The sequence below is a fragment of the Actinospica durhamensis genome (genome assembly GCF_018139695.1).
Taxonomy (GTDB): domain Bacteria; phylum Actinomycetota; class Actinomycetes; order Streptomycetales; family Catenulisporaceae; genus Actinospica; species Actinospica durhamensis.
In genome coordinates this window covers 1-43,140 of the sequence record NZ_JAGSOG010000041.1, presented here as the reverse complement: position 1 = coordinate 43,140, position 43,140 = coordinate 1, and the positions used below count along the sequence as shown (strand labels likewise).

Sequence of the window (43,140 nt, the reverse complement as noted above, 5' to 3'; positions counted from 1 at the left end):
GTGTGGGAGCACGGGCGGGGCGCGCGGCGGCGTGGCCCGGGCCGTTGGCGGCGGCGGTGGCCCCGCCGGCCCTCGCGGCGGTGCTCGACCACCTGCGCGACGGGCTCAACCTGACCAGCACGGCGCTGCTGTTCCTGGCGGCGGTGGTGGCCGTGGCCCGGCTCGGCGGGATGCTCTCGGCGCTCGCGGCGGCGCTGTGGGCGAGCGCGCTGCTGAACTACTACTTCGTCTTCCCGCTGCGCTCGGCCCACATCGCGAACGCGAACGACGCGGTGGCGCTGGCGGTGTTCGTCGTGGTGGCGCTGACGGTCGCGTCCGTGGTGGATCTGGCGGCGCGTCAGTCCCGCCGCGCGGCCCGGGCCAACGCCGAGGCCGAGACGCTCAACGCGCTCGCGCTCTCGGTGCTGCGCGGGGACGGCGCGCTGGGCGCCCTGCTGGACCAGCTGCGCACGGCCTTCGCGGCGAGCGCGGTGAGCCTGCTGCAGGAGCCGGTCGCAGCCGACGGGCCGTCAGAGGCGGCCGGGTGGCTCACGATCGCGGCCAGCGGGGCCGAGCCGCCGCGCCGGCCCGAGCGGGCGGACACGCTGGTGCCGGTGGAGCCGGGGACGGTGCTGGCCCTGCGCGGCCGGGTGCTCGGCCCGGCCAACCGGCATGTGCTCTCGGCCTTCACCGCGCAGGCCACCGCGGCGCTGGAACGGCGCCGGCTGGCCGAGTCCGCGGCGCGGGCGGCGAACCTGCAGGCGGCGGACAAGATGCGCACCGCGTTGCTGGCCGCCGTCTCGCACGACTTGCGCACGCCGCTCTCGGCCGCGCTCGCCGCCGTCAACACCCTGGCCGACGCCGAACTCCCGCTCGACCCGCGGGACCGGGCCGAGCTGCTGGAGATCGCCGAGGACTCGCTGCTGCGGCTGACCCGGCTGGTCGAGGACCTGCTCGACATGTCCCGGCTCCAGGCCGGGGCGATGACTCCGCGGCTGGCCCCGCTGGACGTGCACGACGTGCTCGGTCCCGCGCTCGAGAGCCTGGGCGGCGGGGCGGACCGGGTCCGGATCGAGCCGGAACGGCCCGAGACCCCGCAGATCCTGGCCGACGGGCCGCTGCTGGAACGCGCCGTCGCCAACCTCCTGTCGAACGCGATCAAACACACCGACACCCGGATCGACGTCTCGGTGCAGGCGTGGGACGGGCAGGTGCGCATCCGCGTCACCGACCACGGCCCCGGCATCCCGGCCGACGCCCGCGACCTCGTCTTCCGGCCCTTCCAACGGCTCGGCGACCGCGACAACCGCACCGGCGTCGGCCTCGGCCTGGCCCTGGCCCGCGGCCTGACCGAGTGCATGGGCGGCACCCTCGAACCCGACGACACCCCCGGCGGCGGCCTCACCATGCTGCTGACGATGCCCGCCGCGCCGCCGCCGACCATCGAGCCGGCGGAGACGGCGGAACCGACCGTGCCGACTCGGGGGGACGCGGCGGGCTGAGGCGCGGCGGGTCTCGGGTCAGGACGGCTCGGTGTCGATCGCGAGCGCGGCCTCGGCCACGGCGGGTTCTGCGTGCCGACGCAGGGCCCTGAGAGCGAGCCGGAACGGCCCGGGCCAGCCGAGTACGGCGCCGCCGGCCTCGAGCACCCGCACCGCGATGATCCCGGCGGCCGGATCCGCCTCCCGCCCGGCCAGCGCGTCGGCGGCGGCCAGTACGGACTCCGGCTCCCACGGGTCCTTGGTGGCGATGATCCTCGAGAGCTGATTCCCGATCCGCTCGGCCGCGTCGTGGCGGCCCTCGGCCCGTGCGGCGAGGTCGAGCAGCTGCGCGGTGACCGCCGCCGGATCGCCGGACAGGTCGGCCGACATGGCCGCGGCCTGGACGGCTTCGGCGACGTAGCCGACGCGGCCGGTCAGCACCTCGGCGGTGGCCCGCAGCACGGCGCGGCGCCAGGCCGCGTCGGCGTTGTCCAGCTTCGCGGTGCGTACGACCTCGATCAGGCGGCGGCGGGCCGGGCGGTCGCGCTCGGGCGGCGGGACGGCCGCGTCCACGGCGTCCGAGGTGTCGGCCGCGTCGGCGGCGAGCAACTGGTCCAGCGCCGCGGCGTAGCGCCCGATCGGCATTCCCTGGCGCAGCAGGGTGAGCAGCGCCGTGGGCGAGGCGGCGTACTCGCCGCGCCGGTCGAGGTCGCATACGGCGGCGCAGACCGCGTCCGCGACCGTCTCGTTCCACTGATACCAGCGCGACGCCACGGACACCGCGGAGGCGGCCGTCTTCGGGTCCTCGGCCGCGCAGGCCGCGACGATCAGCGCGCCGTACTCGGCGCGATGCCGCTCGGCGAGCACGAACGGCTGCATCCGCAGCAGCATGCTGGTCACGGCCGGGTCGTCCGCGACGGCCTCGTGCAGCAGCGGCGGCACCCGCGGGTCGTCCATCAGCTCGACCAGCCGGGAGACCGCGGCGGCCTTCACGTCGCGGTGCTGCCCGGGCAGCTGCCAGACCTCGGTGAGCAGATCGACGAGCCCTGGGATCTCGAGCGTCGCCGCGATCCGCAGCACCTCCTTGCGGCTGGTCACCTTGGCGCTCGGGGAGAGCGCGACCTCGCGCAGCGCGAGCGCGGCGGCGGACGGGCGCACGAACCGGGCCGCGCGGGTGGCCGCGTAGACCGCGACCCGGGCGCGCTCGCCGTCGGCGTGGCCGAGCAGCGTGGGCAGGGCCGCGGCCGGGTCCTCGCTCCAGGCCAGTTCGCCGAGGGCGGCCTCGGCCAGCGGGACGTGGGCCGAGTCCAGGTAACGCAGCACCCTGCGCTGGTCCGGGCCGGGCAGCCGGCCGAGGCCGTGGATCGCGTGCAGCCGCGCGGGCAGCTTCGCCCCCTCGTCCGCGGCGATCCGCCCGAGCAGCGCGCCGTACGCCGCCAGCTGGCGCGGCAGCCAGCGCAGGGACGGCGTGAAGTGCGGCAGCCACACGGCGCCGCCGGCGATGAACCTGCCGCCGTGGATCTCACCCGCGAGGTAACGCTCCAGCAGATCCGTGCGGCGCAGGCTCAGCACCTGCGCGACCTCGGGGATCGCCCCGACCGTCGGCTCCCAGGCGACGAGGCGGCCCACGCGTTCGTCGCGCCGGGTCGGATCCCCCAGCCACAGCCCGATCGCCTGCCGGGCGGTGGCGGCGGTGCCGAGCCAGATCGCCTGTTCCAGCTTCTCCTGCAGGGCCGGGATCGCCCAGGCGCGCCGTTCGAGGGCGCGGGCGAGGGCGATCGGGAGGCGATGGTCGGCGCGGGCCAGGCCGCGTTCGATCCACGGCTCAAGCGCCCGGTAGAGCGTGTGTTCCTGGCCGCGCCGCAGCACCCCGTTGAGCCGGCTCGCCGGGAACAGGCCGGTGACCCCGGCCACCTGTTCGAAGGCCAGCAGGGCCCAGTCCAGCAGCGGGGCCGGGCCGTCCGCCCGGCCCGCCCCGTCGGAGATCTGACGGCCCAGGATGCGCGCGGCCAGCCAACCGAGCTTGGCGTGTGTGCCGGGCGAGCCGTCGCGCGCCTCGGTCGCGTCCACGACGAGTCGCAGCAGCGCCTCGGCCACCGCCTCCTCGTTCGCGAACAGTTCGGGGGCGACGTCGGCGAGCGCGGTCAGCGCCGCGAAACGCACCGGATCCTGCTCGTTGCGCAGCCGGTCGAGGTCCGTGGTGAGCAGCTGCGTCAGCACGTCCGGATCGCCGCTCGCCGCGGCGCACTGGATCAGCAGCGCGTATCCGGCGGCGCGGTCCTCCGGCTCGGGCCGCCGCGCCGCCGCGAGCAGGCCGGCCCTGGCCTCGGCCCAGGGCAGCAGGGCACTGAGCACGAGGCGCCGCTCCGGCCGCTGGGCCAGCGTGTCGAGCGCGAGCATCCGGCGCACCTCGGCGTACCGGCGCGGCCGCGGCAGCGCCTCGAGCACCTCGAAGGACAGCACGGCCGTGGCGGCGTCCCGATCCGTGGTGACCGCGTCGAAGAAGGCCGCGCGCGCGGACGGTCGCAGAGCACTCAGCAGGCGGGCGAACTCGGCCGGGCGGTCGGCCAGGGCGCGGCCGACGAGTTCGAGTTCGGGCTGCTCGCGCTGAATCAGCCGTTTGCGGCTGCTCTTCGACAGGGCGTGCCACCACGGGGTGACGCGCGGATTGGACGCCACCAGCAGCCGCAGGGTGCGGTCGGCGTCGGCGCGAATCAGGGTGGGAACGTTCCGGATCAGCCCGTAGGGCAGGCCGTTGCGGGGCTTGAACTCCTCGAGCAGCTCGAACAGGCCGGTGGGCCGCCGTTCGGCCAGGGCGATCAGGGCGGCGCCGTGCCACTGGTACCAGCCGTCGTACATCCCCTCGCGCAGGGCCGAGAGCCCGGCGCGGGCGTGGTCCAGGACGAGTTCGGGATGCCGCAGGCCGAGCTTGCCCCAGTTGGGCACGGCCCGGTCGAGCTCGGGCAGCAGCGCGGCGGCGACCTCGGCCGAGCAGGCGGGCAGCAGCCGCGCCGTCTCCCGGTCGCCGAGCCGGCCGCGCTCGGTGGAGGCGAGCAGGTCGGCGAGATCACCGCGTCCGGCCGCGATCACCGCGCCGGCCAGGCCGCGCCGCCAGTCCAGCGGCGCGTCCTCCAGGGTGGCGAGCACCGCGGCGTCCGTACGCGGCCCGGGTATCCGCACACAGGCTTTCAGGGCATGCACCCGCAGCCGGTAGAGCGGGTCGGCGAGGGCCGCGATCAGCCGGTCCTCGCGCTGCGCGATCTTCGCCATGGTCAGCGCGAGCCGGCGCTCGTACTCGTCGGCCGCGGCGAACGCGTCGAGCACCTCGTCGAGCAGACCGTCCGCGGCGAGCCGGCGGGTCTGCGCGGCGAGCAGCCGCATCCGGTCCGGGTAGGGCAGGGGGTCGAGGGCGGCGAGCAGCCGTACCGCGGCGGGATTCTGCATCGGCCCATCATGGCGGACCGCGCAGCGCCAAGCCACTGACTTTCAGGCGCGAGCAGCGCCTTCGTACCAGCGCAGCACGCGCAGCGCCCGCAGCGTGTTCCAGCGGCTGGGCGCGCCTTCGCCGTCGTCGAGGGGGAAGTGGGAGCGGGCCGGGTGCGGGTTCTCGGCCGGCCAGCGGCCAGCCGCACCGCGCTTGGACGCGACCAGCGCAACCGCGTCGGCGGCGCGTTCGTCGGGGGCGGCGCCGGCGGCACGGAGGTGGTCGAGGCCGCGCAGGACGTCGTAGTGCCAGAAGGTCGGGAAGGAGAACTCGGACCAGCGGGACCTGGCCTCGGTCTTGCGGTCGTGCTCGATCGGCTCGCCGGTGCTCAGACTGCGCGTCAGCCGCCGCTCGAGCAGGTACTCCTGGCCGCGCAGCCGCGCCGCCCCGGCCTGGGCGAGGATCGCCGTGTCCTGACCCGCGGCCTCGGCGGCCCGTTCGAACTCCAGCAGCCCTTCGAGGACGTCGACGGTGGTGTGGAAGGAGCCGCGGGTCGAGCCGTTCTCCTGCTCGCAGTTCCAACCGCCGTCCTGCATCTGCTCGGTCAGCAGCCGGGCCACGATCGGCTCGACGTCCTGGCCGAAGTACGCGCCCAACGCAACCGTACGGCCGTTGATGCAGGGCTCGACCTCACCCTCGAAGTACGGCTGGGCGTCGTGCTCCCACAGGCAGTGCTCGCGCACCCGGTCCACGGCGCGGCGCACGGACGCGTCGGCGGGGTCGGCGCCGAAGGCCTTGAGCAGCGCCAGAGTCCAGGTCGTGGAGGTCCCGGTGGGCATGAGGGTGCCGCGCTGGCCGGGCTGGAGCGTGCCCCACCACTTCACCGCGGCGTCGCTCTCGAACGCGGGGGGCTCCACGTCCCAGTGCCCGTCCTCGCGCTGCGACTCCAGCAGCCGCGCGCCCCAGCCCTCGTGCGCGACGCGGCCACGCTCGGCCGCGACCTGGTCCGCGGGCGCGTCGGCCAGGTCGCGCAGCGCCTGCCAGCGGACCGCCGCGTCCCCTTCGATCAACCATTCGATGACGTCCATGCGATTCAGCCTAGACGCGGCCTCCGACAGTGAGCTGACCCCAACGAGGATCGCCTCGATCGCCGTGTGGATGCCGGTCGGCATCTTTCACGGGGGCGGTTGCGTGTTGTGGAGCGGAAGCGCAGTTCGAAGGATCTCGTCGACCTCGGTGTCGAATGGACTGCCCAGGTCAATGCCGTGGTATCGGGCTGTCTGCAACCGCTGGAGCGGGCTGGTAGCAGGGAGTGCGAGCAGCGCTCGCTGCGCATTGCCGATGGGGACGGCGTATTGAGGCAGTGCCCTGCCCAACTCCGACAATGGCTCGACGAGCTCCCAGGGGCGCGGGCCGGGCGATTCGGCCACAGCCGCCAACGTCTCGCTGACATCGGCGTGGTGCTCCCGGTTCAGCGCGGCCAGAGCCTTGACCGCAAGGATTCCCGGGTACGGATCCAGTCGCGTGGCGGCCAATACCTCGCGCAATGCCCTCACGGCCCGGTCGAGGTAGTCGGGGCCGAACTCGGCTAGAGCGCGGGCGGCATGTTCACGCAACTGCGGCGTGGCCGCGAGATCGGTGATCATCGGCAGGAGCGCTCCCGCGGCCTTTACGGCGAAGGGCGCTCCCAGCCCGGCCAGGGCCTGGGCCGCGCAGATCCGGGCGTATCCGGACTCGTCGGCATCGGCCACCGACTGTAAGACGGCGGCAGCCTCGTCGACGTGGGCCGGGCTCAGCGCACCGAGGATCCGGGCCACATCGATTCTGTCGCCCTGGTCCTGCCAGACATGATGATGCAGCAGCTCGCCCAACAACTGGACGGCCTCGCCAAGGTTTCCAGCGTCGAGCGCGGCGATGCGCTCCCGCTGTGCGGTCGTGAACATCGGGGGCTCGCCCCGGACACAGCCCAGCTCAGTCCACGCATAGTCGTCGTGGTCGACCGCCCCGCTCAACCGCGCCACCCACGCCGGCTCATCAGGATCCGATGTCTCAGGCTCAACTGCGTCGAGAGGCGACATACCTGAACGCTAGCGTGCGCTGCGGCTCAGAGGGCGGGCCCATCAGAAAATCCTTGTCGTGCGGCCTCGTCGTGTCCCACCGAGTGGCACAGCCGATCGTGCGGGGCTGATCCCCAGCGCCCGACCCGCCCGAAATATTTCGCTGGGATCACCTCGGTGACAGTTGTCGAATGGTGTCGAAAGGATCGTCGAAGCGCTTGTTTTCATTTCATGCCACTCAAATCGCCCCTGACACAGCGGATGACCAGGCCATGAGCTGCTGACTTACCGTCAGATACCCGTAGTCGCACCTATAGACGAGTCTTTACTCTAGACAGCTTGGCATGTCTCCGGTACTTCTAATCGAAGCGCTTCGATGCCCTGCATCGGGAAAGGACCCACCATGTCAGAACTCAACGGCCGCACCGCACGACGAGGTGCCGCGACCGTTTCCGCGCGCAAGCGGCTCGCCGCTGCCACCGCGGCCGTGCTCACCACCACCGGGGTCGCCACGCTGACCCTGACCCAGACCGCCAACGCCGCCACCGGCTGCCAGGTCGCCTACTCGGTGACCAGCCAGTGGTCCGGCGGCTTCGGCGCGAGCATCGTCATCACCAACCTGGGCTCGGCGGTGACGAGCTGGAGCCTCGGCTTCACCCTGCCGGGCACCGAGGCGGTCAGTTCCGGCTGGAACGGCACCTACAGCCAGTCCGGCCAGGCCGTGACCGTGACCAACGCCTCGTACAACGGGAGCCTGGCCGCGAACGGCAGCACCACGATCGGCTTCAACGGCAGCTGGACCGGCAGCACCTTCCCGGGCAGTCCGACCTCGTTCACCCTCAACGGCGTCAGCTGCACCGGCGCGGTCTCATCGAGCTCGCCCAGCACTTCGGCCTCCGCGTCCGCCTCGGCCTCGGCGTCCGCGTCGGCCTCGGCCTCGGCCACGCCGTCCTCGACTTCGAGCTACCTGTACGAGAACTCGGGTCAGTGGGCCGAGTACGCCATCGGCGCCTACACGATCTACAACGACGAGTGGGGCAGCGGGTACGGCTCGCAGACGCTGTGGGTGAACTCGGCCACGAACTGGGGCGTGTTCTCCACCCAGCCGAACACCTCCGGCGTGAAGGCGTACGCGAACATCAGCAAGACCATCGGGACCGCGCTCAACTCGCTCTCGACCGCCACGAGCACGTTCAACGAGACCAACCCCAGCAGCGGCAACTGGGAGTCGGCCTACGACATCTGGCTCAACGGCAGCGGCATCGAGGTCATGGTGTGGACGGACGTGAGCGGCGACGTCGGTCCGCTCGGCTCGTCCGTCGGCAGCGTCACGCTCGACGGGAACACCTGGACGCTGTACGCGGGCAACAACGGTTCCAACCCCACCTACTCGTTCGTCCGCAGCAGCAACGAGACCTCGGGTACGGTGAACCTGCTCGACCTGCTCAAGTATCTGGAGAACACCGGCGGGTACTTCTCCAACCCGACGCTCTCGACCATCCAGTACGGCTGGGAGATCAGCGGCACGGGGAACACGCAGGAGAACTTCACGATCAACAACTACTCGGCGACGACCTCCTGAGCAGCATGCTCGTCTGAGCGAGGCGGCACCGCGGTAGTGAGCTGATCTCCTAGGGGAATTCGAGGGGCGGGCGCATCGGGCGCCCGCCCCTTTCTCGGAACGAGCCGCACCGGCAGGTGACGCGGCAGCAGAACCAGCCGGCAGTCGGGCTTCTCGGCGAAGCGGGTGTCGCGCAGTTCGGGCGCCCAGCGGGCCAGGATCGAGGCGAGTGCGAGCACGGCCTCGGCCGAGGCGAACTGCTCGCCGAGGCACTTGGTCGGGCCGCCGCCGAAGGGCAGGTATGCCCGGCGCACGGTCGCGTTCGGCGCGCCTGCCCCGCCGCGCGCGAGCCAGCGGTCCGGGTCGAAACGGTTCGGCTCGGGGAAGACGTCGGGGTCCCGATGCAGCAGGTACTGGCTCACCAGCAGCGTCGTCCCGACCGGGATGACGAGGCCGCCGAGCCGGGCCTCCCGGGTCGCGGTGCGCGCCAGCAGCCAGCTCGGCGGGTACATCCGCAGCGCCTCCTGGACCACCCGGCCGGTCAGCTCCAGCTGCGGCAGCTGCCCCCACTCCGCCACGCCGTCGCCGAGCACCCGCGCGGCCTCCTCCCCCGCCGCGCGCAGCACCTCGGGGTGCGTGCACAGCAGGTACATCGCCCAGGTCAACGTGGCGGAGGTGGTCTCCCCTCCGGCGATCAGCAGCACGGCGACCTGGTCGGAGAGCTCGGCGTCGGTCATGCCCTCGCCCTCCTCGCCCAGCGCGGCCAGCAGACGGGCCATCAGGTCCTGCTCGTCCCCGGCCGCACGGTAGCGGGTGATCAGATCGCGCACCTGCTTGCGCCACTGGCGCAGCGCGGCCCGGTAGCGCAGGTTGCCGGGCAGCGGGAGCCGGCCGTACGCCGGAAGCGCGATCTGGGTGTAGGAGCCGCGCAGGAAGACCTCGAAGGCCTCGCGCAGCTTCTCCGACTCCGCCGGCGCCAGTCCCGCGGAGAAGAGCGCGCGCAGCGCGATGGACGTGGTGAGCCGGAACATCTCGTTCGCGAAGTCGACGGTCTCACCCGGGCGCCAGCCGCCCAGCAGCGCGGCGGTCTGACCGCGCATCACCTCGGCGTAGCCCGGCAGGTGGCGGGCGTGGAACGCGGGCTGCATCATCAGCCGCTGCCTGCGGTGCTCCGGGTACGCGGAGGTGGCCACCCCGGCGCCCATGGCCCGGCGGACCCGGTCGTACACCGGCCCGGTCCGATCATAGGTGCGCAGGTCGGTGAGGACCTCGTGGGCGAGCCGGGGATCGCAGACCACGACGAACCGCAGCGGGCCGACGTGCAGCCCGACCAGGTCGCCGTGGCCGCGCAGGGTGTCCATGAACCGCAGCGGGTCGCGGCGCAGCGGCAGGAAGTGGCCGAGCAGCGGCCACCGGCCGGGGGCGGGGGCGACGACGGCGGGCGCGGACTCGGACATGCCGTGGGCCTCCAGGGCGCGGAAGGGGGTGGCAACCTCCGGGCCCCTTCCCCGGTGCGCGGCGGCTGGAACGCGTCCGCAAAGGTCAGATGATCGCGTTGGAGCGTGGGCGGCGCTCGGAGGACGGGCGACACCCCGCACCGCCGCGTCGCGCCGGATTCGGCCGCGGGCGTGGGTAGACTCGGCGGCGGCTGCACCTCACTCCGCGTCACCTCAAGGCACTCATCTCGTTCCCCCACACGTTGCGAAGATGCCGATCCCCTCTCCCCTGCGTCGCGGCTCGGGCCCGCACCACGCCCGCCGGACCTCACGCGCCCAGCGCCTCGCGGCCGTCACCGCGTTCGCCGCGCTGGCCACGCTCGGGACGGGCACGAGCGCGAGTGGCGCGGCGAGCGCCGCGCACACGGCCATGCCGCGGGGCACGGTGTTCTCCGGCGACCCGCAGGTCGGCGCCGTCTTCCGCAACCCGAGCGGGTCGCTGCCCTCGCACCAGTGCACCGGCAGCGTCGTCGACTCGCCCAAGGGCGACCTCGTGATCACCGCCGCGCACTGCGTCTACGACGCCTCGGGGCCCGAGACCGGGCTGGTCTTCGTCCCCCAGTACGACGACGGCGACGCGCCCTACGGGTCCTGGAACGTCTCGGCGGTCTACGCGGCGAAACAGTGGTCCTCGGGCCGCAGCCCGAACTACGACGTGGCGTTCCTCGAAGTCCATCAGAGCGGCTCGAGCACGCCGATCCAGGACTTGGTGGGCGCGGACACACTCGCCGTGGACCAGCCCGCCAGCCGGCTCACCACCGTGGTCGGCTACCCGTCGAGCAGCAACGCCCCGATCACGTGCACGAACCGCACGACGCGGTTCTCGCGCACCCAGCTGCGGTTCGACTGCCGCGGCTACTCCAGCGGCACCAGCGGCTCGCCGTTCCTCACGCACGTCGACGCGCAGACCGGGCTCGGCACCGTCGACGGCGTGATCGGCGGCTACCAGGCCGGTGGGAACACCGCGGACATCTCCTACTCGATGCGCTTCAACGAGGCCGTCGAGTCGCTCTACCAGCAGGCCGTGCGGGCGAAGTGAGGAGCCCGGCCGGGGACCTCCGGCCGGGCTCGTCACGCGACCGACGCTCCGTCAGGCGGCCGCGAGCGCTGCGGCCTGCGGGATGTCGGCGACGGTGGTGTAGTGCGAGGCGTCGCCCTCGATGGAGTGGCTGCGGCCGCCGTCGACGCCGACCGGGATGTCTCCGGCGACGGTGACGCGGTGCAGGCGGCGGGGCAGGTCGTCGTAGTTGTCGATGGCGTAGTGCTGGGTGATCCGGTTGTCGAAGAGCACGAGCTCGTTCTCCGACCAGCGCCAGCGCAGGACGTTCTCCGGGCGGGTGACGTAGCTCTGCAGGATGTCCAGGATCTTGCGGGACTCGCCCGCGGACAGGCCCACGATGCGCTGGGCGAAGCCGCCGACGAACAGGCCGCGCTCGCCGGTCAGCGGGTGCACCCGCACGACCGGGTGTGCGGTCTCGTACTTGATCGAGGTGAAGATCCGGCGGTGCTCGGCGTGCGTGTCGCTCAGGGCGCGGCCCTGGGTGGCGTAGTCGTAGACGTTGGTGTGCACGGCCCAGAGCGTGTCGGCGAAGGCGCGCAGCGGCTCGGGCAGGTCGGTGTAGGCGGTGGCCGAGTTGGCGATCAGGGTCTCGCCGCCGTAGGGCGGGATGACCAGGCTGCGCAGGGTGGAGGCCTGCGGCGGGCTGAGCACGAAGGTGACGTCGGTGTGCCAGTGGTTGGCCCGGCCGCCGCCCTCGCTGTCGACCGGCAGCACGTTCGGGGAGCCGTCGAGCGCGGGGACGGTGGGGTGGGCGGTGGTCAGCTCGCCGAAGTGGCGGGCGAAGCGCTGCTGGCCCTCGTCGTCGAGGCCGGCGGCGTCGAACACCAGCGCCTTGTGCGCGTTCAGGGCCGCGCGGATCGCGGCCACGGTGGCCTGGTCGAGCTCTTCGGTGAGGTCGAGGCCGGACACCCGCGCCCCGATGCGTCCGGTGACCTTCCGGATGTCGAGGGCGACGCCGGTCTGCGAGGCGGTGGCCTCGTCCGCGGTGATGGTCATGACAGGCTCCCTAGGGTGATCGGTGCTTCGTGGTCGCGGGTCCGGGCGGCGTGGTGGGCGCCGCGGGCCGCGCGGTCGGCGGGGCGCGGCAGGCCGTAGCGCTCGCGCAGCGTCTCGCCGGGGACGTATTCGGTGCGGAACAACCCGCGTCGGCGCAGGATCGGCACGACCTCGTCGACGAAGAGTTCGAGGCCTGAGGGCAGCACCGGCGGCATGATGTTGAAGCCGTCCGCCGCGCCGCCGGTGAACCACAGTTCGATCTCGTCGGCCACCTGCTCGGGCGTGCCGGCGAAGGTGCGGTGGCCGCGTCCGCCGCCGAGCCGGCCGATCAGCTCGCGGACGGTCAGGTGCTCGCGCCGGGCGAGTTCGACCACGAGTTCGTACCTGCTCTGCGCGCCGTTGATCCGGTCCGAGGGCGGCAGGTCCTCGGGCAGGTGCGCGTCGAGGCCGAGTTCCTCGACCGGGACCTGCAGCAGCTCGGCCAGCCTGAGCTGTCCGTGCTCGTAGGTGATCAGCTCCTCGAGCTCGGCGTCCCGGCGGCGCGCCTCGGCCTCGGTGGAGCCGATGACCGGCACCAGGCCCGGCAGGATCTTGATGCCCTCCGGGTCCCGGCCGGTGGCCAGGGTGCGGCCCTTGAGGTCGCCGTAGAAGGCCCGTGCCTCCTCGAGCGTCTGCTGCGCGGTGAACACGGCCTCGGCGTAGCGGGCGGCGAAGTCCTTGCCGTCCTCGGAGGATCCGGCCTGGACCAGCAGCGGGTAGCCCTGCGGCGAGCGCGGGATGTTCAGGGCGCCCTCGACCGAGAAGTACCGGCCCTGGTGCCGCGGCGGATGGATCTTGCGCTGGTCGCCCCAGATGCCGAGGTCCTTGTCGCCGACGTAGACGTCGTCCTCCCAGCTGTCCCACAGCTTCAGGGTGAGGTCGACGAACTCGGCGGCGCGCTCGTAGCGGCTGGCGTGCTCGGGGGCGTCGTCGAGGCCGAAGTTGCGCGCGGCGGCCTGGCCGGCGGTGGTGACGATGTTCCACCCGGCCCGGCCCCGGCTGACGTGGTCGAGCGAGGCGAAGCGCCGGGCCAGGTTGTAGGGCGCGTTGTAGGTGGTCGAGGCGGTGGCGATCAGTCCGATGTGCTCGGTCGTGGCGGCCAGCACGGTCAGCAGGGTGAGCGGCTCGATCACCCCGGCCGGACGCTGCGCCACGTCGCCCCACAGCACCGGGCCGTCGGCCAGGAACAGCGAGTCGAAGGTGCCGCGCTCTGCGGTGCGGGCCAGGGCCTTGAAGTGCTCGACGTCGGTGGCCGCGCGAGGATCGCTCTCCGGCAGCCGCCAGGAGGCCTCGTGGTGGCCGGTGCTCATCAGGAAGGCGTTCAGATGCAGGGTCCTGCTCATGCCGCCACCTCGGCCAACTGCGCGGCGGCGGCTGTGGTCTCGGGCTCGGACTGGGACTCGGCCTCGGACTCGACCTCGACCGGCGTGTCCGGCGTCTGCGGTGTGTCGGGAGCGTCCGCCTCGTCCTCGCGGACGCCGAGCGCGGCCAGCAGCCGTTCCCGGTACTCGGCGAAGCGCGGGTCCTTCACCGACCGGGGCCGCGGCAGGTCGATCGGCAGGTCGAGGCAGAACCGGCCCTCCTCCAGCACCAGTGCGCGGTCGGCGAGCAGCACGGCCTCGTCCACGTCGTGGGTGACGAGCAGCACGGTCGGGCCGTGCCGGTGCCACAGTTCGCGCAGCAGGGTGTGCATCTTGATCCGGGTCAGCGCGTCGAGTGCGCCGAAGGGCTCGTCGGCGAGGATCAGTTCGGGCTCGCGGGCCAGCGACCTGGCCAGCGCGGCCCGCTGGGCCTCGCCGCCGGACAGCTCGCTCGGCCAGGCGTCCTCGCGTCCGGCCAGGCCGACCTCGGCGAGCGCGGCCCGGCCGCGCTGCTCGGCCGCGGCGCGCTGCGGGCCGCGGCGGGCCAAGCCCAGCAGCACGTTGTCGAGCACGCGCCGCCAGGGCAGCAGCCGGGAGTCCTGGAAGACCACGGACACCCGCTGCGGGGCCAGGATGCCGCCGTCGCCCTCGACCTCGTGGTCGATGCCCGCGATGGCCCGCAGCAGCGTGCTCTTGCCCGAGCCGCTGCGCCCGACCAGGGCCACGAACTGGCCGTCGGGGATGCGCAGGTCGACGCCGTCGAGCACGGTGCGCGTGCCGAAGCGGCGGGTGAGCCGATCGAGCACGACCGCGGGGGCGGGGCCGCTCAGCCCGCCAGGGTGCGCCGCCATGACAGGACCCTCCTTTCGATGAGTCGGACGATCAGGTCGGAGGCGAAGCCCCAGATCCCGTAGATGGCCAGGCCCACCACGACGCTGTCGATCAGTCCGTAGGTGGCCTGTTGGTACATCAGATAGCCGAGGCCGCTGGTGGCGTTGACCTCCTCGACCACGACGAGCGCGAGCCAGGAGCCGGTGACGCCCAGGCGCAGGCCGGTGAAGAAGCCGGGCAGCGCGCCGGGGACGACCACGTGGCGCAGGAACTCGCCGCGGCTCAGGCCCAGCGTCTCGGCGAGTTCGACGTAGCGCTGGTCGATCGCGCTGAGCGCGGCGGAGAGGTTGATGTAGATCGGGATGTAGACCGCCATCGCGATGATGGTGATCTTGAAGGTCTCCCCGATGCCGAGCCAGAGGATGAACAGCGGGATCATGCCGAGGATCGGCAGTGCCCGGTTGATCTGCACGTTCCCGTCGATCAGGGCCGCGCCGATCCGGCTCAGGCCCGCCACCAGGGCGAGCGCGACGCCGGCCACGAGGCCGATGGCGAAGCCCTCGCCGGCCCGTTGCAGCGAGATGGCCAGGTCGGGGCCGAGGGTGCCGGAGTTCCACAGCTGGATCCCGGTGTTCACCACGGACCAGGGGGCCGGCAGGATCCGCGGGTCGAGCCGTCCGGTGGCGCTGGCCAGCGACCAGGCCGCGATCAGCAGCACCGGGCCGAGGGCGCGGGCGAAGGGGATGCGCCGGCCGGGGCCGAGCCGCCGGACCCGGCGCCGGGCCGAGGGGGCCGCGCCGGCCGGCTGCGCGGAGCCGGCTTCGGCGGCCGGGCCCGAGCCCGCGGGCAGGGGTCGGATGAGCGTGTCCGCCATGGTGATCAGCTCCGGTAGGTCGCGGCGACCGCGGCCGAGGCGAGGTGCTCGAACCGGCGGTCGAACAGGACCGAGGCGTCGAAGGACTTGATGAAGCCGCCCTGGGCGAGCAGATCCACGGTCTGCTTCTCCCACGCGATGGCCGCGTCCCAGCTGGTCGGGAACCAGGGCTTGGGGGTCAGCTGCACCACCCGCGCGGCCTGGGCCGCGGAGATGTTCTGGGTCTTGACGTAGTAGTCCTGCTCCCAGTCCTGCGGGTGCTCGTAGACCCAGACCGTGGCCTTGGCCCACAGCGGCACGAACGCGGCCACGGCGGCGGCCTTGTCGGCGTCCTCGAGCACTGCGGCCGGGGCCCACAGCAGGGTCAGGAAGTCGACCACGGTGGTGTCGATGGAGTGGGCGCCGTCCTTGCCGTAGCTGTTGAGGTAGTTCGGCAGCTGGCTCACCGCCAGCGGCGCGATGTCCACCTGCCCGGCCTCGAGCGCCACCAGGAACTGGTCGCTGGTGAGGTTGACCAGGTTCACGTCCTTGTACGAGATCCCGGCCTGGTCCAGGGCCCGCAGCAGCACCACGCCCTGCGCCTGGCCCTGGGAGAAGGCCAGCGACTTGCCGCGGAAGTCGGAAACCGACTCGATGGTGCTGTGCGGCTTGGTGGCGAAGACGTAGGTGGGCGAGCGGGTCTGGTTGATCGCCACGATCCGGGTGTCGTAACCCTGGTTGTGCGCCTCGATCGGCGGGATTCCGGCGTTCACGGCCAGCTCCACCGACCCGGCCCGGAAGGCGGCGAGCACGTCGGGCCCGGCGCTCAGGTTCGGCCAGGACGAGACGTGGAACGGGATCGCGTCGAGCAGGCCGGACAGCTGCAGTTCCAGCTGCGTGGTGCCGAGGCCGGAGGCGATGGACAGGCTGGTGCCGGTGGGCACGGTGTTCGGCAGCGCGGCGTCGGCCGCGAGGGCGGGGCCGGCGGCCTTGGCCGCGGCGCAGGAGCTCAGGCCCAGGGCGGCGCCGGTGGCCAGGACGGAGCGCAGCAGGAGTCTTCGGTCGATGCCGGGGCGCGCGTCGGGGGTGTGCACGGGGTTCTCCTCGGTGATTCGTCGCCGGAGCGCGGACCATCGGCGCGCGGTGGACGGCACGGCGCGCACGAGGTCATACGTCTGATACGGGAATACGGGTACCGGCCCCGGATCGGGGCGCGCGGCACCGCACGGAAATTCGTGGAATAAGTGCCCGAATTACCGGCGACAGGAGGAACGGCCCACTCGCATCAGGTCGATGACCCGGCGCTTGACCAGGTTGACGTGGTGTCGGTCCATGTGATCCATCGTCACAGCCACACCCCCGGCCCGTCAACATTGCAATCTTCTGAATTAACTCGAGATCGTGCGCAGTGGATCCCGATAGAGGGCGTCGAGAATCACCGCGGCGCCCGCGGTCTCCAATACGATGCCGCGAAATCCGGTGGGCACCAGCATCTCGTCCACGTCCTCGCGAACCGTGCGCAGATGGTCCCGCGCGGAGCCGCGCAGCGCCGCGAGCACGTCCGGCAGGTACGCCGCGGCGGGGTCGGTCACCACGGCGAGTTCGGGGCCGAAGACGTCGATCAGCAGCGCCACGGCGCGCCCGACCAGCCGGGCGCGTTCGACCAGCAGCGCCACGGCGCCGGGGTCGGCCGCGATGGCGGCGGCGAGCAGCAGCCGGTAGTCCGGCGCGCGGATCAGGCCCTGGGCGACGGCGCGGCGGGTGAGGGTCGACTCCGAGACGGTCGCCTCGAGGCAGCCGGTGCGGCCGCAGGAACAGGGCGCGTCGCTGCCCTCGACCGGCAGGTGCGCGATCGCGCCGGCCTGGGATCCGGCGCCGTGGTGCGCCTCGCCGCGGGTCGCGAACGCGGCGTCCACGACGTTGCCGACGAACACGTGCAGCACGCTCGCGGCGGCGTGGGCCCGGCCGAGCAGGATCTCTCCGTGCAGCAGGGCCCGGGAGTGGTTGTCCACGTGGACCGGGAGTCCGGTGAGCGCGCTGAGCATGGCGCGCAGCGGGACCAGGGACCAGCCGAGCCGGGGATGGTCCATGACCGTCCCCGACTCGGCCTCGACCCAGCCGCCGATCGCGACCCCGATGCCGGCCGGACGGGCGCCGCCGTGCGCGGCGCAGAGTTCCGCCAGGGCCTGGGCGGCCCGGCGCACCACCGCGTCCGGATCAGTGCACTGATGGGGCACGCTGTCACTGGCCAGCACCCGGCCGCGCAGGTCGAGCAGCGCGACCGTGGTCTGCGGCACCGCGATGTGCACGGCGGCCACCAGGTGGCGGGTGACGTCGATGGCGACCGGGATGTGCGGGCGGCCGGCGCCGTTCGAGCGGACCTCGTCCGGCAGTTCCCGCAGCAGCCCGGCGGCCGCGAGGTCGGCGCAGTGGCCGGTCACGGCCGCGGGCGAGAGCCCGGTGATGCGGGCGATGGTGCTGCGGGCGATCGGTCCGTGGTGCAGCACGGTGCGCAGGACCGCGCCGGCGTTGGCCCCGCGCCGGCCGGTCTGCGCGACCGGCGCGGCGTCGAGGTCCGGGACGGCGGCGCGGGTGACCACCGCGCCGGCCGCCCGCGGACTCACAGGCTCGCCGGCGGATTGACCTCGGAGGTCGTCACGCCGCTGCCGGTGATGCCCCACTTGGCCAGGATGTTCGCGTAGCTGCCGTCGGATATCAGCTCATTGACCGCCTGCTGGATGAGCCCGGCCAGCGGGGAGCCCTTGGCCGTGACGAAGCCGACCTTGGTGGAGCTGACCTGGCTCAGGAACTTGACGTTCGCCACGTGCGTCGCGTCGTACTTGAGGCTGAGCGTGGGGCCGAAGTAGACGTCGATGCGGCCGTTGGCCAGGCCCAGCCAGATCGCCGCGTTGTCGGAGAAGTACTGCACGGTGTACGGCTTCTTGCCCGCCGCGGCGCACACGCCGGCGTTCTTGGTCAGGATGGTCTGGAAGGTGGAGCCCGGGCTGGTGCCCACGGTCAGGCCGCACAGCTGGGCGATGCTGGTCACCGTGTTCAGGCTGCTGTCGGAGGGGGCGAGCAGCGACTGGCCGTCGGTGAGGTAGGTGGCGAAGTCCACGATCTTCTCCCGCGCCGCGGTGACGCCGAAGTTGTCCTGGCCCACCGCGTACTTGCCGTTCTGCACGCCCGGGATGATCGTCTCGAAGGTGCCGTTCTGCACGGTCCAGCTGATGCCGAGCACCTTGGCCACGGCGTTGCGCAGGTCCACGTCGGCGCCGACGGCCTGGCCGGCCGCGTTCTCGCCGTCGTGCGGCAGCCCGGTCAGTCCGGGGCTGTAGGTGGTGCCCAGGCTCACTCCGCTCGCGGCGGACGGGTCGGCGGCGAGCAGCGCGGCGTGCAGCTTCGCGTCCACGGCGACGGCGGAGACGACGTCCTGGGTCGGGTAGCCGGCCGCGGAGGCCGAGGGGGCGGGTCCGGCCGCGTTCTGGCCGGTCGCGGCGGTGGAACCGCAGCCGGCGAGCAGGGCGAGCGACGAGACGGTCAGCAGGATGCAGGCAGGGCGAAGTGACATCGAAGGCTCCATAGCGGAAGAAGGGAGTACTGATGAGAGAGTGGGAGAAGTCAGGCTATTCGTGACATGCCGCGGGGCCGCGGCGTGTCGGACGTCCGGCAGAGCGCTGTCGCAGGGCACTGCCGGCCGGGGTGTCGCGGGGCGGAGCCGTCAGAGCACTGCCTCGAGGAAGGCCCGGGTGCGTTCGTGGGTGGCGCCGCCGAGCACGTCCTCGGGCCGGCCGGACTCGAGCACGCGGCCGCCGTCGAGGAAGACGACCGTGTCCGCGACCTCGCGGGCGAAGCCGATCTCGTGCGTGACCACGATCATGGACATGCCGCCGCCGGCCAGGTCCCTGATCACCCGCAGCACCTCGCCGACCAGCTCGGGGTCGAGCGCGCTGGTGGGCTCGTCGAACAGCAGCAGCTCGGGCTTGAGCGCCAGCGCCCGGGCGATGGCGACGCGCTGCTGCTGGCCGCCGGAGAGCTGCTTGGGGTAGGCGGACTCGCGTCCGGCCAGGCCCACCCGCTCCAGCAGCTCCCGCGCGGTGGCGGCGGCCTGGCTCTTCGAGGCCTGACGCAGCGCCACCGGCGCCTCGATCAGGTTCTCCAGGACGGTCAGATGGGGGAAGAGGTTGAACTGCTGGAAGACCATGCCGATCCGGGCGCGCTGCCGGGTGATCTCCCGCTCGCGCAGCTCCCGCAGGACCCTGACGCGCCCGCCGGCGGCCGGCCCCGGCCGGTAGCCGATGATCTCCTCGCCCAGCGCCACGTACCCGGCGTCGGGCTTCTCGAGCCGGTTGATGCAGCGCAGCAGCGTGCTCTTGCCCGAGCCGGACGGCCCGAGCAGCACCGTCACCCCGCCGCGCGGGACGTCGAGGTCGATGCCGTGCAGCACCGTGTGCGCACCGAAGCTCTTGCGCAGCCCGCGTATCCGCAGCAGCGGCTCCTCCACGGCGTTCATCGCCCGCCCCCTTCGCCCCGCGCGTAGTACCGCTCGATCGCGCGCTGGCCGATGGACAGCAGCGTGGTCAGGATGACGTACCAGATCGTCGCCACCAGCAGCAGCGGCACGATCTCGAAGTTGGCGTTGTAGATCAGCTGCACCGAGTAGAGCAGGTCCACCACCGCGATCACGCTGACCAGGGAGGTGGACTTGAGCGTGCCGATCAGCAGGTTGCCGGTGGCGGGCACGATCGCGGGCATCGCCTGCGGCAGCACGATCCGCCAGAAGATGCGCAGCCGGCCCAGCCCGAGCGCCGCGGCCGCCTCGGACTGGCCCCGGTCCACCGCCAGGATGCCGCCGCGCACGATCTCCGAGGAGAACGCGGCCACGTCCAGGGTGAGCGTGATGAACGCGGCCACCTCACCCGAGAACAGGTGCGCGGTGTCGGCGGTGCCGAAGGACGGCCCGAACGGGACGCCCACCGACAGCTTCGGGTAGAGCGAGGCGAGCTCGTACCAGAACAGCAGCTGGACCAGCAGCGGGACCGAGCGGATCAGCCACACGTAGCCGAAGGCGAAGCCGCGTGGGATCGGGCTGCCCCACAGCCGCAGGTAGGCGAGCACGACGCCGAGCACGAAGCCGGTGGACATCGTCGCGGCGGTGAGCCAGAGCGTGAGCTCGAGCCCGCCCACGATGGAGGACTCGGTCAGGTAGTGGCCCACCTCGCCCCACTGGAACCGGGAGTTGGTCAGCAGGGTGTGCGCGAGCATCGCGGCGAGCAGAAGGGTGACGGCGCCGGAGATCCAGCGGCCGGGCCGTCGCGGCGGGACCAGCCTGGCTTCCAGCAGGTCCACGTCGGTGAGGGTCATGAGCAGTCCCCTGTGTGTATTTCGATGTCTGAGATGGAGCGATTCCGGACGCAGCCGACCCGCCCGTGCGAACGGGCGCCGACTCGACGGCGAATACTCGGTTACTCAGCTACACAGGGCGCTGTTGACGCGCAGCAGATCCACGTGGCGGCGGGCCACCAGAAGGCCGGAGAAGCGGGCGCGGAAGGCGAGCGGTCGCGGTGACATCGGTGCGGGCCCTCCTCGTCTCGTCCGGCGTACGCAGCCCGGGAGACGGGCTGACCTCGATTGACGATAGGGACGGGTTCGACGGGGTGTCAAGCGCGTTCCAGGGTTCGGCGGATGGACGTTGATTGACAGCCCCGGCGTGCTGTGTCTAGTTTCGAATACGGACGGCATTTCCGAGGGGACTTCGAGAGCGGAGGTGAGCGGGAGATGCGTCGATTCCTTTCTCGCAGCACACCGATCACGCCGCGCCTTGTGGTCCGTCGCCACGTCGATTTCGCGCGTGTCTGCAGCGCGCTGTGTCGCTGAGCTGATCCCGCCCGGGGGCCTGGCAGGCCCCTGTCGGCACCCTGACATCCGGCCCGTGCGCGCTCGGCCCGCGGGCCGAGCGCGGCGGATCGCCGCCATCCCGTCGCCGCACCCCGTTCGATCGCTCACCGCTCGATCGCACGAGGGCCCGCGCCGCCGTCGACGATCCGGATCGCACCGCGCGCCCCCCGTTTTCCTCCGCCCGTCCGCCTCCCGTGCCGGTCTTCCGGCGAAGCGAGGACTTCCATGAGCGAGAACCCCGTGACCCAGCAGCACTTCCCCGCCCTCGATCCCGCCTCCGTCCTGGCCGGCGCCCGCGCCGGCATCGTGGTGGGCAACCCGAAGCCCGCCTCCCGCACCTTCCAGGCCGCCGCCCGCGTCGTGGCCGAACTCACCGGCCGCTCCCCCGAGCCCGCCGTCGACCTCGCCGGATTCGGCGCCGGACTGCTGGACTGGTCCGACGCCGAGGTGAATCAGGCCGTGGAGACGATCCGCGGCCTCGACCTGGTCGTGTTCGCCAGCCCGACCTACAAGGCCAGCTACACCGGCCTGCTCAAGCTGTTCCTCGACCGCTTCCCCTCACGCGGCCTCGACGGCGTGGTGGCCGTGCCGCTGATGCTCGGCGCGGGTCCCGGCCACGCGCTCGCGCCGGAGGTGTTCCTGCGCCCGGTGCTCGCCGAGCTCGGCGCCTCGATCCCCACCGGCGCGCTCTACGTCCTGGACGGCGCGTACGAGGAGGCGGCCGCGTACGAGCCCTGGCTCGCCTCGGCCCGGCCCCGGATCGCCGCCGCGCTGACCGCCCCGGCCGCGGCCGCCGGCGGTGCCGCGTGAGCGTCACGGTGGACGTCGACGTGGATCCGGCGACGCTGCGGCACGTGCTCGGCGCGTTCCCGACCGGCGTGACCGCGCTCGCCGCCCTGGTGGACGGGGTGCCGGTGGGCATGGCGGCCAACTCCTTCACCTCGGTCTCGCTCAATCCGCCGCTGGTCTCGGTGTGCGTGGCCACCACCTCGGAGACCTGGCGGGTGCTGCGGCACGCCGAGCGGCTCGGGGTCAGCGTGCTGAGCCACGAGCAGGAGGAGGACAGCCGCCGGCTGGCCTCGCGCGGCATCGACCGCTTCGCCGGGCTCTCCTGGCACCCGACCGAGGACGGCGCGGTGCTGCTCGACCACGCCAGCGCCTGGTTCGACTGCTCGATCGAGCGCGAGATCCGCGCCGGGGACCACGAGATCGTGCTGCTGAACGTGCACGGGCTCGGCACCGACCCGCAGGCCCCGCCGCTGGTCTTCCACGGCAGCCGCTACCGGCGCCTGGCCACCGGCTGAGCCCGGCCGCGCCCGCGCCACCGCCGCACACCGATCTCGACGACCATCAGAACTAGCTAGACAGGGTACGTATCTCATGACCCAGCAGCAGATCCATCTCGCCGTCGCGCTCGACGGCGCCGGCTGGCATCAGGCCGCCTGGCGCGAACCGGACGCCGTGGCGGCCGCCGAGCTGTTCGGCGCCGCGTACTGGCTCGACCAGGTGCGCCGGGCCGAGGAGGCGGCGCTCGACTTCGTCACCTTCGAGGACGGCCTCCCGCTGCAGCCCGACGGCCAGGTCCGCGGCCGGCTCGACGCCTCGCTCATCGCGGCCCGGGTGGCCCCGCTGACCTCGCACGTCGGCCTGGTCCCGACCATCACCACCACGCACACCGAGCCCTTCCACGTCTCGAAGGTGTTGGCCACGCTGGACTACGCCAGCACCGGCCGGGCCGGCTGGCGCCCGCGGCTCGGCGCGCTGGGCGAGGTCGGGCTGCCCGGCGCGCCGCGGGACGAGGCCCCGCTGTTCGGCCGCCGCACGCCGGTGCCGTATGTGGAGCTGTTCGCGGAGGCCGCCGACCACGTCGAGGTGGTGCGCCGGCTGTGGGACAGCTGGGAGGACGACGCCGAGATCCGCGACGCGGCCACCGGCCGGTTCGTGGACCGGGAGAAGCTGCACTACATCGACTTCACCGGGCCGCACTTCAGCGTGCGCGGGCCCTCGATCACGCCGCGGCCGCCGCAGGGCCAGCCCCCGGTGATCGCGCTCGCGCACCAGTCCGACGCCTACACCTTCGCCGCCCGCTCGGCCGACGTCGTGCTGGTCACGCCGCAGTCCACCGGCGGCATCGCCCCGATCGTGCAGGAGATCCGCACGGCGCAGGCGGCCGCGGGCCGGGCCGAACAGCCGCTGCTGGTCTTCGGCGAGTTCGTGGTCTTCCTGGACGAGGACCCGAAGGCGGCGATCGCGCGCAAGGAGCGCCTCGACGAGACGGCCGGCGAGGCCTTCCGCTCCGACGCGCCGGTGTTCGTCGGCTCCCCGGACGAGCTCGCCGAGCAGCTCGAGCTCTGGGCGCAGTACGGCCTCGACGGTTTCCGGCTGCGTCCGGCGGCGGTCCCGCACGACCTCGACGCCATCACCACCCGGCTCGTCCCGCGACTGCGCGAGCTCGGCCTGTTCCGGCAGGCCTACACCGCGGACACGCTGCGCGGCCACCTCGGCCTCGAGCGACCCGCGAACCGATACGCCGCCGTAGCAGCAGCCTGAGCCAGGAGATCCGTCGTGAGCACCGAACCCGACCGCACGTCCAAGCCCCGCAAGCAGATCCACCTCGCCGCGCACTTCCCCGGCGTGAACAACACCACCGTCTGGAGCGATCCACGCTCCGGCAGCCACATCCGATTCGACTCCTTCCGCCGGTTCGCGCAGATCGCCGAGCGGGCGAAGTTCGACTTCCTGTTCCTGGCCGAGGGCCTGCGGCTGCGCGAGCAGAACGGCGAGATCTACGACCTCGACGTCGTCGGGCGCCCGGACACCTTCACCGTGCTGGCCGCGCTGGCGGCCGTCACCGACCGGCTCGGCCTGGCCGGCACCATCAACTCCACCTTCAACGAGCCCTACGAGGTGGCCCGGCAGTTCGCCAGCCTCGACCACCTCTCGGCCGGCCGGGCCGCGTGGAACGTGGTGACCTCCTGGGACGCGTTCACCGGCGAGAACTTCCGCCGCGGCGGCTACCTCGAGCAGGACCAGCGCTACGAGCGGGCCCGCAGCTTCCTGCACGCCACCCAGACCCTGTTCGACTCCTGGCACGGCGACGAGATCGCCGACGACAAGGCCACCGGCGCGTTCCTGGCCGAGCCGGAGCCCGGCCGCTTTTCCGTGCACGACGCCTTCTTCGACATCGAGGGCCAGTTCAACGTGCCGCGCTCGCCGCAGGGCCGGCCGGTGATCTTCCAGGCCGGGGACTCCGAGCAGGGCCGCGAGTTCGCCGCCGCCGAGGCCGACGCCATCTTCAGCCGGCACGGCACGAAGGACGCCGGGCAGGCGTTCTACGCGGACGTCAAGGACCGGATGGCGAAGTACGGCCGGGACCGGGACCAGCTCAAGGTGCTGCCGGCGGCCACGTTCGTGCTCGGCGAGACCGACGCCGAGGCGCAGGAGCTGGCCAAGGAGATCCGGCACCAGCAGGTGAGCGGACAGACCGCGATCCGGTTCCTGGAGCAGCTGTGGAACCGGGACCTGAGCTCCTACGACCCGGACGGCCCGCTGCCCGAGATCGACCCCGACCTCGGCGAGCACACCGTGGCCCGCGGCCGGGCCAGCGTCCGGATGCACCGCGACCCGCTGGAGACGGCGCGCGAGTGGCGGGAGCTGGCCGAGCGCAAGAACTACTCGATCAGGGAACTGATCATCGAGGTCACCGGGCGGCAGAACTTCATCGGCTCCGCGCGCACCATCGCCGACACCCTCGACGACTACGTCCAGTCCGACGCCTCGGACGGCTTCATCCTGGTCCCGCACATCACCCCGGACGGCCTCGGCGAGTTCGCCGACAAGGTCGTGCCGCTGCTGCAGGAGAAGGGCGTGTTCCGCACCGAGTACGAGGGCACCACCCTGCGCGAGCACCTGGGCCTGCGGCCGCTGCCCCGCCGCGACGCGCGCTCCACCGCGGCCGAGCCGACCGTCAGCCAGACCCCGGAAGGCGTCGCCGCATGAGCACCGTTCCCCTGACCATCCTCGACCTCGTCCCGGTCAGCGCGGGCTCCAGCGCGGCCGAGGCACTGCGCAACAGCATCGACCTGGCCCGCCGCGCCGAGGAGTTCGGCTACCAGCGCTACTGGTTCGCCGAGCACCACCTCAACCCGGGCGTGGCCGGCACCTCCCCGGCGGTGGTGATCGCGCTCGTCGCCGGACACACCTCGACGATCCGGCTCGGCGCGGGCGCGGTGCAGCTCGGCCATCGCACGGCCCTGTCGACGGTGGAGGAGTTCGGCCTGCTCGACGCCCTCTACCCGGGCCGGATCGACCTGGGCCTCGGCCGCTCCGGCGGCGGCGGCAAGCGCACACCCGCGCCCGGCGACGAGGGGCCGAACCGCCGCGGGCCGTTCACCACGGACAACGGCCTGCTCATCCCGACCGGCTTCGACTTCACCACGCTGCTCGGCTCGCCCCGCTTCGCCCTGATCAAGGAGCTGCTGCAGCAGCCGCACGCCGAGTCGGAGGACTACGGCGAGCAGATCGACACGATCCTGGCCCTGCTGCGCGGCACCTACCGCAACGCCGACGGGGTCGAGGGCCATGTCATCCCGGGCGAGGGCGCCGCGCTGCAGCTGTGGATCCTGGGCAGCTCCGGCGGGGAGAGCGCCTCGGTGGCCGGTCGCAACGGCCTGCGTTTCGCGGCGAACTACCACGTCAGCCCGTCCACCGTGCTCGAGGCGGTGGAGGGCTACCGGGCCGCGTTCAAGGCCGCCGAGCACGCCGAGGGCGTGGCCGAGCCGCACGTGAGCGTCTCGGCCGACGTGGTCGTCGCGCCCACCGAGGAGAAGGCGCGCGAGCTCGCCCACGGCTACGGGCCGTGGGTGCGCAGCATCCGTACCGCGGAGGGCGCGATCGCCTACCCGACGCCGGAGCAGGCGCGCGCGTATCCGTGGTCGGAGGCGGACCAGGCGCTGGTGGGCGATCGGCTCGAGACCCGGTTCGTGGGCACCGCCAAGGCCGTGGCCGACCAGCTCGAGATCCTGCGCGAGGCGACCGGAGCCGACGAGCTGATCGTCACGACCATCACGCACGAGCACGCCGACCGGGTCCGCTCCTTCGAACTGCTGGCCGAGGAGTGGGCCGGGCGCTGAGCCCGTGCACTGTTGTCAGCCTTCGTCCTCGCCGAACGCGAGCACGGTCGTCGAGGTGAACACCTCGCCCGGGCGCAGCACGGTGGACGGGTAGGCCGGACGGTTGGGCGCGTCCGGGAAGTGCTGGGTCTCCAGGGCGATGCCCGCGTAGGGACCGTAGGGCTTCCCGGACGTGCCGATGAGCGAGCCGTCGAAGTCGTTGCAGGAGTACACCTGCACCCCGGGCTCGGTGGTGGCCAGGCGCAGCACCCGGCCGCTGTCCGGGTCGCGCAGCGTCGCGAACGGGCGCGGCTCGGCCGTGCGCCCGCCCGGCAGCACGTAGCAGTGGTCGTATCCGTCGGCCAGGCGCAGCTGCGGGTGCGGGTCCTCGATCCGGGCGCCGACCGCGACCGGGGTGCGGAAGTCGAAGGGCGTGCCGGCCACCGGGGCCGCGGCCTCCAGCGGGATCAGCACGCTGTCGACCGGCAGGTACTCCTGCGCCACAATGCTCAACTCGTGGTCCAGGACGGAGCCGGCGCCGTCCCCGGCCAGGTTGAAGTGCGCGTGGTTGGTCAGGTTGAGCACGGTCGGGGCGCTGGTCTCGGCCCGGTACTCCAGGGTCAGCCGCCCGTGCGCGAGCGTGTAGCGCACGCTCACCTCGAGCGTGCCGGGAAAGCCCTCCTCGCCGTCCGGGCTGACCCGCGAGAGCGTGACCGCGGCGCCGCCGTCCACGTCCTCGGCCACGCCCTCCCACATCCGCGCGCCGAAGCCGGGCGTGCCGCCGTGCAGCGAGTTCGGCCGCGGCCCGTCGTTGTGCGCAAGCCGGTACTCGGTGCCGTCGAGTTCGAACACGCCGCCGGCGATCCGGTTGGCGAAACGCCCCACCACGCAGCCGAAGAAGGGACTGCGCTCCAGGTAGTCGGGCAGATTGTCGAAACCGAGCACGACGTTCGCGGTGCGCCCTGACCGGTCGGGCAGGTGCAGCGCCTGCAGCACCGCCCCGTACCCGAGCACCGCGGCGCGCGCCCCGGTCGTCTCGTCGGTCAGGGTCCAGCGCTCCACCGGGGTCGCGTCCGGCAGTGCGCCGAAGCGCTCGCGGGTGTGGGCAGGCACGTTAGTCTCCTCGGGACGAGATCGATCATTCGCTCTACTTCATGGGCAAGTGTAGGAGGCCGCGGTCGTGCCGATTCCCGAGTTCATCCTGACCCTGCGTGAGAAGATCGGCCAGGATCTGCTGTGGCTGCCCGGAGTCACCGGCCTGGTGCTCGACGAGGCCGGCCGGATCCTGCTGGTGCGCCGCGCCGACAACCTGCAGTGGGCGCTGGTGACCGGCTGTCTGGAACCCGGCGAGCAGCCGGGAGCCGGGATCGTGCGCGAGATCCTCGAGGAGACCGGCGTGGTCGCGCAGATCGAGCGGGTCATCGCGGTGGAGAGCACCCCGCGGATGCGGCATGCCAACGGGGATCAGGCCGTGTACATGGACGTGGCCTTCCTGTGCCGGGCCGTGTCCGGCGAAGCGCGCGTGAACGACGACGAGTCGGTGGACGTGGGCTGGTTCGCGCCCGAGGACCTGCCGGCGCTCCCGGCCCGGCAGGAGGGCTGTGTCCGGCGCCACCTCGAGGGTGCGCAGGAGACCTGGTACGCGCAGCCCTGAGTCACGTCAGGCGAGGCGCGCGGCCAGGGCCGTCAGCGTCGGGCCGAGCGGCGCCTCGAGGCGGACCGCGGCGTGCGCGTCGCCGCGGGTGGGGCCCTGGTTGATGATCGCGACGGGCTTGGCCGCCTTGGCCGCGTACCGGACGAAGCGCAGGCCGGACATCACGGTCAGGGACGAGCCGAGCACCAGCACCGCGTGCGCGTCGTCGACGAGCGCGTAGCACCGGGCCACCTTCGGCTTGGGCACGTTCTCGCCGAAGAACACCACGTCCGGCTTGAGCATCCCGCCGCACACGTCGCAGGGGACGAAATCGAAGCCCGCCACCGCGTCGTCATCGAGTTCGACGTCGCCGTCCGGGTTGATCCGGCTCGCGGCCAGGTCCTGGAAGTCCGGGTTGGCCCGGCGCAGCCGCAGGTCGAGCGCCTCGCGGGTGCTGAGGCTGTGGCAGTCCAGGCAGATCACCCGGGCGAGCGAGCCGTGCAGCTCGATCGGGTCGCGGGTGCCCGCGGCGGTGTGCAGCCCGTCCACGTTCTGCGTGATCACGCCCGCCACGTGGCCGCTCGCGCCGAGAGCCGCCACCGCGGCGTGGCCGGAGTTCGGGCGGGCGCCGGTGATGGTACGCCAGCCGAGGTGGCTGCGGGCCCAGTAACGGCGCCGGCCGAGCTCGCTGGAGACGAACTCCTGGTAGGTCATCGGCGTGTGCCGGCGCAGGGTGCCGGTGACGCCGCGGTAGTCCGGGATGCCGGAGTCGGTGGACAGGCCGGCGCCGCTGAGCACGGCCACCGGGCCCTGCTCGAGCAGCCGGGCCACCTCGTCGAGGGCAGCCGCGGCCGGGCCGGCGTCCGCTCCTTGACCCGACGCCGCGCTGTCGGGCCAGTCGAGAAGGGGTCGCACGCGCATACCGGCAGGATACGTCGCCGCGCGGTGAAACCCGAAACTCGACCGGCCCGCATCAGCGCAGGTCAGCCGGTGAACCCGGCGAATATCGAGGTGAACTGGAAGCTCGACTGGGAGATCCCGCTACAGGTCGGGGAGACCCCGCCGCTCGGGCAGCCGCCGTTGTCCCGGCCCTCGGACCAGAACGCCAGGCGCCCGATGTGCTCGCTCTGCGCCCAGGAGACCAGCTCCTGCGCGTCGGCGATGGTGAACACCGGGCCGGTGTCGTTGTCGCCGATCATCGGAGTCACCCCGAGCATCGCGTACAGCTGGGCGGTGGTGTCGCTCGGCCAGATCGTGGCCATCTGCGCCTCGGTGGACTCGGCCGCCTCGATCACCGAGGTGCCCCAGTCCCCGTCGGGCGCGAAGTCCATGGTCATCGGGTTGACGATGCCGACCTTCACGCCCTCGGAGACCGCGTTCTGCAGTACCTGCACGCCGAGCGCGGGGGTCAGGCCGTAGGTGGCCGCCTGGACCTCGAGCGTGTAGGAGATCACCAGGCCGGGGTTGGCCGCCTGGACCTGCGCGATCGCCTGGTTCACCTCGGAGGTGTTGGTGGCCGCCTCCATGTCGAAGTCGAGGTGGGTGACCTTCAACGTGCTCACGATGGTCTGGTACGCCGCCTCGAGCTGCGATTCGCTGGAACAGGTCGTCTCCAGGTACGGCCCCTCGGCGCCGCCGAAGGAGACCGCGACGTCACCGCCGGCCGCCCGCAGCGCGTCGATCTCACCGATGATGCGCGAGTCGGTCAGCGCGATGGTGCCGCCCCACTCCGGGACGCAGCCCGCACTGCTGCCGAGCAGGAACGCGAGCGTGAACGTCTTCTGGCCGGTGGCCTGCTCGATCTGCAGCAGGGTCGGGGTGGACGCCGTGATGTCGATGTAGGGCGCGACCTTCCAGTTCAGGCCGCCGGGCGGGCTGGTCACGGAGCTGGTCGGGCTCGCCGAGGCGGACGCGGACGCGCTCGCGGACGGGGAGGCACTGGCGGACGCGGAGGCCGACGGCGTCGGCGTCGGCGACTTCGATGCGGAAGCGCTCGCCGACGCGGAGGAACTCGCCCCGGCCGGTCCGGTCAGCGCCAGGTCATCCGCGTAGTAGGCCGGCTGCGCGTACCACCCGTGTACGTACACCTGCACCGAGGTCTGCGACGCCCCGGTCGTGAACGTCACGCTCAACTGGGAATAGCTGGTCGCACTCGGCGTCCACGTGTCCGTCCCACTGGTCACCCCGATGTACACGTACGAGCCCTCGACGTAGCCCGAGAGCGTGTACGAGGTGTTCGCGAGGACCGAGACCGTCTGCGTGCACTGCGCGTCGTCCGACGACGAGGGCGTGCCCTCCAGCGCATAAGACCCCGAATGCACGGGCGAGGTGACCACCGCTCCGGTGCCCGCGTCGCAGGTCCAGCCGGACAGGGTCCCGGACTCGAACCCCGGGTTGGACAACAGGTTCGTCGTCGCGGCCATCGCCGGGGAGGCGGAGAGCACGACGGCGGCAAGACCGGTGGTCACGGCCAGCGCCAGGGCGGTGACCGCGGCGAGAACGGCGCGTCGAGCCGAGGACAGTGGCTGTGGACGCGGCTTGCGGGGTGGTTTCAGCGGCATGGGGGGACTCCAGGGCAGCACGAAAAGAGCACGGTGGGTGGCGGTGCGCCCGCTCCGGAGCAGGGACTAGTGGGGAGATTGGACTAGACCTGTCGGGCTGTCAAGACGTCTGCGCGGGCTGATTCGCGCGGCGGCGCGTCCCGGCCGCGGTGCCGGCCTCGGTCCGGGCTCTCATCCCGGTCGTATTCGGGCTCGATGACGCAGTGGGTGGACCTCCGGCGCCTACTGCCCGAGCCGTCCGTCGATCCGCTCCCGCAGCAGATCCGCGTGGCCGTTGTGCCGCGCGTACTCCTCGATCATGTGGGTCAGCACCCAGCGCAGCGACATCGGGCCGCGCCACGCGTCCGGCGTCCTGCCCACGGCGTCCAGGTCCGGCGCCTCGGCCACGAACCGCTCGGCGAAGTCGACTTCCGCGTGCCACCTCGCCCACGCCTCGGCCACGATCCCGGGGTCGGGCAGCGCGCCGGTGAACTCGCCGTCGTCCCCGGTGACGAAGTGCGCGGGCGCGTCCTGCCCGGCCAGGGTGACCCGGAACCAGCCGCGTTCGACGTCGGCGAGGTGGCGCAGCAGCCCGAGCAGCGAGAGGGTCGAGGGCTCCACCGCGCGGCGGGCGAGTTGCCCGGCGTCGAGCCCCGAACATTTGAGCGCGAAGGTCTCGCGTTGCCAGCGCAGGAATCCGGTCAGGGTGTCGAGTTCGCCGCCGCGAGTCGGCGGTTCGGCGCGGGTGTCGGAGTCCGGTTCGAGGAACATGTCAGCTCTGCGATGGCTCATGACGGTGATCCTGGCGCTCTCCGCGCGGGCTCGGCAAGCCGTTTTCCGGCCCGCCGACCGGCCGCGCGAATCGCGGTGAATGGGCGCGGCGGTTTTATCGTCGTTATCGACAGATCACACGGAAACGCCGATCAGGTAAGGCTTTCCTTATATCATCGAGTTTTGAATGAAGGCCTTATTGACGCTACTGTGGCGATCATCCGGCCGTCTTTCCGTCCCCGCGCGTGCGGCCGCGCGCCTCGAACCGACCGGGAGTCGTTGTGCCCGCCGCCGACAAGCCGCACCCCCCGCGCAACCCGGGGCCCCCGCCGCCGCACCACCACCGGGACGTCTCCGGCGGCTGGCTGCGCCCGGCCGTGTTCGGCGCGATGGACGGCCTGGTCACCAACGTCTCGCTGATCAGCGGCGTGGGCGCGGGCGGCGGCTCGGCGCACACGGTCGCCCTGACCGGCATCGCCGGTCTGGTGGCCGGCGCCTTCTCGATGGCCACCGGCGAGTACGTCTCGGTCTCCTCGCAGAACGAGCTGGTACAGGCCGAGGTGGCCAAGGAGCGGCACGAGCTCAAGCGCAATCCGATAGGCGAGCGGCTGGAGCTGGCCGCCGCGTTCGTGGCGCAGGGTGTTGATCCGGACCTGGCGCACAAGGTGGTCGAGCAGATCTCGGCCCAGCCGGACCAGGGCCTGAAGATGCACGTGCGCGAGGAACTCGGGGTGGACCCGCACGACCTGCCCTCGCCGTGGACGGCGGCCGGGGCCTCGTTCGCCTCCTTCACCCTCGGCGCGATCATTCCGCTGGCCCCGTACCTGTTCGGCGCGCAGGCGCTCTGGCTGGCCCTGCTGCTGTCCGCGCTCGGCGCGCTGATCGGCGGCGGCGCCGTCGGCAAGCTGACGTCGCGTCCGGTGTGGTTCAGCGCCGTGCGCCAGCTGGGGCTCGCCGCCGTCGCGGCCGGCGCGACCTACCTCATCGGTACCCTGATCGGCACGAGCGTAGGCTGAGACCGGGCCAGGGCGCCAGGCCGGCGCGCGACGCCGCGGCCGGCTCACCCGGTCGGCGTGTTGCCGATCACCGCGAGCACCGGGTGCACCTCGAACCCGCCGCAGACCGTCGCGCCGGAGCCGAGGCTGAGCTTCGTGGCCGCGGTCGAGTTCGGCGGGGTCACCGCGAGGCTGTCGGCCCCGGTGTAGCAGGAGGCGGTCGAGCCGGAGCTGACGTCGGTCCACTCCAGCACCGCCGAGACGGTCTGCCCGGCGGCCAGCGTCACCGTCGGCGCCGCGCTCATCCCCTGGGCCCCGCCCATGTAGCCGGTCAGCTTCCTGACCGCGTCCAGCGGCGGCAGCGTGCCGCTCGGGTCCACGAGTTCGGCGCCCGGGTAGCCGTGCAGGTAGCAGGGGTGTCCCGAGCCGTTGGCGAACAGCAGCAGGACGCTGATGTGCCCGGCGGCGCCCCCGCCCTGGCCCAGGCTCACCGTGATGTCGCCGTTGAGGCACTGGGGCGTCCCGGACGTGGGCGCGGAGGCCGAGGCGCTCGCACCGGCGGCGGCCGACGGGGACGCGCCGCTCGCCGAGGTCGGCACGGTGACGGAGGATCCGCCGCCCGCGCCCGGGTTCGTCACGGAGCCGGTGGCCGGCGGCCGGGCCTGCGGCGGCGTGGACGGACCCGCGACGGCCGAGTACGCCCAGTACCCGGCCCCGGCCATCACGGCCGCGGCGAGCACGACCGTCACGGCGACGAACTGACCCCTGCTCATGGTCATGGTGACACCTCCGGCGGGAGAGACGCGGGAACGGGCTCGCCGGTTGAGACCGGCTGCGGCCGGGCGCGCCGCACCCCGCCGAAGGCGGCGCCCTCAGCTCACAGGGTCCAGTCCACCGGCGGGTAGCCGAGCTCGGCCAGCGCCGCGTTGACCGCGGAGTAGGGCCGGGAGCCGTGGAAGCCCTTGTTCGCCGAGAGCGGCGAGGGGTGCACGCCTTCTATGACCCGGTGCTTGGCGGTGTCGATCAGCGCCGTCTTGGTCTTGGCCGGGCCGCCCCAGAGCACGAACACGACCGGCTGCTCCCGCTCGCTCACGGCCCGGATCACCGCGTCGGTGAAGGTCTCCCAGCCGTGCTTCTTGTGCGAGTTGGCCTCGTGCGCGCGCACCGTGAGCACCGTGTTGAGCAGCAGCACGCCCTGCTTGGTCCACGGGCGCAGGTCCCCGCCGACCGGGACCGGCAGGCCGAGGTCCGCGTTGAGCTCCTTGTACATGTTGCGCAGCGACGGCGGCACGCGCACGCCGGGACGCACCGAGAAGCACAGGCCGTGCGCCTGGCCGTCGTCGTGGTACGGGTCCTGCCCGAGCAGCACCACCCGCACGTCCTGGTACGCGGTGGCGTCGAGCGCGGCGAACACCTCTTCACGCGGCGGGAAGACCTGGTGCGCCGCGCGCTCGGCCGCGACGAAGGCGTCGAGCTCGCGGTAGTACGGCTTCTCGGTCTCCGCGCCGAGGGCCTGCCGCCAGGATTCGGGCAGCGGCGGCAGGTGCAGATCGGTCGACGCGGTCAGCTCTTCGGTAGTCACAGGGGCCACCGTAGCGGCCGCCTCCGACAGGCGTGGCACCGACGGTTGAACCCGGACACCGTCTACCGCTTCTGCGCCACCGTCAGCCCGTCCGCGATCGGCAGCATGACCACCTCGACCCGCTCGTCCGCCACCAGCCGCTCGTTGAACACGTGCAGGGCGCCCGGATCCGGGTCTCCGCCCCGCCCGGCCCCGGCCCGGCGGGAGTCGACCACGTCGCCGTTGCGGAAGGTGTTGTCGAACGCCAGGATCCCGCCCGGACGCAGCCGGGTGATCAGAGCGCTGTAATACTCCCAGTACGGCTCCTTGTCCGCGTCCACGAACGCGAAGTCGATGTGCTCCCCGGCCGGCAGCGCCTCGAGGGTCTCGAGCGCGGGGGCGATGCGCAGGTCGATCCGCTCGGCCACACCGGCCCGGCTCCAGGCCTCGCGCGCGATCGCGGTCCACTGCTCGCTGATGTCGCAGCAGATCAGCCGGCCGCCCTCGGCCAGGCCGCGGGCGATGCAGATCGAGGAGTACCCGGTGAACGTGCCGACCTCCACGGCCACCTCGGCGCGGGTGAGCCGGGCCAGGATGGTGAGCAGCACCCCCTGTTCCGGCGCGATCTGCATCCGGGCGACGCCGCCGAGTTCGGCCGTGCGCTCGATCAGCCAGTTCTGCACCTCGTCCCTGGGCGAGGTGTGGGCGAGGAGGTAGGTGTGCAGCTCGGGGGTGATCGGTACCGGGGTCGCGGTCATGTGTCGGAGTGTACTTAAACGGCTACGCGTTGAGCAGGAGGACTCCGGTGAACGCGGCGAGGATTCCGATGTTCTGGACCGGGCGCAGCCGCTCCTTGAGCAGGCCGCGCGCGAGCAGGGTGCTGACCACGGGGTAGAGCCCGGACAGCGCCATGACCACCGGCAGTTCGCTCCCGGCGTGCCGGGTGGCCAGGCCGTAGAGCCCGTTCGCGCTCACGTCCCCGATGCTGCAGTAGAGCAGCATGCCGACGGTGGCGGCGCTGAAGGCCAGACCGCGCAGCGGGCCCTTGCCGGTGCGCAGCCCGCGCAGCGCGACCGGCGCGAGCACCAGGACGCCGGCGGCGCGTTGGGAGAGCAGGGTGCCGTAGACGCTGGTGGCGGAGCCGAGGGCGAAGAAGATGTAGTAGAGCCCGAAGCCGATCGCGGACACGAGCGTGCACAGCAGGGTGGAGCGGCTGACCAGGCTGCCTTCGCGCAGTTCCGGCCCGGAGGCGAGCACGACGCCGACGAAGGCGAGCACGATGCCCGCGGCCTGCAGCGCGTCCACCCGGCCGCCGCGGGCGATGGCCCAGATCACCGGCACGGCCGCGCTCGTCGCCGACAGCGGCGCGACCAGCGACATCGGCCCGGCGGCCATCGCCTCGTAGAAGCAGGCGAGCGCGCTCGCGCCGGCCAGGCCCGCGCCGAAGCCGTAGAGCTGGTAGGCGCCGAACGGCGGGTGCACCAGCGGCACGCCGAGCACGAGCAGGACGAAGACGAGGCTGGAGCCGAGGAAGACCACGGCCGTGGAGGGCCAGCGCCGGGAGAGCATCGAGCCGGCGAAGTCGCTGCTGCCCCAGACCGCGGAGGCGATCAGGGCGAGAATCGGCGGCATGGGTGACTCCGGGTCGGGTCGGCGAGGTGGGGCGCCGCGGGCGGCCTGCCCACTCTAGCCGCGTGCCGGACCGATGATCACATTGTTTGGCGCAGGATCCGTGAGGGCCCGTAAGCGCTGCTTACGGCCATCGGAACCGGGCCGCTCGCCCGCGGCGGACCGCTCGGGTCAGGGCTTGGTGGCGCGCCGCCGGGCGGCCCGGGCGACCATGTGCGCGGCCACCGGCACGGTCCAGGTCTGGAACAGCCCGACCAGGATCAGCGTCGTGATGTCGTTGGCGTCGCGCAGCCGCAGCGCCACGCCGAACACCACCATCAGCAGCCCGAGCACCTGCGGCTTGGTCGCCGCGTGCATGCGGGTGAGCACGTCGGGCAGCCGCAGCAGCCCGATCCCCGCGATCAGCGACCACAGCGCGCCGCCGAGGATCGCCACGTCGCCGACGTCGTCGAGGACCTCCGTCGCCCGCATCGCTACAGTCCCTCCTCGCGCCGCTTCTCGAGTTCCGTCTCCGGCAGCGGCGCGGGCAGCGACCCGCCGAGGGTGTCCTGCGGCCCGGGCACCACGCAGCCGTCGTCGCCGGAGACCTCCTCGCCCGCCTCGGACCCGGCGAAGCGGGCGATGCACACCGCGCCGGTGAAGCCCACCAGCGACAGCAGCAGGAGCATCGGCAGGTACTCGCCGTCGCGGTGCTCGGCCGCGTCCACCGAGATCGCGGCCAGGCAGATGGCGGTGAGCACGTCGAGCCCGATGGACCGGTCGTACGCCGTCGGCCCGAGCACCGTGCGCACCAGCACCAGCAGCGCCGCCACGGCCAGCACGCCCGCGGCGCCGTAGAGGCAGAACTCGTCCATGGTCATCGCGCGTTCCCTTCCCGTACCCGCGCGCGCTCGGCCCGCGAGCCGAACGCGGCGACGATGCGCCGCTCGAGGTCGCGCACCTCGCGGTGCAGGTTCTGCTCGGCCTTCGGCGAGGATGCGTCGAGAACGTGGATCTCGAGGAATCCGCGCTCCGGGCGCACGTCGAGCACGGTGCTGCCGGGCACCGCCGAGACCGCGACGGCCACCATCGTCATCATCAGGCCGCCGCGCACCCGCAGCGGGACCTCGAAGATCGCCGAGGCGGGCGGGCCGGGGCGCAGGATCTGCGCGGTGACCCGGAAGCTGGCCACCACCAGGTCCACCGTGATGTAGGCCAGCAGGCCGAGCACCCGCAGCGGCCGCAGCCGCAGCCCGATCTCGACCGGCGGCTGCGGCGTGGCCACCAGCAGCACCACGCCGATCAGCAGGCCGGAGACGATCGCCAGAGGACTGATACTCCCCCACAGCAGCAGCCACACCCCGAGCAGCCACAGCAGCGCGGTCGGGTTGAGGCTGCGGCGCAGGCGCAGGACCGATTTCAATGCGCACCTCCCACGACGGCCTGCACCGCCTGCACGTACGCGGCCGGGTCGAGCAGCTCGGCCGCCGCGCGGGTGGTGTAGCGGGCGATCGGCCCGGCCCAGACCGTGTAGGCGAGGCTGAGCAGCAGCAGGGCGATGGTGGCGCCGAGCATGCCAGCCGGGTAGTTCTCGCCGGTCGCGATGCGCCGCCCGCCGATGCCGCGGGCCTCGCCGACGGTGCTGCGGATCACCGCGACGCCGGCCACGCCGGGGAAGACGATCTGCCGCTCGCGCTCCTTGCCGAGCCCCTCGCCCGGATCGCGCCAGAACGCCCGCGACCAGACCTTGGACATGGCGTAGAGCGTCAGCAGGCTGGTCACCAGCATGGCCGCGAGCAGGAAATACGCGCCCACCCCGCCCACGGCCGCGGCGGCCTGGAGCAGGGCGAGCTTGGCCACGAAGCCGGACAGCGGCGGGATCCCGGCCAGGTTCATCGCGGGCAGGAAGAACAGCACCCCGAGCAGCGGGCTCATCCGGGCCAGGCCGGCCAGCCGGCCGAAGTCGGCGGTGCCCTCGCGCCGTTCGATCAGCCCCGTCACCAGGAACAGCGTCGTCTGCACGGTGATGTGGGTGATGGCGTAGAACAGGGCGCCGGACAGCGCCCGCACGGTGCCGAGGGCCAGACCGAGCACCAGGAATCCGACGTGGCTGACCAGGGTGAACGACAGCAGGCGTTTGAGATCGGCCTGGGCCACGGCGCCGAGGATGCCCACGATCATGGAAAGGGCGGCCACGGCGTAGAGCAGCGAGGTGCGCCCGTCGTGCGGGAACAGCAGCGTCTGGGTGCGGATGAGCGAGTAGACGCCGACCTTGGTGAGCAGTCCGGCGAACACGGCGGTGACCGGCGCGGGCGCGGTCGGGTAGGAGTCGGGCAGCCAGGCCGAGAGCGGGAAGACGGCCGCCTTGACCGCGAAGACGGTCAGCAGCAGCACCTGCACGGCCAGGCGCACCGCGGGCTCGGTGGTGGCCAGCCGGGTGGAGAGGTCGGCCAGGTTGACGGTGCCGCAGGCCGCGTAGGCCACCGCGATCGCGGCCACGAACAGCAGCGAGGAGGACGCGCCGACCATGATGTAGACCGCGCCGTGCCGGATCCGCTGCTCGCTTCCCCCGATGGTCATCAGCACGTAACTGGCCGTCAGCATGACCTCGAAGCCGACGTAGAGGTTGAACAGGTCCCCGGCCAGGAAGCTGTCGGCGATCCCGGCGGCGAGCACGAGGTAGGTGGGGTAGAACACCGCCAGCGGCGTCCCGGCCTCGTCCTCGTTCTCGTCGGCGGTGCGCTGGCTCTGCGAGTAGACGAGCACGGCCAGGGTGACGGTGGAGGAGATCGCCAGCATCAGCCCGGAGAAGCGGTCGACCACGAGCGTGATCCCGAGCGGCGCGGCGAACCCGCCGACCTGGACCACGATCGGCCCGTGCTGGTCGGCGCCCACCATCAGGATCGAGCTGATGACGAGGTCCGCGGTCAGCACCGCGAGCGAGATCAGGGTCTGGATACGCAGGCGGCGCGGGCCGAGCACGAACTTGAGGCCGACGGCGAACAGCGGCAGCAGCACCGGGAGCGGGACGAGGCCCTTCATGGCCGGCCACCGGGGTCGGCGGGCGGATCCGCGGGCTTGTCGGACGGCGGGTCGGACGGCGGCTCGGCGGGCTTGTCGGTACGCGGCTCGGTACGCGGCTCGGTACGCGGCTCGGTACGCGGCTCGGCGGGCCGTTCGGGCGGGCGGGTGAAGTCGGTGTCGGTCTCCGTCTCCTCCTCGAGGTACTCGTAGTCCTCGGCCCGGGCCGCGATGGCGCGCTGCAGCCGGGCCCTGGCGCGCAGCTCGCGGCGGGCCTCGCGCAGCGAATCGCGCAGTTCCTGGCGCCGGTGGCGGGCGAGGGCGAGGGCGGCGCGGCGCTCGGTCCGGTACTCCGCGCGCTGGGCCCGCAGCTCCCCGCGCAGGTCCTCGCGGTGCGCTTCGTTGGCGATCCGGCGGTCCTCCACGTCGTCCTGGACCAGGTCGTCGCCGGTCAGCTGCCAGGTGCGGTAGGCCATCGCGAGCAGGTACGCGGCCATGCCCAGGGTGATCACGATGGCGGTGAGGATCATGGCCTGGGTGAGCACGTCGGCCGGCCCGAGCCCGCCCGCGGCAAGGATCAATACATTGAGTCCGTTGCCGGCCAGGATGAAGCCGAGCACCAGCCGGGTCAGGCTCTGCGCCAGCAGCAGGTACACCCCGCAGGCCACCAGCAGGCCGCCGGTGGCCACGAGGGTGAGGCTGGTCGCGCCCTCGGTCACGGCGCGCCTCCGGCCTCGGCCGCCTCGGCGGCGCGGTCGGCGGCGATGTGCCGGTCGAGCTCGGAGCCGAATGAGCGCAGGATGTCCAGCACGATGCCGATCACCAGGACGTAGACCCCGAAGTCGAACAGCAGGGAGCTGTGTACGTCCACCTCGCCGGTCACCGGCAGGTGCAGCACGAACTCGCCCGGCGCCAGCACGGTGTCCCCCCAGGCGTAGCCGAGCAGCGCGGTCCCGGCGGCCAGCGCCATGCCCACGCCGAGCAGCACACCCGCGTCGACCGGCGCGGCCGCGGCCAGTTCGTAGCGCCCGCCGGCCAGGTAACGCATCGTCAGCCCGAGCCCGGCCAGCAGCCCGGCCACGAAGCCGCCGCCGAGCCCGGCCTCGCCGTGGAAGAGCAGGTAGAGCGAGACGAGCAGGATCGTGTGATAGGTCAGCCGGGCCACCACCTCGAGCTGCAGCGAGCGCTGCAGCACGGCCGGGCGCGCGGCCAGCCAGCCGCCGGAGGCCGCTTCGGCCGCGGCCCGCTCGGGCGGCTGGTGGCGGGCCAGCGCGGCGGCGCCGCGGCGGGCGAAGACGAGGCTGGTGACCCCGGCCGCGCAGATCGCCAGCACGCTGCTCTCGCCGAGGGTGTCCCAGGAGCGGAAGTCCACGATGATGGCGCCCACCACGTTGCCGAGCTTGGCGCGCTCGGCCAGCACGCCGTACCCGGGGCCGACCGGCGCGACCCCGCGCGCGGCCGCCGCCACGTACGTCAGGGCGCTCAGGACGGCGCCGGTGGCGACGGCCGTGGCCAGGTGCCCGGCCCGGCGGCGGGAGCGCGCGGTGGGCACGAACTCGGGGCCGAGCCGGCGCAGGACGAGGACGAACACGATCAGCGAGACGGTCTCGGCGGCCAGCTGGGTGAAGGCGAGGTCGGGGGCGTCGTCGACGAGGAAGAGGATCGCCACCGCGAACCCGGTCACGCCGGTCAGCAGGGCGGCGGCGAGGCGTCCGCGCAGCAGCGGCACGCTCAGGGCGGCAAGGCAGGTCAGGACCGCGACGACCAGCTGCGTGCGGGAGAACCACCAGGGCACCGGGTGCGGCAGCGCCCAGGGCGCGCCGGAACTCAGGGCCCAGATGCCGAGGCCGACCGCGCTGAGGAAGACCGTGCCGAGGTACCCGGGCAGCGAACCGCGTTGCAGCGAGCCGGTGATCTGCAGCGAGGCCCGTTCGAGGACGAGCAGCAGATTGGTCACGACGTCCTCGCCCTCGGGCAGGGTGTGGTCGCGCTGGAAGCGCAGCAGCGGTGCGCGGGCGAGGAAGAGCGCGGCGCCGCCGGCCCAGGCGATGGCGGAGAGCGCGGGCGGCAGCCCGATCCCGCTCCACCCGGCGATGTGCAGCTGCAGGTGGTGCGGTCCAGGCAGGGTGTCGGCGTAGGCGGCGAAGAGCCCGTTGAGCACGGGCGCGCCGATGCCGAGCACGAGTCCGGCCAGCGCGAGCACGGCCGCCGGAGCGAGGAAGAGCGCTCCTTCGCGATGTACCGGGGTGGGCGCGACTCCGGGCTTCACGGCGAACGCCCCCCACACGACGCGGCAGGTGTACCCGACCGTGAGCGCGGACCCGACGGTGAACACGGCCAGCATGTACGGATCCACCCGCGACCCGTCGTCGGCGCCGGACCAGAAGGCGTCGAACACGCTCTCCTTGGCCCCGAAGCCGAGCAGCGGCGGAATGCCGGCCATGGAGGCCGCGGCCAGGCAGGTGACGACGCAGAGGGTGGGCATCGAACGCCCGAGGCCGGAGAGTTTACGCAGGTCGCGAGTCTTGGCGCAGTGGTCGATGACGCCGACGGCGAGGAAGAGCGGAGCCTTGAACAGCGCGTGCGCGAGCACCATCGCGACGCCCGCGTACGCCTCGTCCCGGTGCCCGCCGCCGAGGATCGCGGTGAGGAAGCCGAGCTGGCTCACGGTGCCGAAGGCGAGCACCCGCTTGAGGTCGTTCTCCCGCAGGGCCCTGATGCCGCCGAGGAGCATGGTGGCGCCGCCGAGGACGAAGCACAGCCCGGTCCAGTACGACTCGGTCCCGTAGGCCGGGGCGAACCGCGCGATCAGGTAGATCCCAGCCTTGACCATGGCCGCGGCGTGCAGGTACGCGCTGACCGGGGTGGGCGCGGCCATCGCCCCGGGCAGCCACTGGCTGAACGGGAAGACCGCCGACTTGGCGAACGCGCCGATCAGCACGAGCACCAGCGCCGCGGTCACCGCCGTGCCGCGCGGCGGGTGGGCCAGGATCGCGGAGATGCGGTACGTCCCGGCCGCCTGACCCAGGATCACCACCCCGGCCAGCAGCGCGAGCCCGCCGAAGGTGGTGACGGTCACGGCCCGCAGCGCGCTGCGCCGCGCCGCCGGCCGGTCCGCGTAGTGCCCGATCAAAAGGAACGACAGGATCGTGGTCAGTTCCCAGAACACGAACAGCAGCACCAGGTCGTCGGCCAGGACCAGGCCGATCATCGCACCGGCGAAGGCGGTGAGCGAGGCGGCGAACAGGCCGAGGCCCGGCTCGTCCGAGTCGAAGTAGCGGGCGCAGTAGACCAGCACCAGCGCGCCGATGCCGGAGGCGAGGTAGAGCAGCAGCAGGCCGAGCGGGTCGAGCCGGAAGGCGAGCGAGACGTCGTAGGCCGGGATCCACTGCACCACCTGCTCGAGCGGATGCCCGGCGAGCACGCTCGAGGTCTGCGTCAGCGCCCAGACCAGCGCCGCGGCCGGGGCCGCGGCCAGCACGAAGAACGCGTTGCGGCCGAAGCGGTGCACCAGCGGCGGGGCGAGCACTGCGGCGAGCGCGTGCACGGCCACCGTCCACAGCACGCGCTGGTCCTTCCGCCTCCGCGATCACGGCGCCTGAGCCGAGGGGACACCGGGTCCCTCCTGAATTGTGCGGTATATCCGCATTAATACGGAGAACGGACACGCCGTCGTTTCCGGTCGCCCAAGCCTTAGACTCGATGCCATGGCACGTTACGAGTACCGCTGTCGCGCCTGCGGCGCGACCTTCGAGCAGACCCGCCCGATGACCGAGTCGGACGCTCCCGCCCTCTGCCCGGCCGGGCACACCGACACGGTCAAGCTCTTCTCGGCCGTGTCCGTGGGCGGCCGCGCCCCGGGCCCCGCCGCCTCGGGCGGCGGATGCTGCGGCGGCGGGTGCTGCGGGTAGCGGTGTCCGCTGAGGTCGGCGGGCCGGGCGCGCTTACCAGCGGGGATCAGGCCGGCGCGGATCAGGCCGGCGCGGCGCCACGGCGTTGCGCGGCGGTCTCGCCCTTGCGCGCCGCCGACACGTGCTCGCCCGCCGCGGCCAGGCCGAAGCGCGGCATGTTGCCGTACAGGCACTCGTACGCCCCGGCCTTGACCTGGTAGGACTCGTGCCAGACGCCGATATCAGGGCTCTGGTAGCCGATCACCTTGTTCCAGGTCCGCCAGGCCGGATGGTGCGGCGCGGCGGTGGAGCTCGCGAAGGCCTCGAGCTGCTCGACGCTGCGCCAGTACTGGATCACGACCGGCCCGTTCGCCCCGATCGCGAGCGTGTGCCCGAGCAGCCCCTGGTCCGGGTGCTGATAGAGGTAGCGCAGCATCCGGGGCATCGCGGTGAACGCCAGCCAGGCCTTGCGCAGATGCCAGGGCCGGTTGAACCGCATCCCGACGAGGAAGACCACGAAGTCTCCCTCGATGTGGGCGGACATCCGGCCGGGGACGGCCTTGGCCATCGCCCTCACCTCCCGATTGTGGGATAGTGGTGCTATCCACTATCCATAGCGGATAGCACCACTATCCATTCCTGCCCCCGACCTGTCAAGGATCCGGGCGGCGGACCGTATTACGGAGTGTCGATGCGCATCGGCGAGCTGTCGGCGGCCAGCGGCGTCCCGCTGCCCACGGTCAAGTACTACCTGCGCGAAGGCCTGCTGCCCGCAGGCGAGCGCACCGCCCGCAACCAGGCCGACTACGGCCCCGAGCACCTCGCCCGGCTGCGCCTGATCCGGTCCCTGGTGGAGGTCGGCCGCCTGAGCGTGACCGACACCCGGCGCGTGCTCGCCGCCGCGGACGACCCGCAGCTCCCCCTCGACGACGTCCTCGGCGAGACGCACCGCGCGGTGACCAACCGCCCCACCC

The 43,140-nt window shown here is 72.6% G+C and carries 40 protein-coding genes and 1 pseudogene; 12 read left to right on the top strand and 29 right to left on the bottom strand.

The features are described from left to right. Nucleotides 1-1,481: ATP-binding protein (locus KDL01_RS11365; protein WP_212528387.1), on the top strand; the 1,481-nt coding region annotated here is incomplete at its 5' end. An 18-nt stretch (nucleotides 1,482-1,499) separates the two neighbouring features. Here KDL01_RS11365 and KDL01_RS11360 read toward each other — a convergent pair. The 3 genes from KDL01_RS11360 to KDL01_RS11350 form a co-directional block, all read right to left on the bottom strand. Then, nucleotides 1,500-4,904 carry a hypothetical protein gene (locus KDL01_RS11360; RefSeq protein WP_212528386.1) on the bottom strand — a complete coding sequence of 1,135 codons (3,405 nt, stop codon included), beginning with the start codon at nucleotides 4,902-4,904 and terminating at the stop codon, nucleotides 1,500-1,502. Between the two features lie 42 nt (nucleotides 4,905-4,946). After that, complete coding sequence (locus tag KDL01_RS11355) at nucleotides 4,947-5,972, bottom strand: hypothetical protein (protein WP_212528385.1); 1,026 nt, start codon at nucleotides 5,970-5,972, stop codon at nucleotides 4,947-4,949. A gap of 87 nt (nucleotides 5,973-6,059) precedes the next feature. Continuing rightward, nucleotides 6,060-6,962, bottom strand: coding sequence for a hypothetical protein (locus KDL01_RS11350; RefSeq protein WP_212528384.1), 903 nt, complete (start codon nucleotides 6,960-6,962; stop codon nucleotides 6,060-6,062). A 382-nt stretch (nucleotides 6,963-7,344) separates the two neighbouring features. Here KDL01_RS11350 and KDL01_RS11345 point away from each other — a divergent pair, with 382 nt between their 5' ends. Further along, a complete protein-coding gene (locus KDL01_RS11345; RefSeq protein ID WP_212528383.1) occupies nucleotides 7,345-8,523 on the top strand; it encodes a cellulose binding domain-containing protein in 1,179 nt (392 codons plus the stop codon). On the opposite strand, the gene KDL01_RS11340 is transcribed toward KDL01_RS11345, so the two are convergent. Then, complete coding sequence (locus KDL01_RS11340; protein ID WP_212528382.1) at nucleotides 8,502-9,959, bottom strand: cytochrome P450; 1,458 nt, start codon at nucleotides 9,957-9,959, stop codon at nucleotides 8,502-8,504. The two genes, KDL01_RS11345 and KDL01_RS11340, sit on opposite strands and share 22 nt — an antisense overlap. Before the next feature lie 250 nt (nucleotides 9,960-10,209). On the opposite strand from KDL01_RS11340, the gene KDL01_RS11335 reads away from it, so the two are divergent. Then, on the top strand, nucleotides 10,210-11,037 hold the full coding sequence (locus KDL01_RS11335; RefSeq protein ID WP_212528381.1) for a trypsin-like serine peptidase: 828 nt from the start codon (nucleotides 10,210-10,212) through the stop codon (nucleotides 11,035-11,037). Nucleotides 11,038-11,088: 51 nt separating this feature from the next. Here the strand turns inward: KDL01_RS11335 and KDL01_RS11330 are convergent, their stop codons facing one another. The 10 genes and pseudogenes from KDL01_RS11330 to KDL01_RS45885 all read right to left on the bottom strand — a co-directional run bounded on the left by KDL01_RS11330 (nucleotide 11,089) and on the right by KDL01_RS45885 (nucleotide 20,709). After that, nucleotides 11,089-12,054, bottom strand: coding sequence for a TauD/TfdA dioxygenase family protein (locus KDL01_RS11330; protein ID WP_212528380.1), 966 nt, complete (start codon nucleotides 12,052-12,054; stop codon nucleotides 11,089-11,091). Then, on the bottom strand, nucleotides 12,051-13,436 hold the full coding sequence (locus KDL01_RS11325; RefSeq protein ID WP_212528379.1) for an LLM class flavin-dependent oxidoreductase: 1,386 nt from the start codon (nucleotides 13,434-13,436) through the stop codon (nucleotides 12,051-12,053). Before KDL01_RS11325 ends, KDL01_RS11330 begins: the two co-directional genes overlap by 4 nt. Before the next feature lie 116 nt (nucleotides 13,437-13,552). Further along, nucleotides 13,553-14,305: pseudogene (locus KDL01_RS11320) on the bottom strand (ABC transporter ATP-binding protein); the annotation flags it as partial. Next, on the bottom strand, nucleotides 14,281-15,159 hold the full coding sequence (locus tag KDL01_RS11315; protein WP_212528377.1) for an ABC transporter permease: 879 nt from the start codon (nucleotides 15,157-15,159) through the stop codon (nucleotides 14,281-14,283). The pseudogene KDL01_RS11320 and the gene KDL01_RS11315, both read right to left, overlap by 25 nt. 5 nt (nucleotides 15,160-15,164) lie before the next feature. After that, a complete protein-coding gene (locus tag KDL01_RS11310) occupies nucleotides 15,165-16,232 on the bottom strand; it encodes an ABC transporter substrate-binding protein (RefSeq protein ID WP_212528376.1) in 1,068 nt (355 codons plus the stop codon). Between the two features lie 294 nt (nucleotides 16,233-16,526). Continuing rightward, nucleotides 16,527-17,762 carry an ROK family transcriptional regulator gene (locus KDL01_RS11305; protein ID WP_212528375.1) on the bottom strand — a complete coding sequence of 412 codons (1,236 nt, stop codon included), beginning with the start codon at nucleotides 17,760-17,762 and terminating at the stop codon, nucleotides 16,527-16,529. Then, nucleotides 17,759-18,709, bottom strand: a complete 951-nt coding sequence (locus KDL01_RS11300; RefSeq protein WP_246576275.1) for a transporter substrate-binding domain-containing protein — start codon at nucleotides 18,707-18,709, stop codon at nucleotides 17,759-17,761. Before KDL01_RS11300 ends, KDL01_RS11305 begins: the two co-directional genes overlap by 4 nt. Before the next feature lie 150 nt (nucleotides 18,710-18,859). Then, nucleotides 18,860-19,651 (bottom strand): amino acid ABC transporter ATP-binding protein, encoded by a 792-nt coding sequence (locus KDL01_RS11295; protein WP_212528373.1) that lies wholly within the window; start codon nucleotides 19,649-19,651, stop codon nucleotides 18,860-18,862. Then, nucleotides 19,648-20,502, bottom strand: coding sequence for an amino acid ABC transporter permease (locus KDL01_RS11290; RefSeq protein WP_212528372.1), 855 nt, complete (start codon nucleotides 20,500-20,502; stop codon nucleotides 19,648-19,650). The genes KDL01_RS11295 and KDL01_RS11290 overlap by 4 nt, the downstream gene beginning before the upstream one ends. A gap of 105 nt (nucleotides 20,503-20,607) precedes the next feature. Then, nucleotides 20,608-20,709: a putative leader peptide gene (locus KDL01_RS45885; RefSeq protein ID WP_368861547.1), complete on the bottom strand. Its 102-nt coding sequence runs from the start codon at nucleotides 20,707-20,709 to the stop codon at nucleotides 20,608-20,610. Nucleotides 20,710-21,261: 552 nt separating this feature from the next. Between KDL01_RS45885 and KDL01_RS11285 the strand changes: the two genes are divergently transcribed. The 5 genes from KDL01_RS11285 to KDL01_RS11265 all read left to right on the top strand — a co-directional run bounded on the left by KDL01_RS11285 (nucleotide 21,262) and on the right by KDL01_RS11265 (nucleotide 26,168). Further along, nucleotides 21,262-21,846: an NADPH-dependent FMN reductase gene (locus KDL01_RS11285; RefSeq protein ID WP_212528371.1), complete on the top strand. Its 585-nt coding sequence runs from the start codon at nucleotides 21,262-21,264 to the stop codon at nucleotides 21,844-21,846. After that, entirely contained in the window at nucleotides 21,843-22,340 is a 498-nt protein-coding gene (locus tag KDL01_RS11280; protein ID WP_212528370.1) for a flavin reductase family protein, read from the top strand. The genes KDL01_RS11285 and KDL01_RS11280 overlap by 4 nt, the downstream gene beginning before the upstream one ends. Nucleotides 22,341-22,416: 76 nt before the next feature. After that, nucleotides 22,417-23,586 (top strand): LLM class flavin-dependent oxidoreductase, encoded by a 1,170-nt coding sequence (locus KDL01_RS11275; protein WP_212528369.1) that lies wholly within the window; start codon nucleotides 22,417-22,419, stop codon nucleotides 23,584-23,586. A 15-nt stretch (nucleotides 23,587-23,601) separates the two neighbouring features. Continuing rightward, on the top strand, nucleotides 23,602-25,035 hold the full coding sequence (locus tag KDL01_RS11270) for an NtaA/DmoA family FMN-dependent monooxygenase (RefSeq protein WP_212528368.1): 1,434 nt from the start codon (nucleotides 23,602-23,604) through the stop codon (nucleotides 25,033-25,035). Then, nucleotides 25,032-26,168 carry an LLM class flavin-dependent oxidoreductase gene (locus tag KDL01_RS11265; RefSeq protein WP_212528367.1) on the top strand — a complete coding sequence of 379 codons (1,137 nt, stop codon included), beginning with the start codon at nucleotides 25,032-25,034 and terminating at the stop codon, nucleotides 26,166-26,168. The genes KDL01_RS11270 and KDL01_RS11265 overlap by 4 nt, the downstream gene beginning before the upstream one ends. A 15-nt stretch (nucleotides 26,169-26,183) precedes the next feature. Here KDL01_RS11265 and KDL01_RS11260 read toward each other — a convergent pair whose 3' ends face one another. Continuing rightward, nucleotides 26,184-27,260, bottom strand: a complete 1,077-nt coding sequence (locus KDL01_RS11260) for an aldose epimerase family protein (RefSeq protein WP_212528366.1) — start codon at nucleotides 27,258-27,260, stop codon at nucleotides 26,184-26,186. A gap of 67 nt (nucleotides 27,261-27,327) precedes the next feature. Between KDL01_RS11260 and KDL01_RS11255 the strand changes: the two genes are divergently transcribed. Beyond that, a complete protein-coding gene (locus tag KDL01_RS11255; protein ID WP_212528365.1) occupies nucleotides 27,328-27,801 on the top strand; it encodes an NUDIX hydrolase in 474 nt (157 codons plus the stop codon). Between the two features lie 6 nt (nucleotides 27,802-27,807). On the opposite strand, the gene KDL01_RS11250 is transcribed toward KDL01_RS11255, so the two are convergent. From KDL01_RS11250 to KDL01_RS11240, 3 genes are all read right to left on the bottom strand, one after another. Further along, nucleotides 27,808-28,701, bottom strand: coding sequence for an NAD-dependent protein deacetylase (locus tag KDL01_RS11250; protein WP_212528364.1), 894 nt, complete (start codon nucleotides 28,699-28,701; stop codon nucleotides 27,808-27,810). Between the two features lie 62 nt (nucleotides 28,702-28,763). Then, nucleotides 28,764-30,341, bottom strand: a complete 1,578-nt coding sequence (locus KDL01_RS11245) for a carbohydrate binding domain-containing protein (RefSeq protein ID WP_212528363.1) — start codon at nucleotides 30,339-30,341, stop codon at nucleotides 28,764-28,766. A 222-nt stretch (nucleotides 30,342-30,563) separates the two neighbouring features. Continuing rightward, nucleotides 30,564-31,112: a DinB family protein gene (locus tag KDL01_RS11240; RefSeq protein ID WP_212528362.1), complete on the bottom strand. Its 549-nt coding sequence runs from the start codon at nucleotides 31,110-31,112 to the stop codon at nucleotides 30,564-30,566. Between the two features lie 260 nt (nucleotides 31,113-31,372). Here KDL01_RS11240 and KDL01_RS11235 point away from each other — a divergent pair, with 260 nt between their 5' ends. Further along, on the top strand, nucleotides 31,373-32,107 hold the full coding sequence (locus tag KDL01_RS11235) for a VIT1/CCC1 transporter family protein (protein ID WP_212528361.1): 735 nt from the start codon (nucleotides 31,373-31,375) through the stop codon (nucleotides 32,105-32,107). 44 nt (nucleotides 32,108-32,151) lie between these two features. On the opposite strand, the gene KDL01_RS11230 is transcribed toward KDL01_RS11235, so the two are convergent. The 10 genes from KDL01_RS11230 to KDL01_RS11185 all read right to left on the bottom strand — a co-directional run bounded on the left by KDL01_RS11230 (nucleotide 32,152) and on the right by KDL01_RS11185 (nucleotide 41,841). Then, nucleotides 32,152-32,865 (bottom strand): DUF4232 domain-containing protein, encoded by a 714-nt coding sequence (locus tag KDL01_RS11230; RefSeq protein WP_212528360.1) that lies wholly within the window; start codon nucleotides 32,863-32,865, stop codon nucleotides 32,152-32,154. Between the two features lie 98 nt (nucleotides 32,866-32,963). Further along, nucleotides 32,964-33,668, bottom strand: coding sequence for a uracil-DNA glycosylase (ung, locus tag KDL01_RS11225; protein ID WP_307846241.1), 705 nt, complete (start codon nucleotides 33,666-33,668; stop codon nucleotides 32,964-32,966). 62 nt (nucleotides 33,669-33,730) lie between these two features. Beyond that, entirely contained in the window at nucleotides 33,731-34,405 is a 675-nt protein-coding gene (locus KDL01_RS11220) for an O-methyltransferase (protein WP_212528359.1), read from the bottom strand. Between the two features lie 22 nt (nucleotides 34,406-34,427). Further along, nucleotides 34,428-35,279, bottom strand: coding sequence for an EamA family transporter (locus KDL01_RS11215; protein ID WP_212528358.1), 852 nt, complete (start codon nucleotides 35,277-35,279; stop codon nucleotides 34,428-34,430). Between the two features lie 168 nt (nucleotides 35,280-35,447). Beyond that, nucleotides 35,448-35,747, bottom strand: coding sequence for a monovalent cation/H(+) antiporter subunit G (mnhG, locus tag KDL01_RS11210; protein WP_212528357.1), 300 nt, complete (start codon nucleotides 35,745-35,747; stop codon nucleotides 35,448-35,450). Between the two features lie 2 nt (nucleotides 35,748-35,749). Then, nucleotides 35,750-36,136 carry an MrpF/PhaF family protein gene (locus tag KDL01_RS11205; protein ID WP_212528356.1) on the bottom strand — a complete coding sequence of 129 codons (387 nt, stop codon included), beginning with the start codon at nucleotides 36,134-36,136 and terminating at the stop codon, nucleotides 35,750-35,752. Beyond that, entirely contained in the window at nucleotides 36,133-36,678 is a 546-nt protein-coding gene (locus KDL01_RS11200; RefSeq protein WP_212528355.1) for a Na+/H+ antiporter subunit E, read from the bottom strand. The genes KDL01_RS11205 and KDL01_RS11200 overlap by 4 nt, the downstream gene beginning before the upstream one ends. Then, a complete protein-coding gene (locus tag KDL01_RS11195) occupies nucleotides 36,675-38,297 on the bottom strand; it encodes a Na+/H+ antiporter subunit D (protein WP_212528354.1) in 1,623 nt (540 codons plus the stop codon). Before KDL01_RS11195 ends, KDL01_RS11200 begins: the two co-directional genes overlap by 4 nt. Continuing rightward, the gene (locus KDL01_RS11190) at nucleotides 38,294-38,995 is read right to left on the bottom strand and encodes an NADH-quinone oxidoreductase subunit K (RefSeq protein ID WP_212528353.1); all 702 of its coding nucleotides are present in this window, start codon (nucleotides 38,993-38,995) and stop codon (nucleotides 38,294-38,296) included. Before KDL01_RS11190 ends, KDL01_RS11195 begins: the two co-directional genes overlap by 4 nt. Continuing rightward, a complete protein-coding gene (locus tag KDL01_RS11185) occupies nucleotides 38,992-41,841 on the bottom strand; it encodes a Na+/H+ antiporter subunit A (protein WP_212528352.1) in 2,850 nt (949 codons plus the stop codon). The genes KDL01_RS11190 and KDL01_RS11185 overlap by 4 nt, the downstream gene beginning before the upstream one ends. 142 nt (nucleotides 41,842-41,983) lie before the next feature. On the opposite strand from KDL01_RS11185, the gene KDL01_RS11180 reads away from it, so the two are divergent. After that, nucleotides 41,984-42,187, top strand: coding sequence for an FmdB family zinc ribbon protein (locus tag KDL01_RS11180; protein WP_212528351.1), 204 nt, complete (start codon nucleotides 41,984-41,986; stop codon nucleotides 42,185-42,187). Between the two features lie 61 nt (nucleotides 42,188-42,248). Here KDL01_RS11180 and KDL01_RS11175 read toward each other — a convergent pair whose 3' ends face one another. Next, nucleotides 42,249-42,734 carry a DUF4188 domain-containing protein gene (locus tag KDL01_RS11175; protein ID WP_212528350.1) on the bottom strand — a complete coding sequence of 162 codons (486 nt, stop codon included), beginning with the start codon at nucleotides 42,732-42,734 and terminating at the stop codon, nucleotides 42,249-42,251. 123 nt (nucleotides 42,735-42,857) lie between these two features. Between KDL01_RS11175 and KDL01_RS11170 the strand changes: the two genes are divergently transcribed. Beyond that, nucleotides 42,858-43,140: MerR family transcriptional regulator (locus KDL01_RS11170; RefSeq protein ID WP_212528349.1), on the top strand; the 283-nt coding region annotated here is incomplete at its 3' end.

What these genes read in the sequence shown, in the direction of transcription:
- KDL01_RS11360 (WP_212528386.1), bottom strand. Translation starts at nt 4,904, where the DNA reads ATGCAGAATCCCGCCGCGGTACGGCTGCTCGCCGCCCTCGACCCCCTG.
- KDL01_RS11355 (WP_212528385.1), bottom strand. Translation starts at nt 5,972, where the DNA reads ATGGACGTCATCGAATGGTTGATCGAAGGGGACGCGGCGGTCCGCTGG.
- KDL01_RS11350 (WP_212528384.1), bottom strand. Translation starts at nt 6,962, where the DNA reads ATGTCGCCTCTCGACGCAGTTGAGCCTGAGACATCGGATCCTGATGAG.
- KDL01_RS11345 (WP_212528383.1), top strand. Translation starts at nt 7,345, where the DNA reads ATGTCAGAACTCAACGGCCGCACCGCACGACGAGGTGCCGCGACCGTT.
- KDL01_RS11340 (WP_212528382.1), bottom strand. Translation starts at nt 9,959, where the DNA reads ATGTCCGAGTCCGCGCCCGCCGTCGTCGCCCCCGCCCCCGGCCGGTGG.
- KDL01_RS11335 (WP_212528381.1), top strand. Translation starts at nt 10,210, where the DNA reads ATGCCGATCCCCTCTCCCCTGCGTCGCGGCTCGGGCCCGCACCACGCC.
- KDL01_RS11330 (WP_212528380.1), bottom strand. Translation starts at nt 12,054, where the DNA reads ATGACCATCACCGCGGACGAGGCCACCGCCTCGCAGACCGGCGTCGCC.
- KDL01_RS11325 (WP_212528379.1), bottom strand. Translation starts at nt 13,436, where the DNA reads ATGAGCAGGACCCTGCATCTGAACGCCTTCCTGATGAGCACCGGCCAC.
- KDL01_RS11315 (WP_212528377.1), bottom strand. Translation starts at nt 15,159, where the DNA reads ATGGCGGACACGCTCATCCGACCCCTGCCCGCGGGCTCGGGCCCGGCC.
- KDL01_RS11300 (WP_246576275.1), bottom strand. Translation starts at nt 18,709, where the DNA reads ATGTCACTTCGCCCTGCCTGCATCCTGCTGACCGTCTCGTCGCTCGCC.
- KDL01_RS11295 (WP_212528373.1), bottom strand. Translation starts at nt 19,651, where the DNA reads ATGAACGCCGTGGAGGAGCCGCTGCTGCGGATACGCGGGCTGCGCAAG.
- KDL01_RS11290 (WP_212528372.1), bottom strand. Translation starts at nt 20,502, where the DNA reads ATGACCCTCACCGACGTGGACCTGCTGGAAGCCAGGCTGGTCCCGCCG.
- KDL01_RS45885 (WP_368861547.1), bottom strand. Translation starts at nt 20,709, where the DNA reads ATGTCACCGCGACCGCTCGCCTTCCGCGCCCGCTTCTCCGGCCTTCTG.
- KDL01_RS11285 (WP_212528371.1), top strand. Translation starts at nt 21,262, where the DNA reads ATGAGCGAGAACCCCGTGACCCAGCAGCACTTCCCCGCCCTCGATCCC.
- KDL01_RS11275 (WP_212528369.1), top strand. Translation starts at nt 22,417, where the DNA reads ATGACCCAGCAGCAGATCCATCTCGCCGTCGCGCTCGACGGCGCCGGC.
- KDL01_RS11265 (WP_212528367.1), top strand. Translation starts at nt 25,032, where the DNA reads ATGAGCACCGTTCCCCTGACCATCCTCGACCTCGTCCCGGTCAGCGCG.
- KDL01_RS11250 (WP_212528364.1), bottom strand. Translation starts at nt 28,701, where the DNA reads ATGCGCGTGCGACCCCTTCTCGACTGGCCCGACAGCGCGGCGTCGGGT.
- KDL01_RS11245 (WP_212528363.1), bottom strand. Translation starts at nt 30,341, where the DNA reads ATGCCGCTGAAACCACCCCGCAAGCCGCGTCCACAGCCACTGTCCTCG.
- KDL01_RS11240 (WP_212528362.1), bottom strand. Translation starts at nt 31,112, where the DNA reads ATGAGCCATCGCAGAGCTGACATGTTCCTCGAACCGGACTCCGACACC.
- KDL01_RS11230 (WP_212528360.1), bottom strand. Translation starts at nt 32,865, where the DNA reads ATGACCATGAGCAGGGGTCAGTTCGTCGCCGTGACGGTCGTGCTCGCC.
- KDL01_RS11220 (WP_212528359.1), bottom strand. Translation starts at nt 34,405, where the DNA reads ATGACCGCGACCCCGGTACCGATCACCCCCGAGCTGCACACCTACCTC.
- KDL01_RS11215 (WP_212528358.1), bottom strand. Translation starts at nt 35,279, where the DNA reads ATGCCGCCGATTCTCGCCCTGATCGCCTCCGCGGTCTGGGGCAGCAGC.
- mnhG (WP_212528357.1), bottom strand. Translation starts at nt 35,747, where the DNA reads ATGCGGGCGACGGAGGTCCTCGACGACGTCGGCGACGTGGCGATCCTC.
- KDL01_RS11205 (WP_212528356.1), bottom strand. Translation starts at nt 36,136, where the DNA reads ATGACCATGGACGAGTTCTGCCTCTACGGCGCCGCGGGCGTGCTGGCC.
- KDL01_RS11195 (WP_212528354.1), bottom strand. Translation starts at nt 38,297, where the DNA reads ATGAAGGGCCTCGTCCCGCTCCCGGTGCTGCTGCCGCTGTTCGCCGTC.
- KDL01_RS11180 (WP_212528351.1), top strand. Translation starts at nt 41,984, where the DNA reads ATGGCACGTTACGAGTACCGCTGTCGCGCCTGCGGCGCGACCTTCGAG.
- KDL01_RS11175 (WP_212528350.1), bottom strand. Translation starts at nt 42,734, where the DNA reads ATGGCCAAGGCCGTCCCCGGCCGGATGTCCGCCCACATCGAGGGAGAC.